General features: G+C 28.1%; 77 protein-coding genes, 1 tRNA gene and 1 pseudogene (1 of these 79 running past the window's edge). 9 read left to right on the top strand and 70 right to left on the bottom strand.

Annotation, left to right across the window (positions count from 1 at the left end; all coding sequences use genetic code 11):
* The 5 genes from JOC62_RS14880 to JOC62_RS14860 form a co-directional block, all read right to left on the bottom strand.
* Positions 1–34 carry the start of a hypothetical protein gene (locus JOC62_RS14880; RefSeq protein ID WP_204596073.1) on the bottom strand. 245 nt of this gene lie to the left of the window's left edge, so only the first 34 of its 279 coding nucleotides appear in the window; the start codon lies at positions 32–34; the stop codon falls past the left edge of the window.
* Positions 35–74: 40 nt separating this feature from the next.
* Positions 75–272 (bottom strand): hypothetical protein, encoded by a 198-nt coding sequence (locus tag JOC62_RS14875; protein ID WP_204596072.1) that lies wholly within the window; start codon positions 270–272, stop codon positions 75–77.
* Between the two features lie 12 nt (positions 273–284).
* Positions 285–464 carry a hypothetical protein gene (locus JOC62_RS14870; protein WP_204596071.1) on the bottom strand — a complete coding sequence of 60 codons (180 nt, stop codon included), beginning with the start codon at positions 462–464 and terminating at the stop codon, positions 285–287.
* Positions 465–578: 114 nt separating this feature from the next.
* The gene (locus JOC62_RS14865; RefSeq protein WP_204596070.1) at positions 579–737 is read right to left on the bottom strand and encodes a hypothetical protein; all 159 of its coding nucleotides are present in this window, start codon (positions 735–737) and stop codon (positions 579–581) included.
* 53 nt (positions 738–790) lie between these two features.
* The gene (locus JOC62_RS14860) at positions 791–1,252 is read right to left on the bottom strand and encodes a transcriptional regulator (RefSeq protein ID WP_243425085.1); all 462 of its coding nucleotides are present in this window, start codon (positions 1,250–1,252) and stop codon (positions 791–793) included.
* A gap of 229 nt (positions 1,253–1,481) precedes the next feature.
* Here JOC62_RS14860 and JOC62_RS14855 point away from each other — a divergent pair, with 229 nt between their 5' ends.
* From JOC62_RS14855 to JOC62_RS14845, 3 genes are all read left to right on the top strand, one after another.
* Positions 1,482–1,718, top strand: a complete 237-nt coding sequence (locus tag JOC62_RS14855; RefSeq protein WP_204596069.1) for a DUF2513 domain-containing protein — start codon at positions 1,482–1,484, stop codon at positions 1,716–1,718.
* A gap of 198 nt (positions 1,719–1,916) precedes the next feature.
* Positions 1,917–2,414, top strand: coding sequence for an ImmA/IrrE family metallo-endopeptidase (locus tag JOC62_RS14850; RefSeq protein WP_204596068.1), 498 nt, complete (start codon positions 1,917–1,919; stop codon positions 2,412–2,414).
* A complete protein-coding gene (locus tag JOC62_RS14845) occupies positions 2,395–4,104 on the top strand; it encodes a recombinase family protein (protein ID WP_204596067.1) in 1,710 nt (569 codons plus the stop codon). Before JOC62_RS14850 ends, JOC62_RS14845 begins: the two co-directional genes overlap by 20 nt.
* Here JOC62_RS14845 and JOC62_RS14840 read toward each other — a convergent pair.
* The 3 genes and pseudogenes from JOC62_RS14840 to JOC62_RS14830 all read right to left on the bottom strand — a co-directional run.
* Positions 4,087–4,869: pseudogene (locus tag JOC62_RS14840) on the bottom strand (NAD(P)/FAD-dependent oxidoreductase); the annotation flags it as partial. The gene JOC62_RS14845 and the pseudogene JOC62_RS14840 overlap by 18 nt on opposite strands.
* Positions 4,870–5,216: 347 nt before the next feature.
* Positions 5,217–5,723, bottom strand: a complete 507-nt coding sequence (locus JOC62_RS14835) for a hypothetical protein (protein WP_204596066.1) — start codon at positions 5,721–5,723, stop codon at positions 5,217–5,219.
* A gap of 157 nt (positions 5,724–5,880) precedes the next feature.
* On the bottom strand, positions 5,881–6,666 hold the full coding sequence (locus JOC62_RS14830; protein WP_204596065.1) for a PH domain-containing protein: 786 nt from the start codon (positions 6,664–6,666) through the stop codon (positions 5,881–5,883).
* A gap of 162 nt (positions 6,667–6,828) precedes the next feature.
* Here JOC62_RS14830 and JOC62_RS14825 point away from each other — a divergent pair, with 162 nt between their 5' ends.
* A complete protein-coding gene (locus JOC62_RS14825) occupies positions 6,829–7,296 on the top strand; it encodes a hypothetical protein (RefSeq protein ID WP_204596064.1) in 468 nt (155 codons plus the stop codon).
* A gap of 235 nt (positions 7,297–7,531) precedes the next feature.
* Here the strand turns inward: JOC62_RS14825 and JOC62_RS14820 are convergent, their stop codons facing one another.
* The 50 genes from JOC62_RS14820 to JOC62_RS14575 all read right to left on the bottom strand — a co-directional run bounded on the left by JOC62_RS14820 (position 7,532) and on the right by JOC62_RS14575 (position 41,036).
* Positions 7,532–8,491: a GH25 family lysozyme gene (locus tag JOC62_RS14820; protein ID WP_204596063.1), complete on the bottom strand. Its 960-nt coding sequence runs from the start codon at positions 8,489–8,491 to the stop codon at positions 7,532–7,534.
* 66 nt (positions 8,492–8,557) lie between these two features.
* Positions 8,558–9,049: a coiled-coil domain-containing protein gene (locus JOC62_RS14815; protein ID WP_204596062.1), complete on the bottom strand. Its 492-nt coding sequence runs from the start codon at positions 9,047–9,049 to the stop codon at positions 8,558–8,560.
* 18 nt (positions 9,050–9,067) lie between these two features.
* Positions 9,068–9,301 carry a hemolysin XhlA family protein gene (locus JOC62_RS14810; protein ID WP_204596061.1) on the bottom strand — a complete coding sequence of 78 codons (234 nt, stop codon included), beginning with the start codon at positions 9,299–9,301 and terminating at the stop codon, positions 9,068–9,070.
* A gap of 52 nt (positions 9,302–9,353) precedes the next feature.
* Positions 9,354–14,033 (bottom strand): hypothetical protein, encoded by a 4,680-nt coding sequence (locus JOC62_RS14805; protein WP_204596060.1) that lies wholly within the window; start codon positions 14,031–14,033, stop codon positions 9,354–9,356.
* Positions 14,034–14,068: 35 nt separating this feature from the next.
* Entirely contained in the window at positions 14,069–14,449 is a 381-nt protein-coding gene (locus JOC62_RS14800) for a hypothetical protein (protein WP_204596059.1), read from the bottom strand.
* A 65-nt stretch (positions 14,450–14,514) separates the two neighbouring features.
* A complete protein-coding gene (locus JOC62_RS14795; protein ID WP_204596058.1) occupies positions 14,515–14,778 on the bottom strand; it encodes a hypothetical protein in 264 nt (87 codons plus the stop codon).
* 16 nt (positions 14,779–14,794) lie between these two features.
* Positions 14,795–15,139, bottom strand: a complete 345-nt coding sequence (locus tag JOC62_RS14790; RefSeq protein ID WP_204596057.1) for a DUF6711 family protein — start codon at positions 15,137–15,139, stop codon at positions 14,795–14,797.
* 17 nt (positions 15,140–15,156) lie between these two features.
* A complete protein-coding gene (locus tag JOC62_RS14785; protein ID WP_341534815.1) occupies positions 15,157–18,603 on the bottom strand; it encodes a phage tail family protein in 3,447 nt (1,148 codons plus the stop codon).
* Positions 18,604–18,634: 31 nt separating this feature from the next.
* On the bottom strand, positions 18,635–18,922 hold the full coding sequence (locus tag JOC62_RS14780; protein WP_341534816.1) for a Gp15 family bacteriophage protein: 288 nt from the start codon (positions 18,920–18,922) through the stop codon (positions 18,635–18,637).
* 34 nt (positions 18,923–18,956) lie between these two features.
* Positions 18,957–19,331 carry a hypothetical protein gene (locus JOC62_RS14775; RefSeq protein WP_204596083.1) on the bottom strand — a complete coding sequence of 125 codons (375 nt, stop codon included), beginning with the start codon at positions 19,329–19,331 and terminating at the stop codon, positions 18,957–18,959.
* Positions 19,332–19,344: 13 nt separating this feature from the next.
* Positions 19,345–19,812, bottom strand: a complete 468-nt coding sequence (locus tag JOC62_RS14770; RefSeq protein ID WP_204596055.1) for a phage tail tube protein — start codon at positions 19,810–19,812, stop codon at positions 19,345–19,347.
* An 8-nt stretch (positions 19,813–19,820) separates the two neighbouring features.
* Entirely contained in the window at positions 19,821–20,207 is a 387-nt protein-coding gene (locus JOC62_RS14765; RefSeq protein WP_204596054.1) for a phage tail terminator protein, read from the bottom strand.
* Positions 20,207–20,590, bottom strand: a complete 384-nt coding sequence (locus tag JOC62_RS14760; protein WP_204596053.1) for a hypothetical protein — start codon at positions 20,588–20,590, stop codon at positions 20,207–20,209. The genes JOC62_RS14765 and JOC62_RS14760 overlap by 1 nt, the downstream gene beginning before the upstream one ends.
* The gene (locus JOC62_RS14755) at positions 20,590–20,916 is read right to left on the bottom strand and encodes a hypothetical protein (protein WP_204596052.1); all 327 of its coding nucleotides are present in this window, start codon (positions 20,914–20,916) and stop codon (positions 20,590–20,592) included. Before JOC62_RS14755 ends, JOC62_RS14760 begins: the two co-directional genes overlap by 1 nt.
* Positions 20,917–20,918: 2 nt before the next feature.
* Positions 20,919–21,281, bottom strand: a complete 363-nt coding sequence (locus tag JOC62_RS14750) for a head-tail connector protein (protein WP_204596051.1) — start codon at positions 21,279–21,281, stop codon at positions 20,919–20,921.
* Positions 21,282–21,320: 39 nt separating this feature from the next.
* On the bottom strand, positions 21,321–21,590 hold the full coding sequence (locus JOC62_RS14745) for a hypothetical protein (protein WP_204596050.1): 270 nt from the start codon (positions 21,588–21,590) through the stop codon (positions 21,321–21,323).
* Positions 21,591–21,604: 14 nt separating this feature from the next.
* Entirely contained in the window at positions 21,605–22,510 is a 906-nt protein-coding gene (locus tag JOC62_RS14740) for a capsid protein (protein ID WP_204596049.1), read from the bottom strand.
* A gap of 23 nt (positions 22,511–22,533) precedes the next feature.
* Positions 22,534–23,148: a hypothetical protein gene (locus JOC62_RS14735; RefSeq protein ID WP_204596048.1), complete on the bottom strand. Its 615-nt coding sequence runs from the start codon at positions 23,146–23,148 to the stop codon at positions 22,534–22,536.
* Positions 23,149–23,256: 108 nt separating this feature from the next.
* On the bottom strand, positions 23,257–24,156 hold the full coding sequence (locus JOC62_RS19435) for a DUF2971 domain-containing protein (protein WP_204596047.1): 900 nt from the start codon (positions 24,154–24,156) through the stop codon (positions 23,257–23,259).
* A 168-nt stretch (positions 24,157–24,324) separates the two neighbouring features.
* Entirely contained in the window at positions 24,325–24,492 is a 168-nt protein-coding gene (locus JOC62_RS14725) for a CPCC family cysteine-rich protein (RefSeq protein ID WP_204596046.1), read from the bottom strand.
* 6 nt (positions 24,493–24,498) lie between these two features.
* Positions 24,499–26,079 carry a phage minor capsid protein gene (locus tag JOC62_RS14720; protein WP_243425083.1) on the bottom strand — a complete coding sequence of 527 codons (1,581 nt, stop codon included), beginning with the start codon at positions 26,077–26,079 and terminating at the stop codon, positions 24,499–24,501.
* Positions 26,063–27,574 (bottom strand): capsid protein, encoded by a 1,512-nt coding sequence (locus JOC62_RS14715; protein WP_204596045.1) that lies wholly within the window; start codon positions 27,572–27,574, stop codon positions 26,063–26,065. The genes JOC62_RS14720 and JOC62_RS14715 overlap by 17 nt, the downstream gene beginning before the upstream one ends.
* Before the next feature lie 2 nt (positions 27,575–27,576).
* Positions 27,577–28,944: a terminase gene (locus tag JOC62_RS14710; protein WP_204596044.1), complete on the bottom strand. Its 1,368-nt coding sequence runs from the start codon at positions 28,942–28,944 to the stop codon at positions 27,577–27,579.
* The gene (locus JOC62_RS14705; RefSeq protein WP_204596043.1) at positions 28,937–29,365 is read right to left on the bottom strand and encodes a terminase small subunit; all 429 of its coding nucleotides are present in this window, start codon (positions 29,363–29,365) and stop codon (positions 28,937–28,939) included. The genes JOC62_RS14710 and JOC62_RS14705 overlap by 8 nt, the downstream gene beginning before the upstream one ends.
* Positions 29,358–29,651 (bottom strand): hypothetical protein, encoded by a 294-nt coding sequence (locus JOC62_RS14700; RefSeq protein ID WP_204596042.1) that lies wholly within the window; start codon positions 29,649–29,651, stop codon positions 29,358–29,360. Before JOC62_RS14700 ends, JOC62_RS14705 begins: the two co-directional genes overlap by 8 nt.
* Before the next feature lie 55 nt (positions 29,652–29,706).
* Positions 29,707–29,922 carry a hypothetical protein gene (locus tag JOC62_RS14695; protein ID WP_204596041.1) on the bottom strand — a complete coding sequence of 72 codons (216 nt, stop codon included), beginning with the start codon at positions 29,920–29,922 and terminating at the stop codon, positions 29,707–29,709.
* Between the two features lie 270 nt (positions 29,923–30,192).
* Positions 30,193–30,384, bottom strand: coding sequence for a hypothetical protein (locus JOC62_RS14690; RefSeq protein ID WP_204596040.1), 192 nt, complete (start codon positions 30,382–30,384; stop codon positions 30,193–30,195).
* A 67-nt stretch (positions 30,385–30,451) separates the two neighbouring features.
* Positions 30,452–31,018: a hypothetical protein gene (locus JOC62_RS14685; RefSeq protein WP_204596039.1), complete on the bottom strand. Its 567-nt coding sequence runs from the start codon at positions 31,016–31,018 to the stop codon at positions 30,452–30,454.
* A gap of 136 nt (positions 31,019–31,154) precedes the next feature.
* Positions 31,155–31,239 (bottom strand) — tRNA-OTHER (locus JOC62_RS14680).
* Between the two features lie 243 nt (positions 31,240–31,482).
* Complete coding sequence (locus JOC62_RS14675; RefSeq protein ID WP_204596038.1) at positions 31,483–32,022, bottom strand: coiled-coil domain-containing protein; 540 nt, start codon at positions 32,020–32,022, stop codon at positions 31,483–31,485.
* Positions 32,023–32,032: 10 nt separating this feature from the next.
* Positions 32,033–32,437, bottom strand: coding sequence for a YopX family protein (locus JOC62_RS14670; RefSeq protein ID WP_204596037.1), 405 nt, complete (start codon positions 32,435–32,437; stop codon positions 32,033–32,035).
* Positions 32,438–32,690: 253 nt separating this feature from the next.
* On the bottom strand, positions 32,691–33,431 hold the full coding sequence (locus tag JOC62_RS14665; RefSeq protein ID WP_204596036.1) for a TRADD-N-associated membrane domain-containing protein: 741 nt from the start codon (positions 33,429–33,431) through the stop codon (positions 32,691–32,693).
* 131 nt (positions 33,432–33,562) lie between these two features.
* A complete protein-coding gene (locus JOC62_RS14660) occupies positions 33,563–33,811 on the bottom strand; it encodes a hypothetical protein (protein WP_204596035.1) in 249 nt (82 codons plus the stop codon).
* Positions 33,804–34,091: a hypothetical protein gene (locus JOC62_RS14655; RefSeq protein WP_204596034.1), complete on the bottom strand. Its 288-nt coding sequence runs from the start codon at positions 34,089–34,091 to the stop codon at positions 33,804–33,806. Before JOC62_RS14655 ends, JOC62_RS14660 begins: the two co-directional genes overlap by 8 nt.
* Before the next feature lie 2 nt (positions 34,092–34,093).
* Positions 34,094–34,576: a Holliday junction resolvase RecU gene (locus JOC62_RS14650; protein ID WP_204596033.1), complete on the bottom strand. Its 483-nt coding sequence runs from the start codon at positions 34,574–34,576 to the stop codon at positions 34,094–34,096.
* 82 nt (positions 34,577–34,658) lie between these two features.
* On the bottom strand, positions 34,659–35,372 hold the full coding sequence (locus JOC62_RS14645) for a hypothetical protein (protein ID WP_204596032.1): 714 nt from the start codon (positions 35,370–35,372) through the stop codon (positions 34,659–34,661).
* A gap of 34 nt (positions 35,373–35,406) precedes the next feature.
* A complete protein-coding gene (locus JOC62_RS14640) occupies positions 35,407–35,799 on the bottom strand; it encodes a replication terminator protein (RefSeq protein WP_204596031.1) in 393 nt (130 codons plus the stop codon).
* Between the two features lies 1 nt (position 35,800).
* On the bottom strand, positions 35,801–36,103 hold the full coding sequence (locus JOC62_RS14635; RefSeq protein ID WP_204596030.1) for a hypothetical protein: 303 nt from the start codon (positions 36,101–36,103) through the stop codon (positions 35,801–35,803).
* The gene (locus JOC62_RS14630) at positions 36,104–36,379 is read right to left on the bottom strand and encodes a hypothetical protein (RefSeq protein ID WP_204596029.1); all 276 of its coding nucleotides are present in this window, start codon (positions 36,377–36,379) and stop codon (positions 36,104–36,106) included. It abuts the gene before it with no gap.
* Positions 36,379–36,771: a hypothetical protein gene (locus JOC62_RS14625; RefSeq protein WP_204596028.1), complete on the bottom strand. Its 393-nt coding sequence runs from the start codon at positions 36,769–36,771 to the stop codon at positions 36,379–36,381. The genes JOC62_RS14630 and JOC62_RS14625 overlap by 1 nt, the downstream gene beginning before the upstream one ends.
* A 29-nt stretch (positions 36,772–36,800) precedes the next feature.
* A complete protein-coding gene (locus JOC62_RS14620) occupies positions 36,801–37,016 on the bottom strand; it encodes a hypothetical protein (RefSeq protein ID WP_204596027.1) in 216 nt (71 codons plus the stop codon).
* 29 nt (positions 37,017–37,045) lie between these two features.
* Positions 37,046–37,762, bottom strand: coding sequence for a hypothetical protein (locus JOC62_RS14615; RefSeq protein ID WP_204596026.1), 717 nt, complete (start codon positions 37,760–37,762; stop codon positions 37,046–37,048).
* Positions 37,763–37,775: 13 nt separating this feature from the next.
* The gene (locus tag JOC62_RS14610) at positions 37,776–38,084 is read right to left on the bottom strand and encodes a hypothetical protein (RefSeq protein WP_204596025.1); all 309 of its coding nucleotides are present in this window, start codon (positions 38,082–38,084) and stop codon (positions 37,776–37,778) included.
* Between the two features lie 2 nt (positions 38,085–38,086).
* Positions 38,087–38,653 carry an ERF family protein gene (locus tag JOC62_RS14605; protein WP_204596024.1) on the bottom strand — a complete coding sequence of 189 codons (567 nt, stop codon included), beginning with the start codon at positions 38,651–38,653 and terminating at the stop codon, positions 38,087–38,089.
* 12 nt (positions 38,654–38,665) lie between these two features.
* Positions 38,666–38,902 carry a hypothetical protein gene (locus JOC62_RS14600; RefSeq protein WP_204596023.1) on the bottom strand — a complete coding sequence of 79 codons (237 nt, stop codon included), beginning with the start codon at positions 38,900–38,902 and terminating at the stop codon, positions 38,666–38,668.
* A gap of 106 nt (positions 38,903–39,008) precedes the next feature.
* A complete protein-coding gene (locus JOC62_RS14595; RefSeq protein WP_204596022.1) occupies positions 39,009–39,443 on the bottom strand; it encodes a hypothetical protein in 435 nt (144 codons plus the stop codon).
* Positions 39,444–39,458: 15 nt separating this feature from the next.
* Positions 39,459–39,638: a hypothetical protein gene (locus JOC62_RS14590; protein ID WP_204596021.1), complete on the bottom strand. Its 180-nt coding sequence runs from the start codon at positions 39,636–39,638 to the stop codon at positions 39,459–39,461.
* Between the two features lie 97 nt (positions 39,639–39,735).
* Positions 39,736–39,942, bottom strand: a complete 207-nt coding sequence (locus JOC62_RS14585; RefSeq protein ID WP_204596020.1) for a hypothetical protein — start codon at positions 39,940–39,942, stop codon at positions 39,736–39,738.
* Between the two features lie 79 nt (positions 39,943–40,021).
* Positions 40,022–40,786, bottom strand: a complete 765-nt coding sequence (locus JOC62_RS14580; protein WP_204596019.1) for a phage antirepressor — start codon at positions 40,784–40,786, stop codon at positions 40,022–40,024.
* A gap of 13 nt (positions 40,787–40,799) precedes the next feature.
* Positions 40,800–41,036: a helix-turn-helix transcriptional regulator gene (locus tag JOC62_RS14575; protein ID WP_204596018.1), complete on the bottom strand. Its 237-nt coding sequence runs from the start codon at positions 41,034–41,036 to the stop codon at positions 40,800–40,802.
* 151 nt (positions 41,037–41,187) lie between these two features.
* Here JOC62_RS14575 and JOC62_RS14570 point away from each other — a divergent pair, with 151 nt between their 5' ends.
* Both JOC62_RS14570 and JOC62_RS14565 read left to right on the top strand, forming a co-directional pair.
* Entirely contained in the window at positions 41,188–41,706 is a 519-nt protein-coding gene (locus tag JOC62_RS14570) for a helix-turn-helix domain-containing protein (protein ID WP_204596017.1), read from the top strand.
* Between the two features lie 24 nt (positions 41,707–41,730).
* Entirely contained in the window at positions 41,731–42,198 is a 468-nt protein-coding gene (locus JOC62_RS14565) for an ImmA/IrrE family metallo-endopeptidase (protein WP_204596016.1), read from the top strand.
* A gap of 117 nt (positions 42,199–42,315) precedes the next feature.
* On the opposite strand, the gene JOC62_RS14560 is transcribed toward JOC62_RS14565, so the two are convergent.
* On the bottom strand, positions 42,316–42,687 hold the full coding sequence (locus JOC62_RS14560; protein ID WP_204596015.1) for a hypothetical protein: 372 nt from the start codon (positions 42,685–42,687) through the stop codon (positions 42,316–42,318).
* Positions 42,688–42,884: 197 nt separating this feature from the next.
* On the opposite strand from JOC62_RS14560, the gene JOC62_RS14555 reads away from it, so the two are divergent.
* On the top strand, positions 42,885–44,414 hold the full coding sequence (locus tag JOC62_RS14555; RefSeq protein ID WP_204596014.1) for a recombinase family protein: 1,530 nt from the start codon (positions 42,885–42,887) through the stop codon (positions 44,412–44,414).
* Positions 44,415–44,459: 45 nt separating this feature from the next.
* Here the strand turns inward: JOC62_RS14555 and JOC62_RS14550 are convergent, their stop codons facing one another.
* Positions 44,460–45,449, bottom strand: a complete 990-nt coding sequence (locus JOC62_RS14550) for a sulfide/dihydroorotate dehydrogenase-like FAD/NAD-binding protein (RefSeq protein ID WP_204596013.1) — start codon at positions 45,447–45,449, stop codon at positions 44,460–44,462.
* Between the two features lie 134 nt (positions 45,450–45,583).
* A complete protein-coding gene (locus tag JOC62_RS14545; RefSeq protein WP_204596012.1) occupies positions 45,584–46,672 on the bottom strand; it encodes a D-alanyl-D-alanine carboxypeptidase family protein in 1,089 nt (362 codons plus the stop codon).
* Between the two features lie 111 nt (positions 46,673–46,783).
* Here JOC62_RS14545 and JOC62_RS19490 point away from each other — a divergent pair, with 111 nt between their 5' ends.
* Both JOC62_RS19490 and ytfJ read left to right on the top strand, forming a co-directional pair.
* The gene (locus JOC62_RS19490) at positions 46,784–47,374 is read left to right on the top strand and encodes a DUF2953 domain-containing protein (RefSeq protein ID WP_204596011.1); all 591 of its coding nucleotides are present in this window, start codon (positions 46,784–46,786) and stop codon (positions 47,372–47,374) included.
* Complete coding sequence (gene ytfJ / locus JOC62_RS14535) at positions 47,367–47,861, top strand: GerW family sporulation protein (RefSeq protein WP_204596010.1); 495 nt, start codon at positions 47,367–47,369, stop codon at positions 47,859–47,861. Before JOC62_RS19490 ends, ytfJ begins: the two co-directional genes overlap by 8 nt.
* A gap of 38 nt (positions 47,862–47,899) precedes the next feature.
* On the opposite strand, the gene scpB is transcribed toward ytfJ, so the two are convergent.
* The 9 genes from scpB to JOC62_RS14490 form a co-directional block, all read right to left on the bottom strand.
* Positions 47,900–48,508: an SMC-Scp complex subunit ScpB gene (scpB, locus tag JOC62_RS14530; protein WP_204596009.1), complete on the bottom strand. Its 609-nt coding sequence runs from the start codon at positions 48,506–48,508 to the stop codon at positions 47,900–47,902.
* Positions 48,495–49,250, bottom strand: coding sequence for a segregation/condensation protein A (locus JOC62_RS14525; protein ID WP_204596008.1), 756 nt, complete (start codon positions 49,248–49,250; stop codon positions 48,495–48,497). Before JOC62_RS14525 ends, scpB begins: the two co-directional genes overlap by 14 nt.
* 111 nt (positions 49,251–49,361) lie before the next feature.
* Entirely contained in the window at positions 49,362–50,546 is a 1,185-nt protein-coding gene (locus JOC62_RS14520; RefSeq protein ID WP_204596007.1) for a D-alanyl-D-alanine carboxypeptidase family protein, read from the bottom strand.
* A gap of 155 nt (positions 50,547–50,701) precedes the next feature.
* Positions 50,702–52,006, bottom strand: coding sequence for a pyrimidine-nucleoside phosphorylase (locus JOC62_RS14515; protein WP_204596006.1), 1,305 nt, complete (start codon positions 52,004–52,006; stop codon positions 50,702–50,704).
* Between the two features lie 458 nt (positions 52,007–52,464).
* Positions 52,465–53,343, bottom strand: a complete 879-nt coding sequence (locus JOC62_RS14510; RefSeq protein ID WP_204596005.1) for a tyrosine-type recombinase/integrase — start codon at positions 53,341–53,343, stop codon at positions 52,465–52,467.
* An 84-nt stretch (positions 53,344–53,427) separates the two neighbouring features.
* A complete protein-coding gene (spoIIM, locus tag JOC62_RS14505; RefSeq protein ID WP_204596004.1) occupies positions 53,428–54,063 on the bottom strand; it encodes a stage II sporulation protein M in 636 nt (211 codons plus the stop codon).
* Positions 54,064–54,199: 136 nt separating this feature from the next.
* The gene (locus JOC62_RS14500) at positions 54,200–54,718 is read right to left on the bottom strand and encodes an NUDIX hydrolase (protein ID WP_204596003.1); all 519 of its coding nucleotides are present in this window, start codon (positions 54,716–54,718) and stop codon (positions 54,200–54,202) included.
* A gap of 94 nt (positions 54,719–54,812) precedes the next feature.
* A complete protein-coding gene (locus JOC62_RS14495; protein WP_204596002.1) occupies positions 54,813–55,937 on the bottom strand; it encodes a DUF1002 domain-containing protein in 1,125 nt (374 codons plus the stop codon).
* Between the two features lie 245 nt (positions 55,938–56,182).
* Positions 56,183–56,486: hypothetical protein (locus JOC62_RS14490; RefSeq protein WP_204596001.1), on the bottom strand; the 304-nt coding region annotated here is incomplete at its 5' end.

Here is a 56,486-nt window from a genome sequence, read left to right as displayed (position 1 = left end):
TTTTCCCTATAAAGCTAACTCCTAATGCTCTCATAATACTTCTCCTAACCTACAGCTCCTTTTAATTTAAAATATTACTTCTGACATTTTCTATATATCTCTTCATCTTCTAAACAAGCTATATGTAATGTATAAAGATCATAATTTAAATCTAAGTTTTCTAATATAGCTATAAAGAATTCTGAAGCTTCTTCTTTAACCTGAAATTCTGCAAAATTTTCACTATGTTCTAATAGCTCTAATGCCTTTTTTCTAATCTCTTTTAAATCCATCTTTCGCTCCTCCTAAATTAAATTTGATACTAGGATTATACTTATCAAACTAAAAACACTTAACACTCCATAAATAACTCTTCTCTTACTACTTTTAGCATAATTAAATTCATACATTCCTAATGCTGTACTAAATGTCAATCCAGCCATAAATAAAATACTTAAAACAATTCTTCCGTTATAAATCAACATTATTATCTCTCCTTAAATTAAATATTGTTTATACAAATTAATGATCTATTTATCCTTCACTTAAATATAATTATGTTAATATAAATCCCCTTGTGGATTGCTCCACATTTATACTTAATTTTCTAATCTTTTCTCGAGTTCATCAGCTATTCTCATACTCATTTCTGGACCATACTTTTTACGAATTATTTCTCCTAATACTTGTCCCATTTTTTCTTCAAGTAATTTCATATCTTTTGGAAAATTTAATTCAACTTCAAGTTCTCTTGCCATAACCTCACTCTCCCTTAAAATTAATTTATGAATAAGAATTGATTTTGCTACAGTTATTTTGATAGATACTTTTCAGCTAAAATTTTTAGTTCTGAAGCTCTCTTTTCTAACTTAGTAAAGAAATTTATTATTGTTTTAAGTTCTTCTTGCTCTAACTCATAAATAATTCCATCTTCCACTATCTTTAATAAAGTTCTTTGTATCTCCTTACTATTCTCTAAATCATTTGTTGTTGATATAGCAAATCTATAAAGGTTGTCTATATTCTCTGAATCTATTGGTTGAGTAATTCTTTTTCCTATAAGACATTCATTACAACAATAGTTATTTAATAGTTCAGGTGCATTATAGGTATCGGCCATAATAACAACTTTATCTACTAGAACAACTTTGCATAAATCTAATTCGTAATCAGTTAATGAACCTTTAGATACTCCTAAGCATTCTGCTGCTCCTTCTCTACTTGTGAATTGTGGATTATAATTAGCAGCTTTTTTCCTTGCAATACAATACACATTTTGTGCTGCTTTTGTTGGTTATTTTGCCATTAAATTTTCCTCCAATCGTAATTAATTTATTTTATTATTCCATTAGTCTTATAATTTAAATATCAGTTCTGACAAGCTGAAATTTAAATAGAAAGGATTGACTTTCATGAGATTAAATCATGATTGTATAAGAAATATTCTTCTATATATAGAGGCTAATACTGATGATGATATATCATGTATTTAATCTGATACATTGCTAGAAGCCCTATCAAAATATGATAAAAATACTCTTTTTTATCATATTAGAAGAATGAATACAGCAAACTTATTTGATTCAGTTTATTATGCTGATGATGAACCACAATTAATTTCAAATTTATCATGGACTGGTCATAATTATATTGATAATATCCGTGATGATAAGATATGGTCTAAAACTAAAGCTGCTACAAGTAAGATTCATCAGCTGAATTTACAACTACTATGTTAGCTGAACAATATAGAGACTCTTTAGAACTTGAACAATCTAACTAATTCAACTATCCTTTTTAAAAATTAAATTTTCACTTAGATATAAAAAATAGATTATAAAAAATATATAATCTATTTTTTATAATCTCCAAAGAACGTATGTTCGTATTTTATATTGTAATTATCCTATAAATATAATTTATGGAGTGATTAACTAATGAAAAGCATAACTAATATATATAATTTAATAGAAGAAGAAAATATAATACTTGAAGAAGTTGCCTTCAAACAAAGTAATATTGAAGGTATTTATTTTAAAGTGCCAGGGCTCTCCCCTACTATAGGCATTCATAAGAGTATAGTATCTGACACTAAAAAATACATATCTATTTTAGCTGAAGAATTAGGTCATCATTTTACTTCTATTGGAGATCTATCCGCTGAATGTGTTACATATACTCAAAAAGTTAATAGGAGTAAACAAGAAAAAAGAGCTCGAATATGGGCAGCCAACTTTTTAATATCTGATGCTGAAATAGTTGGAGCCTTAACCCATAATATAAACTCTTTATATGTATTATCAGACCATTTTAATGTTACTGAAGAAATAATAAAATATAAGTTACTATCAATATATCTTAAAGAAGATAAATATAATAGTACAAGACTTACTATTATGAATAAGGAGGTAGCTTATGATTGTTGCAATTTATAGTAGAAAATCAAAATTTACTGGTAAAGGTGATTCTATAGAAAATCAAATAGAGATGTGTAAGGACCATATTAAAACTTACATATCAAAAGATGCTGAATTCATTATATATGAAGATGAAGGATTTAGCGGCGGAAATATGAATAGGCCTCAATTCAAAAATTTAATGAATGATATAAAACATAAAAAAATAAATTTACTAATTTGTTATAGATTAGATAGAATTAGTAGAAATGTTTCTGACTTCTCTTCTGTCCTAGATACTCTACAAGAATATAAAGTTGATTTTATATCAATAAAAGAACAATTCGATACATCCTCTCCAATGGGAAGAGCTATGATATATATAGCTTCAGTATTCTCTCAGCTAGAAAGAGAAACTATTGCAGAACGTGTTAAAGATAATATGCTTGAAATGGCTAAAAATGGCAAATGGACAGGTGGTAGGGTTCCTCTAGGATTTAGATCTAATAAAACTACTACACTAGATTCAGAAGGAAAGAAAAGACAACAAGTAACTTTAGTACATGATGAAAAAGAAATTGAGTTTGTAAAATTTCTTTATGAGAAATATCTAGAATTAGGCAGTCTTCATAAGCTTGAAGTATATACCCATGAAAATAATATACGCTCACATAGTGGAAAGTTATTTGAAAAAAGCACATTAAAAATAATATTACAGAACCCTATATATGTTAAAGCAAATGCTTCTGTTATTGAATACTTAAATAGTACAAACTGGACAGTATATGGAGCAGCTGATAATGTACATTCACTATTAACTTACAATAAAACTGAAACCATTAGTAGAAATGGTAAAATAACAAAAGCTACTAAAGAATTATCTGAAAGACTTGCTGCATTAAGCTCAATAAAAGGATATATTGAACCGGACTTATGGCTAAAAGTTCAAATGCAGCTTGATAATAATAGAGATACATTTCCTAGGCTTGGTAAAACTCATAATGCTTTACTTATTGGTAAATTGTATTGTGGTAAATGTGGAAGTCGTATGTTAATACAACATGGTAGAGTATCAAAGAAAACAGGTGAAAGGTTATTTTATTATGTATGCTCTTTAAAGAGAACATCTAGAAAAACATTATGTGATAATCATAATGTAAATTTATCTAAAATAGAATCTGCAGTTTTAAAAGCACTTAAAGATTTAACTTTTGATAAGAAATCGTTTTTAGATAATGTACGTATAGAGTATAAAAAATCATCTGATAAATCAATAGAGTTATTAACTTTAAATAGATCCTTAGAAGATAAGAAACAACAAATCGATATTCTAGTCGATAAGTTATCACATGATGATGAAAATTTATTAACTGATATATTATTTGATAAAATTACTTTATTAAAGAATGAATGTATTGATATTGAAACAAAAATAGAAAATCTAAGAAAAGAAAAGGTTAAACTTGAAAATCAAGCATTGGAATTTTCTCTAATAGAAACTTTGCTTAATAAATGTGCTTTTATAGATAAACTTTCACATGAAGAACAAAAGCAAATAATAAACGCTTTAATAGATAGTATATACTACTACCCTAATGATGATGGTGGAGAAAAAATAAAGATTAACTTCATAGGATCTATTGAAGAAGTTAATCCAATGATTTTAAGTGACGATAAAAGGCAACTTGATAAGTTGTCTTTTTATTCACACTGCATGCCCAGTGTCTAAAAGTATAATATTCTCTGCAAATTCTTTTAAAGCATATTGCTGGCAAACCTTACTATTTAATTTATCATAATTTATATCTTCTTGAGGTACTTTTAATATAACTACACCTATCTTATCTAATTGATTTCTTATATCTTCCGATAAACTTTCTTTAGCTAACTTGCAAGATCCTGAAAAAGCTCCTAATTCATCTCCATTTCTTTCTCCTTGAATATCACAAACATTACATCTTTCACTCACACTAATCCTTGGGCCAAAGGCTGGACATCTTAATACGCACATAGAACATCCATTACCATATCTTAGACAATTTCCCATAGGCCCTGTCGAACCTGTTGTCTCTACAAATACATCACCTTTAATATAAGTATCATCTGCTAATATTATTCCTTTAATTTTTCCATCATCAAAATCTACATCTTTAACGCGTGTTTCAGTAAATATTTCTATTCCCATGTCTTCTACATATTCTCTTACAGCGCCTTCAATTACATTAACATCATAAAGGCTTGCATGTTTATGGCCTGGAAAATCTATATTTCTATGTCTTGAATATTTATCAGTTAAATTTATTAAATCACCGGCACCTAAAGCTATTAGTTCTTCTGAAGCTGTATATCGTCCGTTATTTCTCATAATTCCACCAACATTTCCAAGTCCAAGTAGGAGATCAGTTTTTTCAAATACAATAACCTCTGCACCTGCTTTTTTTGCAGTTATAGCTGCTGCAACTGCATGACAATTAAAATTACATATATTAATTATATTCTTAATAAATTAATATTAATATACTTGAATAATATAATTTACTTTGGCAATAATTAAAATACAAATGCATTAAAAATACCATTTAATCTCACTAAATAAAAAAGGTTAGAATTTATTCTAGTCTTTTTTATTAGTATATCAACTTTTACAAATTGTAAATTTCTATTTTAAAGGACTTTTTCAGTTTTCTGACATCTAATCTATTCTCTTTTATTATGTTAATCTTTTAATTCATGTCCAAGACCCATTATAGCTAAAACAGCTTGATTTAATACTCGCTCGCCGTCTTCATAACTGATGTTAGGATGATACGTGCATTTTATTATTATATTGCAAATATAAATTTAAAATAGATTATTAGATATATCTTCTTCAGAAATATTATATTGTAGAAATTTTATAAATGTTTTTATATTATTTATTGCATCTCCTTTTATATCTTTTCCTTCAAGTTCTAATATTTTTCCATCTTTAATTTTTATATTGATATTTACATCTAATAAAGATATATGCTTTCCATTTGTGGCACTTAAAGCTCCTACTACGCTTCCTAATCCACCAGCTACCATTCCCCCTACTATTGCTCTTCCAACCACACTTTTCCCTTTAGAAGTTTCTTTATCAATTACTGATACTTCTATATCTTCTATATCTTCATATTTTAAAGTGATAAAAGGTTTAAACTTCATAGGTTTCAAAATGCCTATACCTTCTTTATTTAACTCAAATCTATATAACCCTTGAGTCGCACCTTTTACAACAAAAAGAGAGATTATATTAGTTTGATTAGTTGTAAGTATCTTTTTAACTTTTTTATTTTCTTTTTTAATTAATTTATCTAAAATACCCATTATAAAACCTCCATAATAAATGTCATATATATTTTATCATGTATTATATTTCTATTATGTAAACAGTTTATTAATAGAAATATAAGGCAACACCTCCTAGATTAAGTATTGCCAAGCTAAAACTGTTTATTCAGTTCTTCTAACTATTTAATTTATATTATATTTTCCACTTATGACCACAATTCAAGCACTTAACATATCCTTTTTTGCTTGTCATTCCTCCAACGGCTGCCCCCACTGGGCCCATTATAAAACCTCCTGCTACAGCTCTACCAACACTTAATTTCTTATTTTGATATGTTAATGAAGTACTCTTACACTTAGGGCAATATGGTACATGCTCTCTTTTTAATTGTTTCAATCTATCTTTTTGATACTGTTTTTCCTCTTGTCTTTTAGATAATTTTGGCTCTACTTTTATCTCTATATCTCTTTTTGAAGTTACTTCCGGATTAGAATCCATTATCTTTTTAAATTCTTTTTGTTTTTCTTTTTCTAGTTCATTCTTTTTATTTATTTCATCTTCTTTTTTTGAAATATATTCTTTTTTGATATACTTTAAAAATGTATTTAAAAAGATATTACTTATATTTTCAATTAATATATTTTCGTTATCTAACTCCATGTCTACTTTACTCATAACCATACCTTTTTTTACAATTACTTTATCTAAATCATCTAGAAAAAATATTTTTTTCTCTATTTCTTTATTAATTTTTTTTCTTATAAAAATCATTCTAAAATTTGTTATTGATATTATCCATCTTCTGTTAAAAGAAAATCCAGATATAATTAAATTACAAGTTTCTTCTTCATTTAAAAGATTTCTTAATTCTTTTATCTCCTCTTTATCACTATCTATAGAATATTCTCCTAACTTAGAGTTATCTTTATTAATTTGTTTTTCTTTTTGTTCTGCCATTTTATCAAATAAAAATCCCATTGTATCTCCTCCTTAGTTATATAAGAATATTTTACCATGGTATATATTTCTATTATGTAAACAGTTTATTAATAGACTAATATTTAACAAATTGGTAATTGTATCTTTGTTTATTATAAAATACCATTATAATTACACTAGGCGAAAGAAAAGAGGAATTTTATGAAAATAACTTCAAAGAAAAAATTTTTTTTAATATCATGTATCACTATCTTAACAATAGGTGCTATTTCAATTTATTATTATTCTAATTATAAATTCATTAAAAGTGACTTTAATGGGATAAGTACTTTATCTACTAAACCAATAATAGAAAATAATAAAACCATTGGCGAATATAAAGTAGGATATTTTTATCCTAATAAAATTACTAAAGAAAGTTTATTAAAGTTTTATAATAACGAATGTTGTTCTAAAGGTATTGCTTATGTTTTGTTAATTAATGAAGATGATAAAGAAAAGGGAATCTTTTTCCCAGGAATTTATGCAGGTTTTTTCTATGGGAAAATAACGCCTGATGAATATATTGAAAGTGTAGATGGAATAGCTTCAATTGATCCAGATAAAAATGATCTAACATATAAGGAAGAACATATCGGTCCATATAATAAAACAAATTCTAACAAATAATTTTTTTCAATTAGTTACATAAATAATTTTAAAAAAGCTGTAAGGACATTAATCTTTACTGCTCTTTATATTTATATAAATTTTATTTGAATATAAAAAATAAGTTAAGACAATAATTAAAATGAATCTATTAATGTGGGTCATCCACAAACTTTTTTGATATTAATAATAAAAAAGGACCAGTAAGTGAAAATTCTTACTGGTCCTTTTTGTTCTCGTTTGAAACTATATCAAATTATTTGCTATACAATGCTTTCCATGTATTTCTTCCAACTATTCCATCTACACCTAATCCCTTATTTCTTTGTAGATTTTTTATAGCTATAGTTGTACCGCTACCAAAGCAACCATCTGCCCCACCATGTTGTAATAATGAAGTATATCCTCTGTTTAATAATCTTTGCTGTATAAGTCTAGTTATGTTTCCTCTTGCTCCCTCTCCTACAGTAATACAAGCATTTAATGTACTTTCACCAAAATACCCATCTACTTTTAACCCTGAATCAAATTGTCTATTTAATTCAGTTTGAAGCTCTCTAACTTCTTCTCCACTTATGCTTAATTCCCATAATTCTTTTTTATTTGATGTAGAAGGTTTTTGAACTGGTTTTGTCACAGAGTTAATAAATATTTCTTCTGTAAAGTTATTTAAATCAACTTTGCCTTTAACTCCTTCAGTTACTCCATCTTCTGTATATTGATGTCCTATCACTTTAAAGCCATTTTCCATTGGTTTAGTTACTCCATAATGAGCTATCCAACCAGGATATTTTTTAACCCTACTATCTAAATTATCTCTTCCAAAATATCCACCTGTATAGATCATACAATCAACGTTACTTAATTCTTTAAATTTTTTCAAAAACTCTATACATCTATCTGAAATTTGTGTTCTACTTCTTCCTAGCTTATTTGTTTCAATATCTAAGCAAGGTAATACATTGAATTTTTTATCTTTTATAGCTTTCCAAAAGTCAATAGCCTGTTGAGTTGGTGAAGTTTTCTCACTCATAAAGTGATAAAATCCAATTCCTAATCCTGTATTTTTAACTCCATTATAGTGTTCTTGAAATAGTGGGTCTATATATTCTACTCCTTCAGTAGCTTTTATAATGACTACGTCTATTCCACCTTGTTTAACCTTATTAAAGTTCACTGTTCCATTATGCATTGATATATCTATTCCTTTTAACATTTTACATCTCTCCTTTATTATTAAAAACTATTTAAAATATATTTTTGTAAACTAAAAGAGCAAAGATTATTGTCCTTGCTCTTGTGGTACATAGCTAGATATTGCATTTAATTTATTTTTTAATTCTGTATTTTTATTTTCAAGTTCTATGTTTTTATTTACTAATTCTTTTGCTTGCTCCTTTAGATTTTCCTCATTTAACAATGCTTTTCCTTTGTTTATTTCTCCTGCTAAAGCTTGTCTTAATTGCTTAACTTCATCTTCTGTTAAATATGGTATTTTTTCTAATAGTAATTTATCAAACATATCAGATTTAGATTTAACTAACTCTTTAATATTATCTGTAATTCTATATTTTTCTTCTACTATGTTCCATACTTGCTTAGCAGTTTCTATTTCTTCTACGTGTTTATCAAGTTGTAACCTTTGCTCTACAACATCTTTTTTCTTTGCTATATACTCTATTGATACATCTCCAACACTTTTTATAATAGCTACTAGAATCCCTACAACTCCTATAGATACAGCACTTAATATTGGGTCTAATATTTTATCCATGTTAATTCCTTCTTTCTTTTATTTAAATAAATGATTTTGTATTGCATAAAAAAAGAAAGCTACAAAGCTTCCTCCAAACAATCCTAATGCCCATTTTAATGTTCCTGTAAGGCTTTCTATACTCTTACATAAGTTTTGTATTTGCACTTTAAATTCGGCTTGATTTTGTTCTAATTGATCTAATCTTTTTGCATGATCATTTAATCTTGTATCATGTACATCTAAAATATGATTATTTAACTCTTCATTCATCCATTGGTCCTCACCTTCCTAATTTAAATTTATATAATAAAAAAGACTAGAATTAACTAGCCTTTTCCATTACTTCTAACCTATCTCTTTCATATCCTTTTTGTTTTGCTGTTATGGTCCAGTCAAATAATGTACTTGGTGTTCCCCTAACTTTAAAGTATTTCTCTGTTTTTTCTACTACTCTTACATATGTTAACTTACCATTACTAGCAAATTCACCTATAGGAGTTACATCAATTTTATATTTATATCTTGTATTTACAGTTGATAAAAATTTATTATCAAACCAAATAATGCAATCTCCATTATTATCTGTTCTATTCTGCTCTATACCTATATCTGTAAACCAACATTCTGTAGATTCTACCGCATTTAGTTTTAAATCTCCATATATAGTACCTACTATTCTATTTTTCGAACCTGTAACAGACAAATCTCCCTGCACTCTCATGTTTACTCCACTTTTTGTGTATATATTCCGAGAACCATCGTCTAGCCAAAAAAGCGAATGTCCATCATTGCCTACAAAATTAAACCCCCCTGGGAAAAATTCAGCATAATAAAAGTTTTGATTCCATTTACCAAACGCTGTCCTATCCGATCCTAAAAGTGCTGTAGGTTTTCTGGTATCCGTATCTATGATTTGAACCCCATGTTTTGCATTTATATAAAACTCGTTATTAACATTTTCAAAAAAGCTATTTGCTTTATTACCATTAAGAAATACTCGATTACCATTTAAAGAAATCTCTTCATAAAAAGTTATTGGGCATACATGACCAATAACTTTATACTTATCAAATTCTATATACGAACGATATGTGTCTTCTTCTGCTGACTTATAAACTACAGTAAATACAGCATTTTTTTCATGCCCTATAGCTAAACCTGTTTTTTTGGCATCTGAATTAATCCTTACAGAATAAATTGTCCCAACATTATCTTTTCTTTCACTACCTTCCCAATCGTAAAAATCTATTGAATTCTTTTGGATCTCTATTGCTTTTAATCCTGTAACATTAGAAAAAGTTGTTACTCCATTAAGTTCTATTTTACTAGCATTAATTTTTACACTTTCTGATGATTGATTGATTTCAGATATTATAGAACCTTTATCAGTCTTTTTATTTACTTCTAGCTTAATACCATTTAATCCTATATTTAAGCTACTTAACTGACTTTGCATAGAGCTTACTGTACTTCCATCTGCTTTAGTATTTAATATACTTTGTACAGAGCTTACTGTTGCATTTATATTATTTGTTTTTTGTGTAAAAGTACTTTCTACTGTTTTTATTTTTTCTGTTACTGTTGTTATATTATCTTTAATTTCTTTATTAACATCTTCAGGCGCTGGTGTCCAATCAGTAGGTTTTGTTCCTTTTTCTAATTTAGCCCATTCTAAAGTAACTTTTCCTACCCTACTTCCCCCACTTGGGAACATATATGCTGCAAATTTATAGATTCCAGTTTTCTTAGGTATAAAAGTTATATAGCTTTCAGAATTTACCGCAACAGAATTTACAGCTGTACTTGTAGACCCATAACTCCATGTATCTTCATATATATAACATCTTAATTCTTTTCCATCATTTTTTGCTTGTTGATTTATATGACCTCTTATTGATAAACAATATGTTTCACCTTCTTGCAAATTAACTGTTAACACTCTTCCAAATGCACCATAATCAGACGTATCTGCATTTATATAAGAGTTAGGTATTAAATTTCTTCCACCAAATTTTATATTATTTACTGTTCTATCTATATCACTTTGAGAAACTTTAGTAGATATTTGACCCTTTAAAATATTTATACTGCTTTCTGCATTGCTAACTCTTGTATTTACTGTTGTTATTTGAGTATTAGTATAAGTCTTTGCATTATTTAAAGCTTCATTTGATTTACTTATGGCTACATTATCAGCATGTGAATTAGCACTTGAAATAGCTTCATTCTTTTTAATATCAGCATAACTCTTAGAACTATTAATAGCATCTGTTTTAGCGGTATTTATTTTATTAGTTAAGTTATTAGTAGCATTAGTTAAATTAGTTGTTATTGTTTGAGTTGTACTATTTACACTAGCTTGTAAACTATCTTTTGCTTGTGTAAATTTAGTAGATACATCATTGATTTTGTCTGTAACTACTTTAGCACTATCTATAATAGCTTGATTTAAATCTTCAGGAGCTTCGGTATAATCTGTAGGTTTAGTTCCTTTTTCAATTTTAATATGAGCCAAATACATTATTTTTATTCCATTACTATAAAAATAAAGCCTTTGTCCATTATTTCCATCAAATAGTGCTTTTTGAGTAAAGCTAAAATACTGCCATTTAGATGTTAATTTAAAGGTCTTGCAATTAGTTATAGGGGTTTTTACACTTCCATCAGTTAAATAAGCACCTTCAAAAGAACTGTCAATATCTGATTTAGCCCAGAATGATATTGTTATATCATCATTCTTTTTTATATCTTTTGTATTTACTGTTCCTGTAAACCTAAGTCTATTTGATTTTAATACATTTCCAAAAACATCGTCTTTAATAATTATAAAAGTATTACCATCGGCTTCTGGAGTCCAATATTCAAATCCTTTCTTAAAACCAGTATCTATCCCTAAATTTCTTCCACCAAACTTAATATTTGAAATACTTTTATCAATATCAGTTTGTCCTACCTTACTACTTATATGATCTTTAAGTATGTTAATCTCTGATGTAGCTTTACTTAAATTACTATTAGTTGTTGTTATTTGAGCTGTAGTAAATTCTTTAGCACTATTTAAAGCATTATTGATATTACTGTTTATAGTAGATGTAGCCTGTGTAAATGTCTGATTATCTACTTTTAATTTAATAGAATTATCCAATGCTTGTATTGAAGCCTTTTGAGTTGATAATTCCTTACCATGCTCTGTAATAGTATTTTTCTGTGTAGATAATTCTACATCTAAAGTTCTATCCCCTACAGTAACCTTAGTACCTTTAATAGTTTCTGTACCATTATTAACTTCTCTTATAACACTATTTATATCTAACTTATTTCCAGCTATATTAGCATTATCAGATACTTTATTATTATCTATAGCACCATTTGTAATACCAGCATTATGAACACCTTCACTGTCAAACATTACTGTTTTCCCATCTGTACTTCTTATAAGTAGACCATAATCTGTTGTATTATCTTGCTTTCTATATTCTCCTAAAACAACTCTAGTAATATTATCTCTATTAACTAATAATTGATTACCTACAATTTGAATAGATCCATTAGCACTAATTATTCTAAATTTACTTGTACTTATATCTCCAGCTTCTAATTTATTTACACTTAAAGAACTAATCTGAGATGATCCAATAGCGTTTTCAGCTATTATTGCACTACCTGCAACTATAGAATTAGCTTTAAAATTCTTTGCTGTAAGATTGCCAGCGAGCTGATTTTCTACACTAAGCGTTTTACCTTCTAAAATTCCAACCCTTTCTACTGCTACATTAAGCTCATTTACATCTGCCTTTCCAATAAGAGCATGAGTTAATTTAGATTCTAAAGCTGTTAAATCTTTAGTCTTTATGGTTTTTATATCTGCTCTAATACCTGTTAAATCTTCAGTATATAAAATTTGTATCTTACCATTTAAAGCATTTAACTCATTTATATCTGCTTTATCAATTAATGCTTTCTTTATAGTAGCCTGTTCTATAGCATAGTTTTCCATAGCCTGTGTTATAGAACCTTTTCTATCAAACTTACTTTCAGCCTTTGTTTTTCCTGTTGCTTTTATTTCGCTTGATATTGATCCCTTATAAGTCAGTTTATGCTCCATTATTAATGTATTATAAACTTTACCGTCTAAATCGACTATAGTGACTCTGTCACCTGCTTGTACTGCTAGATTGCCTTGCCACTTTAAACTATAAGGCATATAAGAAAAACCTTTATACTTAGTATAAAGATCATTTAAAATATCCTCAGTAATTACTGGATTATCAATTTGTATTTTTCTTCCTATATCTATGCCTTTACTAAATGTTTTTTCTCCTCTTTTAGCTGTTATCTTTTCTATGGTATACTCTTTGTCATTATTCTCAAAAGTAAAGAATATATCTGGAGTTATTTTTAAGCCTTCATCTTTATAAGTACTTATTTCTAACTCACCAATTCTATTAAATTTAGCAAAACAACCACAAAGGGTTGCTATAATTCCTATAGCTTGTCTTAAACTATATCCTTTTATTTCTTCTATAGAATAATTAGGTAAAGTAGAATTACAAGTTATTTTAGCTTTGGAACATATCTCTTTTAATACAGCATTAATATTAGCTGGATAACTTAAATCAGAAAAATAAACTTCTTCTAGCTTAACCATATTATCCACACATTCTAATTTAACTTTTTTATTTTTCTTTGTTACATTAGAAACTGTAAAAATTCCTAGTGGAATGTATTCTATAGTTTGCTCTAACTTCAATCCTATATATGGTTTAACAATAGCATTATCAAATAATTCATACTCATCTAAATTTATTAAATTGATACTAAAGGTATTAGAAACAACAGAGCCTAGTGAAAAGTTATCTCCTGGATTAACACTTTCCTCTAAGCTCATATCTATTATTAAATCATCGTTATATGTTTTATCTCTTATTAATACTTTACTTACAAAACTTCTTCCACCAAGTTTATTTATTTCTTTTTTATATTCATCTGATACCTTAAACAAATATTAACCTCCTTCCTTTAAAGATTAATATTTTTCTAAACTTCTATCATAAAATCAATACACATCATTTCATTTGGTGCCATATCGTAGCCATTTAATAAATCAAGATTAAACTTATGTACATCAATTTCAACCTCAATATCTTGTAAATCTTTCATATCCTTATTCCAATTTTCTTTTCCATCTTCTTTAATAACATAGTTACCATCTTCTATTTTTAAATTACCTTCTTCATCTTTTTCACAATATTTGTCTACTATCTTTTCTCTTTCTTTATTATAGTGCTTTAATTCACTTTCTATCTTTCCAATATTCTTACCTATTGCATAAGATACCTTTACAGGTAAACTCTTTCTACTAATTTCTCCTAGCATACCTACTTTTTCTAATATCTCTTTATTTTTTAACTTTGCCATTATTAAATCCTTCTTTCTTTAATTCATTTAATATAAAAAAGAGCCTACATGATGTAAACTCTTACTTAGAATACAAAACAATTTAATCCTTTTGCTACTTCATTTGCTTTTGCTCTAAATTTTTGTACTTCTGCTGCAACTAAACTAGAATTAGCTTTAAATAAATTCATATCAATTACATAAGTTTGTATATTTGCAACTCCATTTTCTACTAAGCTACAATTCATATTCATAATTTGTTGTTTCATTCCATTTGTTTCTATCTCTACAGCTCCATTTAAATTTGTAGTTTCGCTTACTGTACTTGTTACTTTTATTTCATCTGCCATTCTAAATTCCTTCTTTCTATTTTTCTATTAAATTAAAAGATAGACCTAACCACATATTATTTTTAAAATTAAATGATGGCGCAGATCTATCACCTGTATAAAATATTTTTGAAGTTTGTCCTTCCATTGGATCTGGATAAGAAACTGAAAAATATACGTTAGATACAGCATTAAGTATAGTTTCTATTTCTTTAGAAGTTAGTGGACCCCACTCAATCTCTAATTTTCTAGTAATTCTTATTCTATCTCTAAGCATCACGCCTTTTGCATTTCTATTAGTATTTTCCCCATCCAAATCCATTATGTTTACTTTAAAACTTTTAGGAGCAGTAACTTCTACTCCATTAACTATTAGGTTCAAACTTTTACTACTCCTTTCTATATTTCTAGTAATAATTCTCCTGATTGTCTATGAACCTTATTTATAGCACTTATAGCAATCTTTCCAAAATCAGTATCATTTACTCTTAGAATTATATCTCCAAATTCTTTAGAGTCCGTACTATTGCTGATTCCAGTTCCTTTATTATCTTTACTTTCTTTTATAGCTTCAATGATAGCTTCCTTTAATTTATCTAAATAATTAGAATCATTAATATTTTTATTATCCATATTAGAATTTTGTCCAAGCATTGTTAAATCAGGTTGCTGTAACAAACTGCTAGAAGTTAATAATATATTATTTATCCTTTCAGTAAGCTTACTAGCAAGTAAATCTAATCCTTGAGTATTATTTTCAAGTGGTACAACTGCTTCTGTACCAGCTTCACCAACTACGGCTTGTGTAGGCTTATCAACTACACCACCTTTAGCCAGATAAGACATTTTAGGAATATTTACACCAAAGTGTTGTCCTCCAATACCTGGAATCCATGAAGGAGCATCAAAACTAATGGTATTCAATCCATCAATACACATATTGATAAGTCCTATAACTGCATTTAAAGGTGCTTTTGCTATTCCGCCAAGAGTATCGAATATACCTCCAAATATATTTTTAACTCCATTCCATGCCCTAGACCAATTACCAGTAAAGACTCCTGCAATAAAATCTATAATTCCTCCAAATATTCGTTTTACTCCACCGAAGATATTACTTACATTTCTTAAAAATGCATTAAGTAAATTTCCTAAAGCCCCAAATGATTTACTCCAGTCTCTTTGAAATACTGACTGCAACCAAACTTTAAAAGCATAAAAAATAGCTTTTATTTTAGCCCATATAATCTGTGCTTTTGCTTTAATAACATCCCAGTTTTTATATAATGCAACTCCAATAGCTATTATTGCACCTATAGCCACAATAGTAATTCCTATAGGTGATGTTAGAAATGCTATTGCAACCCCTAAAGCAGTTGTAACTCCTGTTGCTATTACACAAACTGCATTCCATGCTACTGTTGCAGCAGTCATTGCTATTTGAGCTGTAGTATCTGCTATTTTAAGTCCTGTATTTATTGCAAATTGTCCAGCTTGTTTAATTAATTCAAGTGTTCCATTAGCTAATGAAACTAAAAAGTCTCCCGCATACATAGCAGTAAGTTGAATAGTTTCTAGCTTATCTGCCAATTTTGCTAGAGTACATTCTTTTAAAACTTTAGATATATTTCCAACAGCTCCTATCACACCTCCAGCTTGTTGGATGAATGACATTAATTTCATTGTTTCCCAAGCTGCAAAAAATAAAGTAACTGTAATTATCATTGCATCTAAAGCAGGCTTTCCCTCACCCATTAACCAATCTATAAGACTGCTAAATGCATCTAAAACAGTTCCAACTACATCTGCTACTTTCGCTATAACCGGTGCTATATTGTTCATGAACCAATCAACTAATGGAACTACAAATTGAGTATAAATATATCCAGCTAATTCAAACACTTTAGCTCCTAACCTTACAAATCCTTTGAACAAATGACTTCCACCATTATCCCAAACATATAACAAATTCTTAGTTAGATTTTTAAGTACTCCAGATGTTGCATCTAATACTTTCATAAATGTATTTGCGACTCCTGGTCCAACTTCTCCCCACACTTCTCTAAATGAATCTCCAATATGCTTTATAAGAGTTAGTACATTTACAAAAGCATCTGCTAAAGTTTGAACTATGTGTGTTCCTATGTTTCCTGCATTCCATGCATTAGCAAAAGTTGTAGCAATATCTCCTATAATATTAAATATGTTCTGTAATATTTGAAGAATGACAACTAGAATTCGTTCCCCAGTTCCATTAGTCCATACTTCAAGAAAACTCTTACCTATACTTTTTATAAGATACCATATCCCATGTAGTGCATATTTTATACTTTCAATGGTTGCAGATCCTTCTCTGGCCCATGCTGCTTTAAAAGGTTGAAATATTTTTGATATTATATCCTTTAATTTTGCTACCATATCATCTATTTTTTTCATAGCAGCACTTGCAGGACTTAAATCCACATTAGGAGCAACCATAGGAATAGGATCTATTCCTCCACCATCTTTCGGAGTTTTAGGTTTCTTATTCTTATCAGTATCTTTTGGTAAGCTTAATTTATTAATTTCATCAAATCCAGCCAAAGCACCTTTTATTTTTTTCTTAGTCTTTTCTGCTGAATCTCCTATCTTGCCTACTGCTCCAGAAGTCTTTTTACCTTGCTTCTCCATATTTTGCATTGATGCTATAGAAGCATTCATACTTTTTGCAGCACCGAAACTGGCTTGATATGTTTTACCAAATAAAGCACTTACAAAAGCTGCTATATATGCTGTAACATTTGCTAAAGCACTCATTAAAGCATTAAGAGCAGGTAGAACAGCTTGATAAATCGGCATAAAAGCAACTATTAAATTACTTCTTATTTGATTTAAACTATTTGCAAATTGTGCATTTGTCATTAATGCATTTCCTATATATCCTGCGACTGCTGATATACCTTTCATAACAATAGGAAAAACTATCCCCCATTTAAACATGCTATCAATAAACATTCCTGTAGCACTTCTAGCACCATTCATATTCTCTCTATATCTTCTTGTATTATTATTAGCATTTTTCAGACTTCTACTTGCACTCTTTGCTACACTAGCAGTTCTTTTAATACTGTTATTAGCTGAATTTACACCATTACTAGACCTTTGAGCTGCACTACTTAATCTCTCAAATTCTGCATCTAAATCGGCAAGCTTAAAACCAGCTTTATCACTTTGAGCTACTAATTTATTTATTGTAGCCTCTGTCTTTAATATTTGCTCTTGTATTCTATTTTTTCTAGCTTGATTAAATGTACTATTGTAAGTTTGTCTTAATCCTGATAACTTCTCTTGCTGTTGCTCTATTCTTCTATTAGTTATTTCTAAACTATTTGTTAAGTTCTCTATTTGCGATCTTACACTTTCCAAGTTTGCACTTGAGTTTACTTTTGGCTGCGGTGGCCCTCTAGTTGTAGCTGGAGAGCTTGTTCTATTAGAAGTAGGGTTTATATTCTGTGCTGGATTAAAGTTTATTGGCATCTTAATCTTTTTAGCATTAGCTATTATACTTTTTATTGCTTCTAAAGCACTTGCCTTCATTTCTTGTATAGATTTTAATACTAATTCCTTATTCTTCTCAATGCTACTTTTTATAGTATTATCTATAGAATTTAATGATGTTTTAATAGCTTCTGTCATTGAATTAGTTAAACTACTAAAATCAATTTTGCTTGTTATACCTTCTAAACTTTTACTTATCTGATTACCTATCTTTTGAGATATTTCTTCAATTTGCTTTTCTGTATCTCCACCGAGTTCTAAGTCTAAAGTAATCTTTCCGACTGAATCATCACCTGCCAATAATTTCACCTACCTTTCATAATAAAAACAAGCATCTAGTTTAACTAAATGCTTGTTTAAATAATTCTTGTATTTCTTTTATCTGCTGTTCTTTTTCTTCATCTGTCATTTCTTCTATCTGCCTATTTCTCCAATCAGCTCTGATTTTATGTTGTTCCTTAGTAAAACTCTTCAATATATTTTCATCTTCTTCACTTCTTATAGAAACAATTTGACCTAGTGGAGTTTTAGGCATTATTCCACTAAGTAAGGTACAAAACTCATCCCAACACATATCTGATTCATTTCTAAGCCTTATACCGTATTGAGCTGTAAATGAAGCATCTATAAGCTCCCAATCTTCATATAAATCGTACCATTGGCTATTTTTCTTCTTGTTGAAATCGCTCTACTTCCTTTTTACTGATTTCCTCCATTTCTTCTAACTCTAGATTAGATATTGCAGCCATTATTGCATTAATTATAGTATTATAACCTTCAAAACTTAATTCTAGGCTTTCTATATATTGAAATGCTTCCATTCCTAAAGATGCTTTTATTATCTTTTCTAACATCTCTATTTCATTAATTTCTTCATCTTTATTCTTTGATTTCTTATTTTTATTTTGTTTAACCAAAGATTGAATATATATAGCATTATTTTTGCTATTATTTATTTTATACTTATGATCTTCATCTATTTCTAATATTGGTTTATCATTAACCAACTTATCCATTATGTTATATATTTTTGCCATAACTTACTCCTCCTTAACCTCCTACACTTGGTGACACTGTTGCTGGAATGAACTCCGGTTTACCATCACCTTTTAAATCAAATTCAAGTGGTGCAACCTTTGTACTATCATCTCCACCTACATTGGTTACATTTATTACACAATTAAATGCTAGTTTTGAACCATCTGGAAAACCTATAGAACCTTTTGTACTACATTCAAGTCCATCTTTCCATGCAGTTGCAGCAACATAATCATTACCTGGGTCTCCTACACTTCTTTTTCCTTTTAAACTTATTGAAAATGACTTACCAGTCATTAAAGATCTTGCCCATCCATTTGTTGTCATAGGTGTCCAGTCTTCAACTTTACCATCTATTTTTATACCAAAGTTCTCCATATCAGAAATTGTAACCATGTCTTTATCTGTACTCGCTAGACCTTTTGTACCAATTTTAAACTCTAAATTATATACTGGAAATACTCCTGTAAATCCTGCCATATTATTACCTACCTTTCATGTATTATATTTACCTCTATCACATATTCATATATACCGTTTTTATCTGTTCCAACACTTATAGGTTCTGTAGTTCTCATATTAAAATCTATAACTCTCTTTCCACCTATAATAGCGTCTTGTCCAAATAAAGCGTTATATACTTCTTGTGCTTTTTGTTCTGCTGTATTAGCATTTTTACCCCAATGTATTAATATAGAAATAGCCTTAGTGGAATAGCTTGTATTTTTTAATCCACCTAAGGCTATATGACTTCTTGGCCCTCTTATACTATAAATACCTATACATTGTTCTTTAGTACCATCTATCTTTCCTATATACCATTGAGGACATTCTATTTTTGTTTTTAAATATTCTCTTACTTCACTTAGTAACATTACTTTATCAATCCTTTACTGAACATTTTTAAAAAGTGCTTATAAGTATCTGTTACAAATTCTTTGTTATCTCCATCAACATAAGACTGCATCCACTTACCTTGAGCATTTGCATTTTTATCTTGCCTAAAGTTGTACTCTGGATGCCAATATAATCTTCTTGCATATGGTGTATCAAAGTTTATAGATGTTCTTCCATCATCTAACCTTAATAAATCAACAAAACCACTTCTTTCAAGTTCTCCAGTATCTTTTGGAATTACTGCACTTGTTTTAATATCACTTAAAATAGCTTCTGTAGTTTCTTCTAAAGCTTTGTTTTTAGCATTTAGAATTGTATTTATCTTTGCTCTATCTAATTTTATTGTTATTTTTGATTTCATTAGATAAGCTCCAATTCAGTACTAAATACAGACCCATCTGGATTCCTTGGTCTTGAAGATTTATAAATATCCTTTTTAAGTTCTCCAATTTTAATATATCCTTCTATCAACTTATCTGGATTAATATCACCTTCAACTATTACAGTACCACTTAAGGTTACAAGTCTACGCTCCGCATCAAGTGTTTGCCTACTTTTTTCATTATAATTACATAGTCCATCATAAATTAAATCTTCTACTGGCTCTCCATCTTCATTAATATATGTTTGATATATATTTACTGGAGTATTTAAAATCCATTTAGGGAATGGTAATTTAACGCCCATAACTATAATCTCCTACTATTTAAACCTGTTTGAGATATATAATTAATAACTTCTTTAGTAGTAGTTATTCCATTTACAATACTTCCGTTAAAACTAACAGATGTACTACCAACTGAATAACCACTTAAAGGCATATTAATAAATTCACCATATTGCTCTATAAACTCTGCTTGTAAGCATATTGCTTTTTTAATTTTATCTTGCTGAAATGGAGATAAATTTTTAAATTCTATTCCTATTATTCTGTTATAGGTTAAAGTATCAATCTGATCTGATGCTCTTTCTAATCTATTTTCTAAAGTATCATCATTAATGATTTTACCTTTAAATTCATCCTTGTAATATGAACTATCTACATAAGACATATTTTTCACATCCTTATAAAGAAAAAGAAGTCCTAAATTCTAAGACTTCTTTAACTCTTTAATTTCAGCTTTAAGCTTTTTATTTTCTTCTTTTATTTTTTCATTTTCTTGCTTTAAATCATAACTTTCTTCTTTTAATAGATCTAACTCATCTTTTAATTTTAGATACTCGTCATAAGAAACAGATGTCCCTGCTCCACGTTCTATAACTTCTCCTTCATCACTTAAAATATTATACCCTTGTGCTGTATAATAACTTTTTTCTGTTTCAGTTATTGTATAAACCTTGTTTTGTTTAATAGCTTTCATTTACATACTCCTCCTTAAGATTCTGCTTCTGCATTAATAGCAATACCACAAGCTTTGTTTTTAATTAAGAATGTATCGCCATAATTTCTATTTTGGAATAGATACTTATCTGCTGTTCTTGAATCCGTGCCTGGAGTAAATACTTTAATATAAGAATACTTACTTCTTGTTACTTGGCATGATGGGTGTATAAGTATCATATTGATTTGTTTAGCATCACTTGCAGGAACACATCCATTTGTAAAGTCATACTTGGTTTTCATTCTTGAACTTGGAACCTTAGTAATACTAACATCATCTAATGAATATACTCTTCTATCTATATTCCCATTATTTTTATTAACATCAATATTTCTTGTTAATCCTTCTGCATTTTTTAGTAATTTGTTAATAGCTGGTGTAACATAAAGTATTCTACCTTCACTTGGAACACCTTCATCATCCATCTTTTCCATTTGAGTATCAAACCAATCTAATACATTCGCTGTAGTTAAAACAGTGTTATCTATAACCGCACCATTTACTTTATATGTCTTAGCTTCTGCATAAAGTTTAGAATATCTATAGCTATCCTTCTCTGGTATTGCCTGTTCTGTTTCAAAAACATTTTGAATATTAGCCATCTCTAATGTCAAATTTGTTTCATCAACATCCATTGGATCTATTGCAAGTTCAATATCTCTATCATGAGATAGTTTCTTTGGTTCCCAATCATTTGACATTGAACCTGCATTAAATCCCATTGTGCTCCTATTATGATCCTTATAGCCACTTACTGTAATATTAGGTAATTTAATAGTTTGAGCATCCGTAAACTTAACTTGTGGGTTAGATTGCTCTAATGCATATGAAGTTAATTCCCTTGCATATTTTTGTTGTAATTGTCTTTCAAATTGTTCAGCATAACTGTATACTGCCATTTAATCATCTCCTAAATTTAAAATTATTTATTTCCAAAGGCCCTTGCTAATACATCATCAACATTTCCTTTTTGCTTTTCAGCACTAGCACCAATTTTAAAACCTTTGCTTTCCTCTTCATTATTCTTTTGTTGTTCACCTTTAAAGTTTGGATATTTCTCTAAAACTTTATCAATAGCCTGTTCTATTGTAAGTTCATCAGTAACCATAGCTTTAGCTAATATAACAACATCATCAACTGAACTTGCTATAACACCTTTAGATAAGCAAGTTACTTTAGTTTCTGCATTTAAAGCTCTCTCTTCTGCATCTTGTTTAGCCTTTTCTGCATTAGTTAAAGCTTCATTTTTCTTTTCTTCTTCTGTCTTTTGGCTTTCTTTCCAAGTATTAAAGGCTTCTAAATCTTCTTTACTTGGTTGTCCCTTCTTAGCTCTTGCAACCCTTTCTTTAATTAATTTGTCTACATCAGCTTGAGTAAAAGTCTTTTCTTCTGGTGTAGTTTCTTCTGTTCCTTCACCTTCTCCATTTGAATTATCAGTTGGATTAGCTTCTGAACCTTCTCCACCATTTCCTGCTCCATCATCAGCAGCTAAATACATTCCTAGTCTTTTTCTTAAATTACAATTTACTATAAACATAACTACCTCCATTTATAGCCTGTCGGCTGTTAATTCCATGCACCTTTTAACGCCTTAAGCAAGTTTTGGGCAAAATAAAAAAGCCTTAACTTAATAAGACTTTTTTATTTAATTATTTACTTGACGGAATTGTAAGTTATTTGTAATTTCTTTTAATTTTCTTTTTTCTTCATCTGATAATATAAACCCTCTTCCTCTAATATCAGAAAATTTCACTGTTTTATTTATAGAATATCTTCTTAGAATATCATTTAATATATCAACAAACCACTCATCACAATCAGGCGATATAATAATTTCATCTATTAAACTATTTAAATCTACTTTAATAAATTTAACTAATTCAGCACTATTCCTATCTTCAAAATATACTCTTAATTCATGTTCATATTCATAATATTTTGCTTTTCTTAGCAATCCAGTATTAATATTCCAATTAAAGTTATCTCCTGACTTAATATGAAGAGTCCTATCATCTAGTCTTATTTTACGTACAGGCGAATCTATTATTTGGTTATCTGTAGTTAAATCATTATATAATACTTTTTCTAGATAAATATTCTTATCAATATCTATTATACTTTTGATTAATTTATCCTTGGTAGTACTTATGGCAATACTATTTTTATTATTTGAAAAGACTCTCCACATTGCCAAAGATTCATATTTATTTATATGCCAACAATCAATATAAAAAATTTCATCATTATATATCTTATAATTCTCTATATTATTAAGATCAATTTTGATATTTTCATTTGGAGTTTCAATATTGATATAATCAAACCTATCTTGATCCTTACAACTTTCTAATAGTGTCATAGCCATATATTCCTGTACTAATTCACTTTTTATTATTGCTCCTTCATATGGGTCAATTTTCTTTAAGACTTTTTGATTACAAAAACATATCTCATTTCTAACAATTAGACTTAAGAACTTTTCTAAATCCATATATTTAAATAGTATTTGCTCACTATCTAACTTACTTTTATCATATATACCCACTTTAAATCCCCTCTTACATAATTTATTATTTTAAGTAATTGACTAATTTTAAAAAAAGTTATTACAATTAGTTATACTATAAAAAATATCACTTCCAACATACCAAATCTATAATAACAAATAATTTATTTATAAAAAGCACATACTATTAAAATTAGCTAGTACTTTTTAATTTATTTCTTTACCATTTTTATACGCTTCTCTTGCTTCTCTTAATGTCATTTTATTAGGTCCTATTGGTCCATCTAACTTTTCATCTAGTCCACTATTTTGATAATTACAATTATCGCAAATATCAAACATATCTACTTCTTTATTACAAACTGGACATTTCAATTTTCATCACTCCTTATATGCTTTCATTTGTTCTAACCAATATTCATAACCTTCTTTAGGCTTAAATACAGTTGATATTTTCCCATCTGCTCTTCCTACAGCAAAATCATTTGTACTTTTCCTATATTTAAATATAAACCCATCTTTACTAGCAAATCCTTCTATATCCTTACTTAATTGAGCTGCTAATAAATCTCTAGATATATTTAAGTATTCTTCTGGAGTTATATCACCATATTCTGATAAATGTTTTTCTATATGCTTATCAAATTTCTTTTGAGTTGCAAAGCTAGATTTTAACCACTTTCTACTACTAAGTTTATCATTTTCACCAACTTTTTCAACAGTATTACTATTTATTTCTCTTTGAGATGATCTTCTTAACTGTTTATTATCTTCTAAAAGTTGATTTAATTGACTCTTTATATCTTTAATTCTCTTTGATGCATCATTTACATGTTTAGCATCAACTGATCCTGCCTCTATTCTTTTCCATTTTCTTAATCCTCTTTCATAATATCTTTGTTTCTGTTCCTTTTCATAAAGTTTAATAGCTTCCTTACCATCTGGAACTACTGGAAGTCTTGTTATTCCAGGAAAGTATGTTATTAATGTATGCCTACAGTTAGGATGTAATAAACCTTCTGTTATAGCCTTACTAAGTAATGTATATTCTCCATCTTCTTTAGTTCCATGACTAAATACATCATCAATTAATATTTTTCCTTGCCAAGGCTCACACATCTTACAAGTATTTGCATGAGCTGATACAACTATTAAATGTATTCCATACTCATCACGTTTCTTACCTTCTCCTAAGAATGTTGCCCTTTGACTTGCTGTTCTTAAGCACATTTCTGCATAACTAGCAATATTAACTTGTTTACCATCTTTATAAACTATACTATTGATACCTTTATCTAAAAAATCTTTAGTAGCCATATCTATAGCTTGATTTAATGTTTTAGTTCCACTTTGTAAGTACATATGAGTCTTAAATATAGTTTGTCTATATACATCATCCATCTTTCTAAGAACGGAATATTGAGCCTTATTTAAATCCTTTGTTACAACTTCTTGTAGTGCATTAAGTTTCTTTTCATTTACTCCGAAGAAGTTAGTTTCTTTAGGAGGCTTGCTTTCTTTTCCTAACTCATTTGATATATATTCTTTAACTGTTTGAGATTCCTTTATATCTTCTGGAAACTGTACCTTAACCTTCTCAACTAAATCTTCTACATACTGTTGACCACTAATAAACTTATCCTCTAATTCTCTATCTATAGCTTCTTGGATAGGCTTATTATAACTTTCAACTATCTTTTTATTTCTTTTTCTGTACTTCTCCAAACCTCTAAGTTTAGTACGTTGCCATTGCTCCCAATTAAATCCTTCATCTTGCTGCTGTTTTTTATGAAAATAAAAAGCCCTATGCATAGAAGATATTAAAGCGAGTTCTATTTCTTCAAATATCTTTCTTATGTCATAAGACTTATCTCTTTCATTTTTATGATCTTCTAATATTTTTTTCTTTGTTATGCCTTCAAGTACTTCACTTAACTTTGATGGATTATTCTTCTTGTCCATCTTCATCAACCTCTGAATTTAAATCTTCATCATCTACTGCCTTTGGTTCATCAGCTTCAAGATAGCCATTCTGTTCTTTTATTCTTTTAATTTCCTCTTCCTTTTCTTCATCTGTCCATGTATCTCCATACATTTCATCTATACATTGTTCTATAGACATTACACCATAACTCTTAGCTTTACCTACAGTTTCTACTACTGCATCAAAGCTAGGACTTGCATATTCTCCAAAGATAATACTTACTTCATATTCTTCAGTACTCTTTTTATTTAATACATCATTAGTTTTTAAAACTATATTAACTAACTGCGGGATAATCTCTGTTAATATATCAACTATCTTTCCTCTAGTATATAAAGTAGTCTTTTCCTTTTCACGTTGAGCTTCTGCATTATCTGTTTTCTTAAGGTCTATTCCTAATGTACTAGGACTTATAATACCTTGTAAGCACATATCAATAGCATTAGAATAACTTTCAACATAAGCTTCATAGTTTATATTAGCTTGCTTCATATCTATCTCATGCTTTGCATCTTCTGCAAGACTCGAACCTACTTTTAAGAATCTGTTATCAAATGGATTAGGTTTCATTAAGTTTCCTGTCATTGGATCTTTAGGTACTAAATCCTCTGGAATATATTTTTGTACTCTTCCATCACGAATAGCATCTATCCATTGTGATATAACTTCGTCTAATGCATCAAAGGAATCTGATTTATTATCGAATATACTTTTACCTCTTCCATCAAATTTAGGAGACTTAAAGAACATTAATGGAACTGCCATTATAAAATCATCTTTATATGTTACATCAACAAGCTCTCTAGTTTCCTCTAAGATATTCAAAGGCACTTCATCACCATTACTATCGTACAAATTATAGTTAATATATCCTTTGCCATAAGTTTCAGCCAATTTATATTGCTTATTATTTTTAACATAGAATGTATAGAATTTTATTTCTTGTAGCCTTCCTCTTTTAGTTACATACTCTACTTTATCACCATCAAAAAACTCTATTATAGGATAAGGAGATACATCAGTATCTATAGATAATTTAAAAGCTCCATCACCACTAACTAAAGCTGTAGCAATTATATCACCTAGCATATCATCAAACTTATTATCTTTTCTTATCTCTTCCCAAATATCATTGTCACTTTCTTTAGCAACTTCTATACTATCTAAATCAGCCACAACTATATCACTTAACTTATCAGCTATCATTGCAGGTAATCCACTATGTATTTTTCTTATACTTAAATCTTCACTTGGAACAGCACTCCAAAACCTAGCTTTATTTACTGGATCACTCGATACATTTTTAAAGAACTGGTCCAGCTCATAAGGTTCGCCCCTATACCAAAGCTTATTCCTAATTAAGTTAGTTTCATAAGTATAAGCTTCTTGTATAGTAATAGGATTCGTTAATGCTGGTTGAACATTTAAATATTTAATTGCTGCTTGTGTTAACATATTCTTAAACCACCCCACTTCTATTCCTCCTTATAATCTCCTATCATCTTTCTAAATGGTATCCATGCATATTGTACAGAGTTAATTGTATGATCATTAGCATCTTCTGGCTCATACTTATCTTCTTTCCATGAATAGCACTCCAACTCTCTTATATGCTCTTTGCAAGTATCTACAACATAATAAAATACTTTGCCATTAACGTTTATCCAACCTAACATTAAATGTATTCTATCTAATATAGTTACCTTCTTATAAGAGTTAATAAAGTTATACATACATGCATTAGTTCTTTTAAACTTCTTAAGTTCTGTTATTGTTGCTTGGTCAGCACAATCTATAAATACATCTCTAGCAAATCCCCACTCCTTTCTATTCTTCTCTAAGAATCTAAAGAACTTAGGAGCTATATCACTAGGTGCTAATGGTATTTCTAAATCTTTATTGTTATATACCTCTTCATTTAACATTACTAACTCTTTCTTATCTGTAATACCTAGGAAAGTAAATGCAAATGTATCTGGACTATTCTGAGAATATGCTGTATCAAGTCCTGCTGTAAATTGAACAAACTTTAATTTATTATCTTTTATTTGTTTAACAACATAATCTTTAGATATAACATTATTCTTTCTTTCAAAGTTAGAGAATATAAGTCCTGTTGCTCTACCTCTTAAACCTAATATCTTATTTTTATACAACTTTGTACCTTTAGGAGCACTTGTCTTTTTCTTCTCTATATCTTCATCACTTAAAGATGCATTATCATAAAAAGAAAAGAACCAATAAGTCCAGTTAGGCTTTGGTTCTGAATTTAATTGCTCCATTATTTCTTTTGGAACATCACTTTTATATTTTTCTAATGGTCTACTACAATTAATAAACTCTGAATAAATAGGTAAGTTAGGATCATCTGGATTAAGTGTTGCCATAAGATAATCATTTCTTGTACATATCTCTCTTACAAACTCTATACTTGCTGTATTAACCTCATCTATAAGCACACATCCAAATTGAGAACCTAGGGACATCTTCCACTTATCAGCATTATCATAACCTAGAATATAAATTACTTTATCTCCTGAAGGTGTATGATACAGAATATGAGGTATTTTATTATCCTTATCACCATTACCATTGTATTTAACTAAATCACCAAATACATCAGTAATTCCATATTCCTTTTGTATTATATTCTTTTCAGCTACACCAGTAGTTTTACTTGCTATAACGTGCATTTTCTTAGGTGAATTAGCAACCTTTAACATAAACTTAAGTATTCCTACTGTTGTTTTCCCTGCTGCTGTTGTACCCTCTAAGAATTCTACTGGAGCATTATGTTTTAAAAACGCTTTATACTTTGGAGATAACTTATACTCTTCACTCATTATCTTCATCCTCTAATTGATTTAATATAGAATCTAGTTTAGCTGTAGAATTAACATTTAAGTTTGTATCCTTCTCAATCTTATCAACAAATAGCCTGTATCTCTTACCTAATAGCTCTGCTGCTTTAGTCCTATCTTGAAGTGATGCATCTAATCCAAATTGGTCTTTTTCTTCTCCTCTCATAACCTTTGTTAAGTATTGAAGGACTTCTTCACCTTTTGCTATTCTCTTATCTTCTATTTCTTTTAGACGTTCATCTATATATTGTTTTATATTAGGTTTTATTAGGTTCTCTGTTCCTATTACTGCTGCTGTTTTCTTACTATATCCTGCTCTTCTTGCTGCTTCTGTTGCATTCCCTAACTCAATATAACAATCTGCAAATGCCTTCTGTTTTGGTGTAAGCTTTTTATTATCCATCCGCTCCACCTACTTCTTTATATATCTCAACTAATTTTAAAAGTATTTCTTGTTGTTTAAAAGTACTTAATACCTCTACCTTAACTTTAGAATACTTATTAGAATCTTTTTTATTATCCGGATACATTTCGTTATACTCTTCAACATCTATTAAGTGAAATAACTTATATACAGTACATACATTTCCTGTTTTATTACTTACAAATTGTTCTCTATTTACTAAGTATATATATCCATAAATATTTAATCCTTTTATTAACTTATTTATTTTTCCTTGTATATTCATTATTTCACCTTCTTTCCAAAATAAAAAGAACCCTCATTACGAGAGTTCAATTTGACTATGTAAATAATATTGTTCTTTCACCTAATATAATAGTTGTTTTTATAATTTTTTTACCTCTATATTCAACCAGTTCATCTTTTATATCTATTATATCTCTCTTATCTTTTATTGCTAATTTTAAAAGTGTATGTACATTTTTAAAATGTTGAAACGCCTCCTCATATGACTTTACTTCTTTTACTTCTTGAATAACATTTTTAAATTTAATCATCCCTTGCCCACCTTTATACTTTTATTTTTTTATATTCTATAAAAAGTATAAAATCCCCTTTAAAGGAGCTTTATCAATTTCCACCTAGATTAATTACATTTAAAATAAAAACACCCATATTTCTATGAGTGCTTTTAGTGATTTTTTATTCATTTAGGGTCCTGAATTAATTAATAGATTTATAGACATTTTAATTATATCCCAAACTAAAAATTTTATTCATAATATATACTTACATTTTAATTAAGTATTATTGCTAGATAGCAACTATTATTTATTTATTAAGTGCTTTAGATCTTCTAAATCTATTATTTCTTTAATTAGTAATTTCATTGATATTTTCAACACATTTTTTCTTATACTATCTCTTAATTTTTTCTTTATTATTAATGGTGTTTTATCATTTTTTAATAGCTTTAATTTTTTCCTACTCAAAAATATCTTAAATCTTATTAAATACATATATTTTCATCTCATTTCTATGTAAAATAAAAAGAACTCTATTTAGAGTCCTTTATTTTATATACTATTAATTTTCTTCCTCTATTTCTTGCATATCTCTATCAATTTTATCTGTTGATTCATCAATCTTTCCTATAGTTTTTTTAATATTTGAATAATTTTTAGATATAGCTTCTAAATCACTAATACTCTTTTCTAATTTTTCTACGCTTTCAGTCGAAAGATTAATTAGCTCTTCAAGTGAATCAATCTTTTTTAATTCTATTTTTCTCACTACTTCTATTTTGGGTCTGTAAGAATATAAAAAATATTTCCACAGAGGTATACTAGATGGGCAAACCATCTTATATTCATCATTAATTATTTTTCTTGTACTATTATCAAGTGTTCCCCAAGTTTGTTTAAAATAATATTCTCCCATATCCTCTGGTATATAAACTCCATCCTTATTTAATATGTACTTTTCATGATCAAATACTCTCAATTTCAATGAAGCTATTATATTTAAGAGTTCTTTAATTTCTTTTTTAGAACTAATATCTTTTGAATGTATTTTAATTCCTATAAAAATACCTACAAAGGCTACAAAAACCAGTATGCTTGTTCCCCATGCTATTAATGTTAAATTATTCATCTTCTCACTCCTTTATAAATATATTCTACAAAAGAGTTTGTTTTCCCTTCAATAAAAAAGAACCTAGCCTAAACTAGATTCTTTAGTAAACTTACGCTAATAGCACGTTGTAACCCCTACTATTAGTCTTTATTAATGGTGCCGATGGTTGGAATTGAACCAACTCCCTCTAGTCTTTTTTACGACGCGTCCCTAGTGCTCTACCATTACGCTACATCGACATATTGGTAGGAATTTAATCCTACCTATTTTGGGTATTGAGAATTTATGAGAGGTCATGCAGGAAAGCAAAGGATTCGAACCTTCTTTAAGCACTCCTATCTAGTGACTTTCCATATTGCAGGGCATTAAACCCTGCTTATCTATTAATCAGGAGGACGCACAAGAAATTTTATCCTGTCCATATACTTAGTATACTGCTTTTTGTAAACAATGTTGTGCAACTTCTGTGCGATTTTCGTGCGCTATTTTCTATTAAACCAATAAAACCAATGCTCTACATTTCTTAATATAGCTATCTTTCTTCTATTTACATTGCTTCTATCTATTTTTAATTTCTGTGCAACAAATTCCTCTGTCCTTCCCTTGCCATATATAAGCTTAATTATTTCCATTAACTCATCATTTAATTCTTTAATATTATCTTCTATTACTTCATTATCTGTTTCTATATTAAATCTTCTTTCCTCAAGATCAATTAATTCTAATTTGCTCTTTTCTAATATCTTTTGCATTCTTGATGTTATATTCATAACAGAACTTTCAGCATAACTTATTCCTGTACCTGATGTTTGTACTCTTTCCTCATAAGTAATAGTTCTGCTTTCTTCTGGAATACTAATATTTACTTCTCTTAAATCATTGTTTATCTTATTTATTCTTTCTTTTAATTTTTCAATTCTTATATCTAATGTTTTTAATATCTTTTCTCTTTTAAAATAAGTCTTAAGCTTTTCTTCTGTATCTTTAAGTAGCTCTTCTTCACTTAATAAATTAGTTTCCATAAATACCTCCTTATTTTAATAACTCTGGATTCTCATATATATTCCCTATAACTTCATATTTATATGTCAAAATATTTGCAAAAGGAATGTGTTTTCTTGTAACTACCGTTCCCTCTATCCCTATTATTCCTCCCTCTACGCCATACATTCCATACTTATAATTCACTACTCTAATTAATTCACCTACTGATTCATGGTTGTACTTTAATATATCCCCTTCATATATTTCTTTTCCGTTCTTATCTTTTAATCCTGTATATTGTCCTACGGTTTCTTTCTTTACTGGCACAGCATGAAAACCATCAAGTATATAAATATTGTCTTCACCTTCATCATTCCATTCTGTAGTATATCCTCCATAAAACCACACATCGGTATCAATACCTTTGCCCCTAAAAATAATCCTTCTATCCATTTTCTTCACCTCATTTATATAAACTGGCTAGGTGTACTGTACTATATATTTAATGTGATGGGGGTACATCACATCCTTTCATATTTAAAATTATTTCCTAGCCAGAATATAACTTAATTAGAACTTCACTTTATCTGCCCATTGAGAACTTAAATTTCATTTACCTCATTTAATCTTTAAATTACAAACAAAAAAATACCGTAAATTCATTTTGAATAATACGGTATTTTCTATATAATAAAAATGATAAAATTTATTTTTTTTCTATAAGCGATGATATAATAATAGCAATTTCCTCTTCTTTTTTATCATCATTTAATCGCTCACTTAATTCTACAGCCAACATAATATGTTGTAAGTAAGAAAGCTTTTCAAAAAACAATTGTATTTGTTTAGTACTCTCTTTATATAATAATAATGATGTAGCTCCTATGAATTCTGATATCAATCCAGATAAAGTAGCTATTATAGTAATATTTAATCCCACTTTTCCAAATATCCAAAGAATAATTGCACCAATTAGCAAAATAAATCCTATTGTTATCATAGCTATACTAGAAGAATAACTTCTCTTAGCTTGTGCCTTATTAATTGTATAGTACTCATTTAATTGATTAAGATTTATTTTAATAACATCCATAACATTATTTTTAGTTTCAATTTTTTCATTTAATTTAATTCTTTCATTGGCTAGTGCTTCTAAATATTTATTTGTAGGGTCTTCAGTTATATCAAGATATGACATAATACAGATCAAAAATATTAAACTACATACAAATAGTAACATCATCAATATAACAAATATATTTTCATTCGAATTTAAAAATATATAATTAATTAATAATCCTAATCCCAATAAAATTATAAATATTGAAGATATAATTAAAATAATTTTCCTTTCCTTAGGATTTTTTTTTAACTTTTTTGCTGACCCTTTCAAAATAGTATTAATACTATTAATACTATTAATACTGCTTTCAAGCATTAAACTCATTTTATTTCCCCCTAAGTTAATATATAATTATATTATACACTTAACTTACTCAATTTTGTAAATACCGTATATTCAATTTTAAAAGAACACTTTGTAAATTTTACATTTTCCTCATATTGCGAAACATCTTATTATTTTGAACTCGGCTTATACCAACTACATCCATGACATTCCGTAGCATTAACCATCGCTTCTTCCATAGCCACTAAAGCTCTTTTTTCTTCTTTTAATTCTTTTTCCATCTTATCTAAATATTCTTTTGAGAACTCCACCACTCCTGGACCTTCTAAAAATATTTGTGTTGTTTCCACTTGATCTCTTAATGCATGTTTTAATATACATGCATTTTTATAACTTAATCTTATATTTAATTTACTCATTACTTTTTGCCTCTTTATATTTTCCTTTAAATTCTTCAATCTTAGAATTGACTAACTTCATATAATCTTCAAGATCCTTTCTATCTTTTATAGATTCATAATTAACCTTTGTCCCTTTTCTAGTTGTCTTGTTTATTCTTTTGACTTTAAATCCCTTACTTAATTCGCTAGTATATAAATCTAATATCACAAAATCATACATCATTTGGTTTTCATTCTTTAACTTTAAATTAATTAGTGTAAACTCCATTCCATATCCCATAACTTGTACATCTTCCATAATTAAATATCCTCCATAAAAAACTTTTCTAAATCATACTTGAACCTAACTTTCTTTTTAATTCCATCAATCTCTATTCCATTTTCTATACACCATTTAACAGGTATGCTCTTTCTCTCTGCCTTTTCTATAAACTCTTGTACATTTTCTACCTTAACAGCATAAACCTTCTGTAAAGGTCTGAAATTAAACATAAAATAAGGTTCTATACTTTTATACTTACTAGCCTTTAACATTTCTTCTAATTGAGTTTTTCTTATTCCACTTAAGGGAATACTTACACCGTTATAGCTCTTAAGTTCTAATAGAAAAACTTTATTTTCTGTAACTACTTGAAAATCACAAATATTATGTGCTTGAAATCTTACATTTTCATTTTTAGTTCCTTTAAAGTTTGCTGTACCATCTTTAAATCTATATATAAAATACTTTTCTGGAACTGACTTTTTAAAATCTTCCTCGAATCTCTTTCCCTCATTCTTCAAATATACGCACCTTCTATCATTTGATTATCATATGAGAATACAATAGTAAAATTGTACCCTCATATGTCCTTAATCCTTGTTATTATGCTATTATCTTAATATTACTTATACCTTCTAATTCTTCTAATAGGTACTCTTTTATTTTATTAATAGCTTCATTTCTCCATGCTCCTCCATCAGCTTCATATATTGCTGCTCTTGGACCATCTTGCATTCTAAATATAAACTTACTCATTGGTTGCTCTACTTCTGGGAATGTTCTATAAGGTGCTAAACTTACTGGATTAGGTACTATTGCTTGTCCTACACTTGCTACGCCTGTCTTAACTGTAACCTGTTGACTTACTCCATCATCACCTATACTCTTTACATTTTCATCTTGTACAAGGCCTGTATATTGTAGCAATGCCTTTTTATCTCCTACTTCTACAAAACTACTTTGAACCATAATATTAAATCTTTCTGTATCTATAAATTGGTCATAACGAACATTATTAGGTAATATAGCTTGTGCTTTAATATACACTTCTCTTTCTCTATCTTCATTTAAAGGACTATATAATCTTACTTCTTCCTCTGATTTTACTTGTATAAGTAATTCACCTTTTAATTTATCTACATTGCCTTTTATATAATCAACTAATCCTGTAAGTGTTGATACTGTAAGTGAACTCGCTACTGGCTCTGTAACTCTACTTAACCCTACTCTTGAATATGTTCCTTGTGCTAATTGAATTATTGGATCATCCTTTTCTCCTAAGTTTACTAAATACTCTATTGCTTCTTTGTTTATCATTTTATTTTCCACCTTTCAATTTATATAAATTTTATTATTTAACTAATTTAATTCCTTCTAAGTTAACTGTTTTTTCTTCTCCTGTTGTAAGAACTTCTCCTGTATTTTCATCTACTCTCATTACGCTTTGTCCTGGAACTTGTTTCTTATATTCACTTGCTAATATTCCACCTTTTCCATCTGTTCCAATAACAATTTTTGTTGATAATGCTTTACTTGGTGCCAACTTAGGTTTAGCCACAATAGCAACTTCTGCTAAATCTCTAGACTCATCTGCAACTAATGTCATATCTATAGTTAATTTTCTTTTTACACCATAATCAGTATTTGGATCTGATATATTTTCTAATACCTGTTTTAAAGCTATATTTACCTTTTCTGCTAATGCTCCACCTGCAAATGTTTCTAAATTAATCATGTTTTCCATTTTAATAATCCTCCTTATTTTTAAAGCCTTCTTTGGCATATTTCCAAACCATTCTAGAATCTGTATGAACTTCTTTTAAAAATCTATACATATCCTCTAGCCTGTCCTTTTCCTCTGACTTTTCTCCACGCTTTAAGAGCTTTCTATATTCTTCTCTTATAACACTCCATCTTTCAGAAAGAATGTGACTATCTTTCATTAACTGATAAGCTCCTAAAATATCATTCTCTTTTAAATTTCTATATCTATTTGCTACACTGTTATATAAAATAACATCTTGCTTATATTGTTCTTTATAATTCATCTAAACCTCTAACACTTGATTTAGCTTTGAAATTTCTTTGTGTAAGCTGTCTAACTTATCTTTTATAGTATTTATATCATCATTATCTAAAACCACCTTATTAGCTATAAAATTTAGACACTTTGGTAAAGTTGGTAGATATGCAACTATTTTAAAAATCTCTTTCCCTACATTCTCCTCTTTTGTAAGTCTACTTTCTCTAATAATACTTTTAGCTTGAACTATAAACTGTTTTTCATCACTTTCTATTTTGTAATCTCCTAAATCTAACTTCATTAATCTATTCCTCCTAAAACTAATTTTCCGCCCATACATGACCTTATAATATCTTCCCCCTTATATTTATCTATATTGGGTAATATAAACTTTACAAGCCCATTTGCATCTTTTAAACTTATGTCTAACTTATCTGCTATTTGATCTACTGTATAATAGATATCTGATCCAAATAACAGTTTTAAGTCATTCTGAAATTGTTCCTTAAGTTCATGATCTAATTTACTTCCACACTTACCATGTACACCTTTAGTTCCGCGATGATGTTCATAGCATAAATCTATAAGATTTAATTTACATTTTTCTAAATATTTAGCTTGTCCACGCTTAACGATATGGTGCGTTTCTACTAAATGGTTTTTACTGCATATATCACAATATTCTTTATTCATTTATTTATCCTTTCTCTAAAATTTCTAAGCTACTTTACTTCTTCAACATCTATTAATTCATAATTTCCTGTATCATAATGCTCTGATATAACATTTTCTTCTTCTAAGGAAAACTCATCTGTTTTTATTTTATTAAGTGCTTCATCTAATGTTTCAGCATTTATATACAATTCAACTGTTTGTATTTTTTCTAATTCTATTGTGAACAACTTTTCCTTAGTACTTACTCTCTTAACTTCATTCATACTCTTCATATCCTTTCTGATATCATAAATTAACTTACCTCTATTTTTTTATTAAACTCTAGTTCTAATCTAGGAATATATTTTGATATTATTATTCCTTTTTCAAAATCACTATTGGCTTTAATACTTATAGCAGTATCATCTTCTGATATTTCACTTTTTATAAACCATGTTCTATATCCAACATCACCAACTAAGTTATATATACTTTCATATATTGGAGAAGGAAAGGTTAGAATGTTAGTTTTAAATATATCTTCTTTCCTTTCTTCCCCTTCTTTTCCCTTATTATCTTTCTTAATACCTTCTTTATCTTTCTTGTTTGTTTTCTTTTGGTTTTCTTTTGAATTTCCTTTGTTTTTCTTTTGAATTTCCTCACTGTTTCCTTCCTGTTTCTCTTCTGTTTCCTCTGTGTTTCCACTATCTTGGTAAAGGCTATAGTTTTCAATGGTTATGAGTGTTTTCTTATTATCACTTTTTACTGTTATCATATTATCTTTTTCAAGAAGTTCTAAAAATTTTTTGGTCTTTTTAGTGCTCCAACCCCATTCCTCACTAAGCTTCCTTAATGAAGTTATTTTTGAACCTCTTCTTACCTCTATTAAATCCCCATTGAATAATATTTTCTTATCTTGATGATTAACCATAAGCAGGAGATCAATAAAAGCTTGTCCTCTGCTGAATGGTTTATCTTCCCATAGCCAATGACTTGTTATATCCCTATAAACTTTCTGCCATCCTGCCATTTAATCACCTCACTTAGAAAGGTCCATCTTCACGATACTTTTCCCTTTTATAATCTTCATACTCTTCATCTAATTCTTTTTGATACTTATACTCATCATTCTCTTCACTTAATCTATCATTTTCCTCTTGTAATTCTGAATAACTCTTTTCTCCGCATTGCTCTAAAAGGCTATCCATAGTTTTATCTAATTGTTCATAAGAAAGTGTTAGTTTAATTTTAGTATCTCCATCCTCGATATAAAGTTCATAATGTCCGCCTGCTTCTACGCCATAAATAACACTATTATCTTTTTCTCTTATATCAATTTTAAAGTTATACATTTCTACTTCCCTTCTTTCTTTTGACAATCCATACATAATGATTTACCGAATTTTTGATATGAAAATTTAGCTACGTTGTATTGTATTTCTTTAGCACATGAATTACATCTATATGTTTCACTATTATTTTTACCAACTTTCCCTCTTGTATCCCTACTATCTGGATCATCATTATCTGTTGGAGCTTGTAAGCTTTTAAGTATAAAATATCTTTCTGAATAAGTTAAACCACTTCCAAATGCTTTTGATATATCATCTTGTTGCCCAAATATATCAAAACTACATTCTTCTCGTTCTTCTGGATTATCTGCATTTATCCATGTATATTTAACCTTTCCACTTACTACAAAGTCTGTTTTTCCTTCCCCTTTAGAACTTGTATAATCATAGGTTGTCCAAACCATATCATCAGTTTCAACCTTAAGAATTACCCCTAATTCATCTAATTTAGGTTTTATCTTTCCTAGAACTTGACTACCACTAACATATTGATAACCATATCCTTTAGTATCTTTAACAAAATTATCTATCTTTTTTCTAACTTCAATAAGCTTTTGCCATAAATTCATATTAAAATCCTCCTATAATTCTCTTATCGTTTCTCCAGTTAATTTGTCATAAATTTCTCCATTGTCTAAATCTACACTTGATGGTAAAATATCTTTAAAAGTAATTTCATTAGAATTTGTACCTTGTATACTTTGGTCGGTGTCAAGGTACTTTTCTTTTACCTTTTTTATTGCTTCATCAGCTGTAATATTTTCTTCAAAGTAAATAATTGCCGCTTCCTTTGCAATTTCTAAGTTAATATAATCCACATCTACTCCTCCAATGTTAAAGTTTTTATAAATATGTCCCTATCTTTCTTACTCATTTTATTAAGTCCAATCTTTTTCTTAATATATTTAATAAACTTCATTTTTACTAATTCCTTTCTATAGATCTTTGTGATTTTTCTGTTGCTGCCCTAACCGGATCCCAACCTAATCTTTGTACTCTAGCTGCAAAAGTTCTATACTTAATTCCATTCTTTTTAGCTAACTCTACATATTCTTTTTCATATTTCCTACTACACTCATGTATTCTATTCATTATCTTTTCTTTACTCATTACTGGAAGTGTTGCTGCCGCTTCTAAAGACCATCCTATCTTTTTCCTCATATAAAATAATTCTTTAGATATACCATTTTCCTCGGCTAACTTTGCCCACGCCTTAAACTTATCAACCTTTTCTGTCACAGCTCTTTCTTTGTTCCATCCAAGCTTTCTTATTCTACTTTCTAATGTGCTTCTACAGATTCCATTCCTTTCTGCTATAACATAATCCTCATCAGTTATAAAACAATATACTTTACTCATTCTAATCCTCCTAAATCAAATTAAATTTGATACTAAAATCATACTTATTAAACTAAATACACTTAATAATCCATATGTTAATCTTCTCTTACTGCTATTAGCATGATTAAACTCATAGATTCCTAATGCTGTACTAAAAGTTAATCCTGCCATAATTAAAACACTCATTATTACTCTTCCGTGATAAGTCAACATTTCTACTTGCACCCCCTTGTTACATTTGTACTAACATAATTTTACTTATGTAACTAAATACTCTAGTGGATTACTCCACATCTTCAGTTGTTTATACCTAATATATATTTTTCTCTCTTTCTAGTTTTTCAAGCTTACTATCAACAAGATCCTTATTTCTCTCATAAGCTTCATATAATACTTTAGTTAAATGTTTTTCTATGCCCTCTGGTAGAACAGCCGTAGCTGTTAAACCATTTAATGTAGCAGTTATGGTATTTCCTTCTCTTTTAATAACGCAAGTATCTTTCGCTCCTTTTTTCATACCATCACCTCTTAATTTTGCTATTAGATATACTATGCTTGTCTCTTTTTTTTGTTACGGTTGTATAGTGAATTTTTTATTATGCCATTTCACTTTCTTTAATAAGCCTATCTATTATATAAACTTGACCTTTTCCAGTAACTCTCGTAGTAAACTTAGTTTCCACCCCATGACTTCTTTGAATTACAAACTCTGATTTTTCAAATAATCCTTGTTCTAACGCTCTTTGCATTGGCTTAGTTGAACCTTTCTGAATTAATCCCCAATCTCTAAGTTTTCTCCAAAGTCTTTTCTCACCAATTTTTATATTTTGCTTAGTAGCTAAATGAGCTACATCTCTAACTAAAATAGAATTTGAACTTGCTGATATTTGATTTAAAAAATTATTCTTTTCTTCAAGTTCCTTATCTTTCTGTTTTAATAATTCTTCTTTTTTCTTCAATGTTCTATGGGCTATCTCTAAAGCTCTTGCCATAAATACTTCATCATCCATGTTTTCATCTAATGGAATATATCCACCTGTCTTTCTTATCTGCGGTAATACTTCATCAGTAACCCAATCTTGAAATCTCTCAGCTTCTTTCTTATGAGATTTAAACATTAATTTATATACTCCACTTTCTGTTAAAAAATTCTCTCCTGTATTGTGTAACTTTCTAAAGTGCATATTATGCATTTTAGAATTTGTAAGTTTTATAACTTGTTTTTCATTGAAATTTCTAATACTACTATTTACATCTGTAATATCAAGACATTCTGCTACATGTTTGGGATTAAAGAAAACTTGTCCATTTAGTTCAAACACTTCAACTGGTTTGTTATCAAAAATCATTAAATTATCCATTTTTGCATTCCTCCTAACCAACTCTTCGTTGCATTTTTGGGATATTATTTTTAAAAAAAATTTCTACTATATCATTTGAATTTTCTATATTTAATATAGAAATAATCTCAAATGCTTCTTTTACAGTAAATTGGCTACGCCCATTAAGTTTCGCATTTAAACTTTGAGTTGTTATATTAAGACTTTTAGCTAATTTACTTTGAGAGTAATTTCTTTCTTTCATAATCCCTTTTAATTTATTATAAATCATCAACCCACCTCCGTTGCGTATTTGGGATAATTAAATCATAGCACCTTCTTTTTTATAAGTCAACCCATTTATGCAACTTTTTTTTATGTTTTTTAAAATAATCGTTGCATTTATGAAAAAATATTTTATAATTAAGTTATGAGGTGATTAAATGGAAAATTTATTTAATGATTCAAAAATGAAAAATATAATGAATCGAATACAAAGTAGAAGGTTAGAACTACAACTTTCTTATCAAGATTTAGCTTCAAAAACTAATATGAGTAAATCTACATTACAAAGGTATGAAACTGGTTCAATAAAAAATATGCCTGTTGATAAATTAGGAATTATAGCTGCTGCTTTAGATGTAAGTCCATTATGGCTTTTAGGCTTAAATGAAGACAATAATGAATTATCTAAAGAAGAAGAAAATCATATAAATGATTTAAGAAAATTAAATAATGAGGGTAAAAATAAAGTTATTACATATACAAAAGATCTAATAGAAATGCCTAAGTATCAAAAAGAAAACAATATAACTGAACTTCCTAAAAAAGAAAAACAAATATGGGAAGAACCTGGTAAAGAACATCTTATGCCTATTGCTTGCCATAATGATGGATTATCAGATGAAGAAAAAGAAAATATGGATAATATAATTGATGATTTCTTAAAGAATAAAAAATAATTTTTTAGATGGGGGTTGGTATTTATGACAAGATATGAAAGACTATTAAATAGTGCCCATCTTCAAGGAATTAATGTTTACGAACTAGATTTAGGCGTAGACACTCCATGTGGAAAGTGTATTAATAATAATATTATTATTAATAGTAGAAGTACGGAGAAAGAAAAATTCTGTGTACTTTTAGAAGAATTAGGACACTTTAAGTATACTATAGGAAATATAACAAACTTAGATGATATTAGAAATTTAAAACAAGAAAATACTGCTCGTAATTTTAGTTATAAATCTTTAGTTGGATTAACTAAATTAATTAAGGCGTATAAATTAAGAATACCTAATCACGAGTTAGCTGATTATTTAGGCGTAACTAATCAATTTCTAATTAAAGCTTTATCATATTATGAACAAAAGTATAGTAACTGGTATGAATTAGATAACTATATTATTAGATTTAATCCGCTAGGGGTTCTCGAAAAGTTTCAGGACTTCTAGTATTTAATTTCAAATCTTTGCGAACATACATTCTTTAGATGAGTTTTTTAATGTTTATAGTAAAGAAGTATAAAAATAGATGTTATACATAACATCTATTAATAAAAGCAATATTATTTATTTCGTCGTTATAATTTTATTTGTCTCATTTATCTTTTTAAGATTAACATATCCTACAAAACTTAGGACTATACTTAGAATGACAAATATAATATATGGCAAGAATACTATTCCCGCTACTAAATATAATATTCCAGCTGTTAAGGCAAATCCTCTTTTATTAGTAATGTATGATACCCAATTAAATATTGTTGCTAAAACTAATGATATTATATGTGCAATAAATATTGACATTGCAATCATTATTAAAGATTGCAGTCCTCCACTAGTATTTAGTATAGCATCTGCCCAGTGACTAATTAAATATATAGAATATAGTGTTCCTAGTATAGCAGATACTAATAGAGCTTTAGAATGTTTTTGTTTCATAGAACAATCTCCTCTCGCTTTACAGTCTGTTCCATATAATAATAGCACTATATTTTACTATAGAATTTGAAATATTTATTAAAATTCCAAGAAGATATAATCCAAAAACATAATAAAAATATTCTTGTGCTTTTCATTTAATGTTTATAATCAAACATAATAACTTTTTATATATAAATTTTAAAAGGAGGCTAAATATGAAAATAGCTATATATAGTAGAAAATCAAAAGAAACAGATACTGGAGAAAGTATCAAAAATCAAATAAACCTATGTAAGAATTACTTTTCAAATCAATATGATAATTGTAATTTTGAAACATTCATAGATGAAGGCTTTAGTGGTGGTAATACTAATAGACCTGCATTTAAACGTATGATGCAATTTGCTAAACTTAAACAATTTGATATTATAGGAGTTTATAAAGTAGATAGAATAGCTAGAAATATAACTGACTTTTTTAATATCTATAATGAGCTTGAACAAAATGATATTAAGTTAGTTAGTATAACAGAAGGATTCGATGCTACAACACCTATTGGAAGAATGATGATGACTATGTTAGCAGGATTTGCTGATATGGAAAGGGAAAATATAAGACAAAGAGTTAGAGATAATATGAATGAACTTGCCAAACTTGGTCGTTGGAGTGGCGGAACTACCCCTACTGGATATACTACTAGGCAAGAAGTTGTAGGCGGCAAAAAAGTAACTTATCTTGAGTTAATAAATGATAATAAACATATAGTAGAGAAAATATTTTCACTTGCTTGTGATGGCTTTACAACTTACCAAATAGGTAAAGAACTTAATATGAGTAATAAAACAATCGCTAATATAATAGCTAATCCTATTTATATTAAATCAGATTTAGAGTCTAAATTATACCTAGAGAGTATAGGATACAACGTATTTGGAGAAATCAATGGTAAAGGTTATTTAGCATATGGAAGACGTCCTAAAAAGAATGGAAAGAAACTTTTTAACGCTAATGGTATGTTTGTAGCAGTTAGTAGCCATGAAGGTATTATTGACTCTACCACATGGATAAAAGCTAATGAAAATTTAAAACAACGTGGTTCAGATGCCAAACCTAGAATATCAAATAATTCTTTTTTAGCTCACTTAGTAACCTGTAAATGTGGTAGTGGTATGTTTATCTCACAAGGGCATATGAAAAAAGATGGTACTAAAACTTTTTACTTTAGATGCTCATCTAAAAAAAATAAAACAAATGAATGTGATTCTAAAGCCATTAGAGTTACAAATTTAGAAGATATTATATTAAATGTTTTAAATGATGTATCTATAGATAAAACACTACTAAAAAAGTTTTTGAGTAATCCATCAAAAGAAATTGAATATAAAAGCTCTATATCTAAATTAAAAACTAAATTAAAAAATAATCAATCAAAAATAGATACATTAACTGAAAAACTTCTTATACTAAATGGTAGTGCTCTTAAAATAATAAATGATAAAATAAATAAATTATCTGAGGAAAATACTATTTTAAATCAAAATTTATTAACCCTAGAAAGATCTGCTCTATTGATACAAAAAAGTAATTCTTCATTATCAGAATTTCAAAATAGAATAAAAGGTGTACTAGCTATATTCTATGATCTTCCTATAAATGAAAAACAAATATTAATAAAGCAGATAATAAAAGAAATTAAATATGATGATGCGAACTCAGTTCAGATTATATTTAATGATGTACTTTGAACTGGGTTGCGACACCAGACCATCCTCCACCTATAATAACTACTCTCATATTAATCTCCTTTCTTCAAATATACTTCTAGGATCTGTTTGAACTTTACAGAATCTTTTAACCTTATGTCCTTTATATCTAGCTGTGCAAGCTCCGCAAATCCCTTCTCCACAACACATTTTAAAGTTATTACAACATGATAATAAAATATCACTTCTCCCTAAAGAATCTAAAAACTCTATTACTTTTAAAGTTAAAATATCAGCTCCTGCTATATGAATATAAGTTGTTCCATTATCTATACTATCTCTAATTATCTTTTTACACTCATTAGATAATTCTCCTTTATCTAATAAATTCAACTCATAATTTTTTGTATTATATTTCAAAATAAAATTACTTATAAAACTCTTATCAAAATTACTATAATCTAAACAAAGTTCAACTTCACAATTTTGTAATCTTAATTTTCTTACAACTGGAACCATAGGTGCAATACCCATTCCTTTACTTAGAACTAGACATTTACTTTCTTTTTGTTTTTCTATATCTTTAATTCCAAAGATTCCATTCCAATAAGGACCTCTTATATCAATTGTATCTCCTTCTTTAAAGTTTAATAATTTTTTTGTTTTTATTCCTCTAATCTCTATTGCTAATGAAATAATATTCTTATCAACATCAGATTCTAAAATTGAAATTGGTATATCAAAATATATATCTTTATCAGGACATAAGAAAATATAACTTCCTGGATTTATTAAATCTAAAGCTAGTTTATGAATTACTTCTAACTTAATTACTAGTAATTCATCATCGTAATTATTAATATTTATTATTTTACAATTATATCTTTCTCTTCCTTCTTTTGCTTTCATTCCATTATTAAAGAATTCTTGATATATACAAACACCTTTCCAATTAGAACAATCACAAAAACATTTCCCATGCATTTGTGAACAAATTATACACTCTCCCATCTCTGCTAACTTACAAGGGCAGAATTCACTTCCCGCATCAATACAATCTGTTGCTTCTCTAATCATTATTGCTCCTTAAAAATTACTCCTTATATTAGAATATTGTTATTACTTTAATTTGTTAACACTTTTCTTTATCATTATAAAGTTAATAAAAAAAGAGACTATATCTTTTTTTATTTAGATATAATCTCTTTTTATTATTGTATTCCTAGTATATTTATAAAATCTACACTAGTTATTTCTTTATAAGAAGTTAATGGATGCTCCATCTTTTTTATATTATTTTCTTGGACTTTGAATGCGCCAATAATCTCTCCCTCTTTAATATCTAAATATGGCTTAAAAACATCTATTTCATATTGAGTACCATCCTGTGTAAAGGCATTTATTACTCTTTCATCTTTTACTATAGAGCCTAATACTGGATTACCTTCTCCAAGGACTAATTGTTTAGTAGTATCAGAATTAAATGCATATCTATCTTTTATATAGTTAAATATTTTTTCTGTTTGATTCCATCTATCTGGACAATTTAGTACAACTATTATTATATCCTTACTATCACAATTAACAGATGATACTAAGCATTTTCCAGCACCTCCTGTGTATCCTGTTTTTACACCATTTGCTCCTGGAATTTTCCAAAGTATTTTGTTTATATTATTATAATCTCTCGTAAAATTATATTTTTCTTTTTTAATCTCTTTAGTTCCAACTATTTCTCTAAATACATCATATTCCATTGCCTTTGATGTAAGTATGGCTAAATCATATGCTGATGAATAATGTTCTTCTTTATCTAGACCGTGAGGAGTTTGAAAGTGAGAATCTATTATTCCTATACTTTTTGCAAAATGATTCATTATATCTGAAAATCCTTCAACTGACCCCCCTATTCCTTCCGCAATTGTAATAGCTGCATCATTTCCAGACCTATACATTAAGCCATAAAGGAGTTCTCTCAATGTAATCTTTTCCTCAACCTTATAACCAACTTTAGATCCTCTAACTGCTGCTGCATTTTTTGATACTTCAAATACTTTATCTAAATCACTATTCTTTATAGCAACTAATGCTGTCAATATCTTAGTAGTACTTGCCATTGGAACTACCTCATATGCATTTTGTTCAAAAAGGATTTGACCACTTTCTTTTTCTATTGCAATAGCATTACGTGCTGAAACCTTTAACTTATCATTATTAGAAGCAAATGCTTGAATTGATATCATATTAAATATTAAACAAAGTATAAATATAAAGCTCATATATTTTTTAAGCTTTTCCATAAAATCACCTCGCTATTATTTTGCAATAAACTCTTATGAATATGCAGTTTACTGTATAGTATATTTTTCCTAATTCTTGAACATAATATTAGTATTGTATGGAGGGTAAAAATGAAAATATTAATTTTATTATTATCTATTATATTTATAATCTTTTTGATTCCACTTCCTATTAAGGTTAGTATTTTCTATTCTAATAAAGATTATTATATAAAGTTATATAAATATGAAATAATCTCTAAGGGAAATAGAGATAAAACACATAAATTTATGAAAAATATGTATTCATTTGCTAACACTTGTAGAACTTCTAAGTTTAAAGAGAAATTTAGTAATATAATTTTTTCTAAAAACTTTTTTAAAATAATAGTTTTTAAATTAAAAAAAAATAAATATAAACCTAAGATTAAATTTAATGGTTATTTAAATTATTCTCTAGGGGATTCAAGTGACACTGCCTTATTTTATGGTGTTATTTCTTCCTTCGCTCCATTTCTTTATAGGTTCTTATGTTTATTTTTCAAAGTAAAAAAATCAAACTTATCAATAGAGCCCATATTTAAAGATTCCAAATTTATTAATTTAAACTATAAAAGTATAATATTTATTTCTTTAGGGCAAATTATTTATATATGCATTATATTTATAAAATCAATCTTAAAATCTAAGGAGGTGTCCCTTTTAAGGGGAAATTATGACTAGAGAACATCCAATTGAAAATTTAATGAAAAGTACTATGGAAAATATAAGAGACATGGTTGATGTTAATACTATTATTGGAGATGCTGTAGAAACTAGAGATGGAACATATATAATTCCAATATCAAAAGTTTCCTTTGGATTTGCATCTGGTGGAAGTGAATTTGATTCACATAACAAAGTTTCATCAGATCTTAAGGCAGAATATCCTTTTGGCGGTGGATCTGGAGCTGGAGTTTCAGTAAAACCTGTTGCTTTTCTTGTAGTTAGAGAAAATTGTGTTAGACTTTTACCTGTTGAACAAGATAATACATATGACAGAATTGTTGATACAGTTCCTCAAGTAATAGAAATGTTAAAAGATGCTTTTAACAGTACTATAGGAAATAAGAAATGTGGAAATAATAGCCATCATTCCGAGCTTAATTCTACACCTAGCGTAGATGATATTGATTTTACATCAAACTATGATGGTCATGATGTAAAATAAAATAAAAACCATTGCTACTTATTTTGTAGCAATGGTTTTTATTTATCTGTCGTATCAATTACAACTTCTTCCATTAATTCATCTTCTATATCTTCAAATAGATCTAATGATGGTAATTCATCTAATCCAGCTAGTCCAAATTGTCTTAAAAACTCATCTGTTGTTCCATAAAGAATTGGCCTTCCGGGAACTTCAAGTCTTCCTACTTCTGCAATAAGTTCTCTTTCAATTAACTTCTGTATTGCACTATCCGATTTAACACCTCTAATTTCATCAATATCAACTCTAGTTATAGGTTGCTTATATGCTATTATAGCTAAGCTCTCTAATGATGCTTGACTTAAAGATTGTCTTCTATTTTTTTTAAGTAACTTTTGAATATAATCACTATATTCATTTTTGGTTACTAATTGATAAGCCCCATTTAGAACAATAAGTTTTATTCCTCTGTTAGATACCTCATAGTCTAGCATCATTTCACCTAAAATTTCTTCAGTATATTTAGGAGTAATCTCTAAATTAACAGCTATCTCTCTTAAAGATAATGGCTCTCCACTTACAAATAATAATGCCTCAATTATTGCTTTTATTGGCTCTTTTCTAGAGGCTTCTTTAAATTCAAACTGATTTATATTAACTGTTTCCATCTTCATCACATCCTTTAATAATTATGTCTCCAAAACTTGATGTCTGATAAACTTTTACTTTTCTTTGTTTTATAAGCTCTAATAAAGCTAAAAATGTTACAACACATTCTAACTTACATTCGCATTCATTCATAATAGTATTGAATTCTTGTACACTTCTATTTTCTAATATTTTAAGTAAATAATCATACTTATCTTCAATTTTATATAAATCTGATCTTATATTTCTTTGTATGACATTATTTTTGTTCTGTTTATTAATATAATTTTCAAGTATTTTATTATAAAGATTATATAGATCTATCAAAGATATATTTCTAAATATATCTTCATTACTTATTGTAGATTCTTTTATCTCTTCAATTATCTCAGGTTTTTTTGAATAAGAAATCCCACTATTTAATGATATTGACTTAAAATATTCTGTAGAAGCTTTAATTTTTCTATATAGAATTAATTTTTCAACAAGTCTCTTTTCTATATCTTCTTCATTTTCTTCCTCTACTTTAGCTTTAGGTAAAAGACTCTTTGATTTAATTTCTATTAATGTAGCTGCAATAACTATAAATTCTGATGTTATTTCTAGATCCATTTCTTTCATAGTATCTAAGTGTTCTAGATATTGATTTGTTATCTTAAATATTTCAATATTATATATATTCATCTTATTTTTCTTTATAAGATGTAAAAGCAAATCAAATGGACCTTCAAAATCGGCTACCTTTATCTTAGGTAATTCCATGTTTTCTCCACCCTTCAAGCAAAATAACATTATAATTATACACTAAATAGAGTGTTTTTTAAATGAAATTTTAAAGGAACCATACAATCTGTATGGTTCCTTATAACAATTTTATTCATCTTTTTTAGGTAAAATATTTTTAACTTTAAATTTAATTTTTTCTATTATATTTGGCTTTTTGATATCTCTATCTGTGTATATATCTACTTCACCAATTTTATCTTCTCCGATATATACTTCACACTTACCTACTATATCTCCTGCACTATATTTATCTTTTATTTCATCAATTTTAATTTTCTTTTCAATGTTACCTTGTTTACCCTTTTCTAGTACGGCAACTAAATCTTCCTTAGCTTTTGCTATGAAATATTTATCTGTTTTTTCACCCATAGTAACATTCCCTAATTCTTCATCTTTAGATACTACCTTTTTACCTGCGAACTTAGAGAATCCATAATTTAATAGTATACTTGCATCCCTATTTCTTATCTTGTAAGTAGGTGCTCCCATTATTACAGAAAGCATTCTAACTCCGTCTCTTGTTGCTGTAGCTGATATACAATATTTTGCTTCTGATGTATATCCTGTTTTTAAACCATCGCATCCTTTAAAGAATCTTACAAGCTTATTATGGTTAACAAGCTCTATTGGACTTTTTCTTCCTTCAGATATTGTTTCCATATATGTACCTGTATATTTAAATATTTTTTCATGTTTCAATAATTCCATTGACATTAATGCAATATCTTTCGCTGTTGATAAATGTCCTTCCGCTGGAAGACCATTACAATTTTTAAAAGTTGTATTTTTCATACCTAACTCTTGTGCTCTTTTATTCATTAATTCAACAAAACTTTCTTCTGATCCAGCTAAATACTCTGCCATAGCTACAGAAGCATCATTTCCTGATGCAATAGCAATTCCTTTAAATATATCCTCTACAGACCTTATTTCACCTGTATCAAGTAGCATTGTGCTACCACCCATTTTTTTAGCATTTTCGCTACATGTTATCTTGTCATCAAGTTTTATTTTCCCACTATCTACTGCTTCTATTGCAAGTAACATAGTCATTATTTTAGTTACAGAAGCTGGAGCGAATTTTTCTTCAGCATTTTTTTCGTATATTATTTTTCCAGTCTTTGGCTCCATCAATAATGCTGATTTTGCCTCTATTTTCATTCCACCTTCTTCTTCACTTTTTGCAAATGCACTGACAGATGATAATGGTAACATGAATACTAATAATACTATACTTACTACTCTCATTAGTTCTTTATATATTTTTTTCATATTCTTATCCTCCTCTCAAAGTTATTGTTACCATTTAAAGAAACTTTAACACTAGTTATTTCTTATATAATTTGTATTTAAAATCCAATGCTTTTGTTTTTTTTACAATAAAAAAAGAAGCTAAACAAATAGTTGTTTAACTTCTTTAAAATTATTTATTTTACTATATCATATATTAGAGGTAAATCCTCACATTTTGATTCTTCAATAACTATATTTTCAATCAAATCTTTTCTTGCTGTTTCTCCTTTATCCAAATCATTTGAATATACATAAGCAATTATATCTCCCTTAGTTACCTTATCTCCACGTTTTTTATTAAGCTTAATTCCAACAGCTAAATCTATCTTACTTTCTTTAGTTGCCCTTCCAGCACCTAAATTCATAGCAATAATACCTAATTTTTCAGCATGTATTTTATTTACATACCCATCCTTTTCAGATTTTACTTCAATTACATATTTCGCTTTAGGGAATTTACTTATATCATCAACATATGATTCATCTCCGCCTTGAGCTTTAACAAATTCTTTTAACTTCTTAAGTGCTCTACCATTTTCTATATTTTCCATAAGTAATGCTCTTCCCTCTTCTATAGTATTAACCTTTCCTGAAAGAATAAGCATATTACTTCCTAATGTTAGTGTTAAGTCTAAAAGATCACTAGGTCCATTTCCTTTTAAAAGATCTATAGCCTCAATTACTTCCAAAGCATTTCCTATTGCAAAACCAAGTGGTTGATCCATATCTGATATAATTGCAATTGTCTTTCTTCCAACATTATTACCTATATCAACCATTTCTCTAGCAAGCTCTTTAGCATCATCTGGAGTTTTCATAAATGCTCCATCTCCAACTTTTACATCAAGAACTATAGCATCTGATCCGGATGCTATTTTTTTACTCATTATGCTGGATGCAATAAGTGACATATTATCAACTGTTGCTGTAACATCTCGTAAGGCATAAATTTTCTTATCTGCTGGAGCTAAATGACCTGTTTGTGCTGCTAATGCAATATTAAAATTATTCACATTATCTATAAATTGTTGTTGATCAAGCTCTACTGAAAATCCTTTGAATGCTTCTAATTTATCAATAGTTCCTCCAGTGTGTCCAAGTCCTCTTCCAGACATTTTAGCAACTGGAACATCACAGCTAGCAACAAGTGGTGCTAAACATATTGAAGTTTTGTCACCTACTCCGCCAGTTGAGTGCTTATCAACTTTTATTCCTTTAATATTAGATAAATCTAACTTATCCCCTGAATTTACCATTGCCATTGTTAAATCAGCAGTTTCTCTTTTATTCATTTTATTAAAGAAAATTGCCATCAAAAGAGCTGATGCCTGATAATCAGGAATTTCTTTATTTGTATACCCTTGAACAAAAAATTCAATCTCATCTTTTGTTAATTCTAATCCTTTTCTTTTTTTAAGAATTATATCATACATTCTCATTATTAATTCCTCCTTGGTTATACCTTATATATAATATAACCTAATTTAAATTTTCAGATATAAATATAATTCGTTTATATCTGAAAATTTTATAGATTATACATTAACTCTTTTATTACCATTTATAAATTTTATTTATAATTTAGACTATTAAATTATGTATTCTAGCAATTTCTTATTAAAATTAATCTAAATTATAGCTTTTAATAAAATTTTATATACTATCAAGTATCAAATTTTTTTCTTTACTAATAAAGCCTGCAAGTGGATTTTATACTAATTCAAACCCACTATACAGCCTTATAAGTATTATTAAATTTATTATTTTCTAAATCTAAATAAATATTTATCTCTTTAAGTTTTTCTACCACTATACTATCTAATACTACTAGATCTGACCTTCTCATAATGACCCTCCTATCAAAAACTATTTTCTAATCTTTTGTTATATAAAATAGTTATGCCCTAGGATGTGCATTCTTATATACTAAATTAATTTTATCACTATTAATTATCTCATAATAAGTATCCATATAAGTTAATACTTGATTACCCAATAATTTTTGCACTGCTCTAACATTCGCACCATTTTGTAGCATATGCACAGCAAATGAATGTCTGAATGTATTTAGATTAACATCTTTTTTTATTCCAGCTTTATGAGAGTACTCTTTAACAATTCTCCATATTCCTTGTCTAGTTAATCCTTTACCATTTAAATTAACAAATAATTTATTAACACCACTTTCAGCAACTTCATCTCTAACTAAAATATATTCTTCAAGAGCTCTAGTTGCACTTCTTCCTATTGGAATTAATCTTTCATAATGTTTATTGTCAGTACATTTTACAAAAGAAAGATCCAAATTTATATCCTCAACATCTAATGAAATAAGTTCAGATACTTTCATTCCAGTTGCATACATAAGTTCAAGTAACGCATTATCTCTAATACCTTTAACTCCATTTTTTTCTACAGATTTTATAATCCTGTCAACCTCTTCAACAGTAAGAATTTGAGGTAACTTTTTGCTAGTTCTACTACTCTTATAAGTTATTTTAGGAATATCACTTATCTTTCCTTTTGTTTTTAAAAATCCATAAAAGCTTCTTAAACTTATTACTATTCTATTTATTGATCGTTCTGACTTACCTCCATCTAAAAGATTTTGAATATATCCTGTAATAGCTACATTATCTGTTGTGTAAAGCTCCATATCCTTAACCTTAAGGAATTTTATAAAAAGATTTACATCAGTAACATATGCATATACGGTATTTTCACTTTTTTCATTGTTTAGTAAGTACTCCTTATAACTCTCTATAATTTCTAACATTCTTCTCTCCTACACCATTGCTAATTATATATATTCGACAATTTTTTCTATTTTCCTTCTATTTTTCTTTAGATCACTTATTTTTTATAGATAAAATTTAGTTACTACAAATTTAATAATATTAGGACATATATAAGTTTCTACAACTATACCTATGACAACAACACATAATAATATTATTAAAATGTTGATGCCTCCTTTATTTAAAATTAAATTTCTTATTGGTGTTTTTCTAATAAATTTCTCCTTAAATTTTGTTGTTGAAATACTAAGTGCCATTATGCTAAGTGCAATAATACTAGGAATGTAAATAATATTTTGTGGTATGATAGAACTTAACGCAATTCCTAAACCTTGTCCATCAAAAGTAGTTAATAAAAATGTAAAAGTATATCCTATTGTAAAACCTTTAATTAAATCTAGCGCTAATATTATAGGACTCCCAAAAAATGTAAAGCTAAATATAATTATTGGTACTATTAAAAGTATATTCTTCTTAACAACTTCTAATAACAAAATTCCATAATCTATTGGTTTTTTTCCCATACTATTTATAAAACTTGTATAATAACTAGTTAAATCTTGTCTATCTGTAGGATTCATGCTTTTTACTGCATAAACACCAAGTACAATTCCAACACAGAAAAATAATAGTACTAACAAATAATATAACTTCTGTTCTTCAAATGCATTACCTATTTTTTTAACCAAAGCTTTCATCTTTCTATCCTCCTAAAGTTGTTATAAATAATATTATGATATTAATTATAAATTTATTCTTACAACTTAAGGATAAATATGTAAATATATTAAAAAGAAGCAATTTAAAATAAAAAATTGCTTCTTTTTAATAATTTTATAGATACATGAAAGCAGATATAGTTTTTGTATCTATAATTCTTCCATCTTTAATCATTTCTTTTATTTCTTTTATTTTATATGGTTTAGCTTCAATAAATTCGTCATCATCTCCACCTTTTACCCCTTTATAAAGGTTTGTAGCCTTATATATGTGTATTTGCTCATCAGTAAAACCAGCACCCGTTGCAATAGTTCCTAAATACTCTATATCCTCTGATTTATATCCTGTTTCCTCTTCAAGTTCTCTATATGCACAAATCTTAGGGTCTTCACCTTTTTCTAATTTTCCTGCAGGAATTTCTAATAAAATTTTATTTAATGCTACTCTAAACTGCTCTACTAGCAACACTGTTTCATCATCTAAAAATGCAAGTACTGCTGATGCTCCTGGATGTCTTATAACATCCCTATTGCCTTTATTTCCATCTGGCAACTCAACATCTATACTAACAAATTTAAGAAAATTACCTTCATACTTTAGTTCTTCTTTTATTATCTTTTCATTTAAATCCATCTTACTACTCCTTCCAATCTGTTACATACAATTATTATATACATTTTTGTTTTTATTTACAATTCATACTAATTGTATTGTAATAAATAAAGAATTAATTTGTCGTGCTTTGTGAAGGGTTATTTGAACTAGTTGATTCTTGTGATGAGTCAGAATTAAATAATCCTTTAACCCAATTTACAAATTTAGTGAATATACCCTCATCTTCTGTAGACTGTTTATTATTATTTTCACCGCTTTGTTGGATTTCATTATTTGTTCCAGTAACTACTGTACTATCACCTAATGCTTCATTATTAGTTTGATTCAATATTCCGGTATCCTCAGCTTTATTTTCTACTTTTTCTTTAGCACCACTAAAGAATTCTTTAATATTATTCCATATATTTTGGAAAAATCCTGAATCTTTAATAGCTTGTCCTGAGCTTTCCAATACATCTTGGATATTCTTACCTATCTCATTTAATGTATTTTTCATTTCATCATAATTATATCCTTGCTTACCTATATCAATCATAAGATTACTTAGCTCTTTTTCTTGTTCTGGAGTAAGTTTTATATTGTAATTATTAGTTACATTATTTATTATATTATTTACTGTATTTGGAGTCTCTGCTTTATCCTTTATAACTTGTGTTTTTACATCATTAACTACAGCTGCTGCCTTTTCTTGTCCAATATTTGAATCATTTGCAAGATTACCTGTAGTAACTAATTCCTTATTAGCTAATTCTTTTTTTTCTGAGTCTAATTTATTTCCTGTTGAATCTTCAAATCCTTTTAATATTCCTGTTAATGCACCAGTACCTGAAACTTGGAACGGTGCTGCTGCTATTACATTAGCATCATTTATTCCTGCTGTTACTAAAGTATTTGATATCATAGAAGCTGTTACCCAAGTAAGATTTACAGTTTTTACATTTATTCCTGAACCTGCCTTTGTAGGTTGTACATATGAGCATGATATAGTTTTATTTCCTATTTCAGCTGCACTTGCAATCCCTTTTAAAGCTTCTCTTTCTTCTTTATTATTTATATTTATTAACTGATATGTTCCTTCTTTAGCATTAAAATACTTAAGCATATCTTTTTTTTGCTCTTGAGTTAAATTTGCACCAAGTGTTATTACATTGAATTGATCTGCAAAAGCAAATGTACTACTGCTTATTGCTATTATTGTTGTTAATGCTATTATAGAAAATATTTTTTTAGCCTTCATTTATTTTCTCTCCATTCTATTTTTGTAGTTAAAGTATATAATACAAAACTTATTAACCTTTTATACTCTAACTATACTATTAATTTCATATTATAGTTATATATTCTTTTCTAATATATAATTATAATGTTAAATCCTTAATAAAACATTAAGTAATTATTAAGGATTTCTGATTGTTACCATTAATTTTATTAGTTAATCATAAAGAAAGAACTCACTTTCTAAAAAGTAAGTCCTTTTAAATATTATAATAAATCCTCATATTCTTTGTTTATTTTAAAAGCTTTGAATAATAATATTCCATTAATTCTATCTTCAGTGGTTATAAACCCCTCTTTTTCTAAACTATTCAAAGATATTATTATATCTTTTTCATTTTCTCCTATATCAAGTTTTAACTTATCTAAATTAAAACTTGTCCATTCTTTTCTTTCTCTTAAATATCTTCTGACTTTATTATATACCTTACTTTCTTTATGCTCCTTAACTAATTTTTTAATTTCTTTATTAGACTTTACTTCATCTATAAATTTATTTTTCATAAATAAT

Origin of the sequence: Clostridium sardiniense (assembly GCF_016907995.1) — a bacterium.
GTDB classification, from domain to species: Bacteria; Bacillota; Clostridia; order Clostridiales; family Clostridiaceae; genus Clostridium; species Clostridium sardiniense.
This window is presented reverse-complemented; position numbering and strand designations above follow the sequence as displayed.

Coding starts and splice junctions, on each gene's coding strand:
- JOC62_RS14875 (WP_204596072.1), bottom strand. CDS start 272: ATGGATTTAAAAGAGATTAGAAAAAAGGCATTAGAGCTATTAGAACAT.
- JOC62_RS14870 (WP_204596071.1), bottom strand. CDS start 464: ATGTTGATTTATAACGGAAGAATTGTTTTAAGTATTTTATTTATGGCT.
- JOC62_RS14865 (WP_204596070.1), bottom strand. CDS start 737: ATGGCAAGAGAACTTGAAGTTGAATTAAATTTTCCAAAAGATATGAAA.
- JOC62_RS14850 (WP_204596068.1), top strand. CDS start 1,917: ATGAAAAGCATAACTAATATATATAATTTAATAGAAGAAGAAAATATA.
- JOC62_RS14845 (WP_204596067.1), top strand. CDS start 2,395: ATGATTGTTGCAATTTATAGTAGAAAATCAAAATTTACTGGTAAAGGT.
- JOC62_RS14835 (WP_204596066.1), bottom strand. CDS start 5,723: ATGGGTATTTTAGATAAATTAATTAAAAAAGAAAATAAAAAAGTTAAA.
- JOC62_RS14830 (WP_204596065.1), bottom strand. CDS start 6,666: ATGGGATTTTTATTTGATAAAATGGCAGAACAAAAAGAAAAACAAATT.
- JOC62_RS14825 (WP_204596064.1), top strand. CDS start 6,829: ATGAAAATAACTTCAAAGAAAAAATTTTTTTTAATATCATGTATCACT.
- JOC62_RS14820 (WP_204596063.1), bottom strand. CDS start 8,491: ATGTTAAAAGGAATAGATATATCAATGCATAATGGAACAGTGAACTTT.
- JOC62_RS14815 (WP_204596062.1), bottom strand. CDS start 9,049: ATGGATAAAATATTAGACCCAATATTAAGTGCTGTATCTATAGGAGTT.
- JOC62_RS14810 (WP_204596061.1), bottom strand. CDS start 9,301: ATGAATGAAGAGTTAAATAATCATATTTTAGATGTACATGATACAAGA.
- JOC62_RS14800 (WP_204596059.1), bottom strand. CDS start 14,449: ATGGCAAAGTTAAAAAATAAAGAGATATTAGAAAAAGTAGGTATGCTA.
- JOC62_RS14795 (WP_204596058.1), bottom strand. CDS start 14,778: ATGGCAGATGAAATAAAAGTAACAAGTACAGTAAGCGAAACTACAAAT.
- JOC62_RS14775 (WP_204596083.1), bottom strand. CDS start 19,331: ATGGCAAAAATATATAACATAATGGATAAGTTGGTTAATGATAAACCA.
- JOC62_RS14770 (WP_204596055.1), bottom strand. CDS start 19,812: ATGGCAGGATTTACAGGAGTATTTCCAGTATATAATTTAGAGTTTAAA.
- JOC62_RS14765 (WP_204596054.1), bottom strand. CDS start 20,207: ATGTTACTAAGTGAAGTAAGAGAATATTTAAAAACAAAAATAGAATGT.
- JOC62_RS14760 (WP_204596053.1), bottom strand. CDS start 20,590: ATGAAATCAAAAATAACAATAAAATTAGATAGAGCAAAGATAAATACA.
- JOC62_RS14755 (WP_204596052.1), bottom strand. CDS start 20,916: ATGGGCGTTAAATTACCATTCCCTAAATGGATTTTAAATACTCCAGTA.
- JOC62_RS14750 (WP_204596051.1), bottom strand. CDS start 21,281: ATGTCTTATGTAGATAGTTCATATTACAAGGATGAATTTAAAGGTAAA.
- JOC62_RS14745 (WP_204596050.1), bottom strand. CDS start 21,590: ATGAAAGCTATTAAACAAAACAAGGTTTATACAATAACTGAAACAGAA.
- JOC62_RS14740 (WP_204596049.1), bottom strand. CDS start 22,510: ATGGCAGTATACAGTTATGCTGAACAATTTGAAAGACAATTACAACAA.
- JOC62_RS14735 (WP_204596048.1), bottom strand. CDS start 23,148: ATGTTTATAGTAAATTGTAATTTAAGAAAAAGACTAGGAATGTATTTA.
- JOC62_RS14720 (WP_243425083.1), bottom strand. CDS start 26,079: ATGGACAAGAAGAATAATCCATCAAAGTTAAGTGAAGTACTTGAAGGC.
- JOC62_RS14710 (WP_204596044.1), bottom strand. CDS start 28,944: ATGAGTGAAGAGTATAAGTTATCTCCAAAGTATAAAGCGTTTTTAAAA.
- JOC62_RS14705 (WP_204596043.1), bottom strand. CDS start 29,365: ATGGATAATAAAAAGCTTACACCAAAACAGAAGGCATTTGCAGATTGT.
- JOC62_RS14700 (WP_204596042.1), bottom strand. CDS start 29,651: ATGAATATACAAGGAAAAATAAATAAGTTAATAAAAGGATTAAATATT.
- JOC62_RS14695 (WP_204596041.1), bottom strand. CDS start 29,922: ATGATTAAATTTAAAAATGTTATTCAAGAAGTAAAAGAAGTAAAGTCA.
- JOC62_RS14690 (WP_204596040.1), bottom strand. CDS start 30,384: ATGTATTTAATAAGATTTAAGATATTTTTGAGTAGGAAAAAATTAAAG.
- JOC62_RS14685 (WP_204596039.1), bottom strand. CDS start 31,018: ATGAATAATTTAACATTAATAGCATGGGGAACAAGCATACTGGTTTTT.
- JOC62_RS14675 (WP_204596038.1), bottom strand. CDS start 32,022: ATGGAAACTAATTTATTAAGTGAAGAAGAGCTACTTAAAGATACAGAA.
- JOC62_RS14670 (WP_204596037.1), bottom strand. CDS start 32,437: ATGGATAGAAGGATTATTTTTAGGGGCAAAGGTATTGATACCGATGTG.
- JOC62_RS14665 (WP_204596036.1), bottom strand. CDS start 33,431: ATGAGTTTAATGCTTGAAAGCAGTATTAATAGTATTAATAGTATTAAT.
- JOC62_RS14660 (WP_204596035.1), bottom strand. CDS start 33,811: ATGAGTAAATTAAATATAAGATTAAGTTATAAAAATGCATGTATATTA.
- JOC62_RS14655 (WP_204596034.1), bottom strand. CDS start 34,091: ATGGAAGATGTACAAGTTATGGGATATGGAATGGAGTTTACACTAATT.
- JOC62_RS14645 (WP_204596032.1), bottom strand. CDS start 35,372: ATGATAAACAAAGAAGCAATAGAGTATTTAGTAAACTTAGGAGAAAAG.
- JOC62_RS14640 (WP_204596031.1), bottom strand. CDS start 35,799: ATGGAAAACATGATTAATTTAGAAACATTTGCAGGTGGAGCATTAGCA.
- JOC62_RS14635 (WP_204596030.1), bottom strand. CDS start 36,103: ATGAATTATAAAGAACAATATAAGCAAGATGTTATTTTATATAACAGT.
- JOC62_RS14630 (WP_204596029.1), bottom strand. CDS start 36,379: ATGAAGTTAGATTTAGGAGATTACAAAATAGAAAGTGATGAAAAACAG.
- JOC62_RS14625 (WP_204596028.1), bottom strand. CDS start 36,771: ATGAATAAAGAATATTGTGATATATGCAGTAAAAACCATTTAGTAGAA.
- JOC62_RS14620 (WP_204596027.1), bottom strand. CDS start 37,016: ATGAATGAAGTTAAGAGAGTAAGTACTAAGGAAAAGTTGTTCACAATA.
- JOC62_RS14615 (WP_204596026.1), bottom strand. CDS start 37,762: ATGGCAGGATGGCAGAAAGTTTATAGGGATATAACAAGTCATTGGCTA.
- JOC62_RS14610 (WP_204596025.1), bottom strand. CDS start 38,084: ATGTATAACTTTAAAATTGATATAAGAGAAAAAGATAATAGTGTTATT.
- JOC62_RS14605 (WP_204596024.1), bottom strand. CDS start 38,653: ATGAATTTATGGCAAAAGCTTATTGAAGTTAGAAAAAAGATAGATAAT.
- JOC62_RS14595 (WP_204596022.1), bottom strand. CDS start 39,443: ATGAGTAAAGTATATTGTTTTATAACTGATGAGGATTATGTTATAGCA.
- JOC62_RS14590 (WP_204596021.1), bottom strand. CDS start 39,638: ATGTTGACTTATCACGGAAGAGTAATAATGAGTGTTTTAATTATGGCA.
- JOC62_RS14585 (WP_204596020.1), bottom strand. CDS start 39,942: ATGAAAAAAGGAGCGAAAGATACTTGCGTTATTAAAAGAGAAGGAAAT.
- JOC62_RS14580 (WP_204596019.1), bottom strand. CDS start 40,786: ATGGATAATTTAATGATTTTTGATAACAAACCAGTTGAAGTGTTTGAA.
- JOC62_RS14575 (WP_204596018.1), bottom strand. CDS start 41,036: ATGATTTATAATAAATTAAAAGGGATTATGAAAGAAAGAAATTACTCT.
- JOC62_RS14570 (WP_204596017.1), top strand. CDS start 41,188: ATGGAAAATTTATTTAATGATTCAAAAATGAAAAATATAATGAATCGA.
- JOC62_RS14565 (WP_204596016.1), top strand. CDS start 41,731: ATGACAAGATATGAAAGACTATTAAATAGTGCCCATCTTCAAGGAATT.
- JOC62_RS14560 (WP_204596015.1), bottom strand. CDS start 42,687: ATGAAACAAAAACATTCTAAAGCTCTATTAGTATCTGCTATACTAGGA.
- JOC62_RS14555 (WP_204596014.1), top strand. CDS start 42,885: ATGAAAATAGCTATATATAGTAGAAAATCAAAAGAAACAGATACTGGA.
- JOC62_RS14550 (WP_204596013.1), bottom strand. CDS start 45,449: ATGATTAGAGAAGCAACAGATTGTATTGATGCGGGAAGTGAATTCTGC.
- JOC62_RS14545 (WP_204596012.1), bottom strand. CDS start 46,672: ATGGAAAAGCTTAAAAAATATATGAGCTTTATATTTATACTTTGTTTA.
- JOC62_RS19490 (WP_204596011.1), top strand. CDS start 46,784: ATGAAAATATTAATTTTATTATTATCTATTATATTTATAATCTTTTTG.
- ytfJ (WP_204596010.1), top strand. CDS start 47,367: ATGACTAGAGAACATCCAATTGAAAATTTAATGAAAAGTACTATGGAA.
- scpB (WP_204596009.1), bottom strand. CDS start 48,508: ATGGAAACAGTTAATATAAATCAGTTTGAATTTAAAGAAGCCTCTAGA.
- JOC62_RS14525 (WP_204596008.1), bottom strand. CDS start 49,250: ATGGAATTACCTAAGATAAAGGTAGCCGATTTTGAAGGTCCATTTGAT.
- JOC62_RS14520 (WP_204596007.1), bottom strand. CDS start 50,546: ATGAAAAAAATATATAAAGAACTAATGAGAGTAGTAAGTATAGTATTA.
- JOC62_RS14515 (WP_204596006.1), bottom strand. CDS start 52,006: ATGAGAATGTATGATATAATTCTTAAAAAAAGAAAAGGATTAGAATTA.
- JOC62_RS14510 (WP_204596005.1), bottom strand. CDS start 53,343: ATGTTAGAAATTATAGAGAGTTATAAGGAGTACTTACTAAACAATGAA.
- spoIIM (WP_204596004.1), bottom strand. CDS start 54,063: ATGAAAGCTTTGGTTAAAAAAATAGGTAATGCATTTGAAGAACAGAAG.
- JOC62_RS14500 (WP_204596003.1), bottom strand. CDS start 54,718: ATGGATTTAAATGAAAAGATAATAAAAGAAGAACTAAAGTATGAAGGT.
- JOC62_RS14495 (WP_204596002.1), bottom strand. CDS start 55,937: ATGAAGGCTAAAAAAATATTTTCTATAATAGCATTAACAACAATAATA.